Genomic DNA, 57,179 nt, shown 5'->3' on the forward strand with positions numbered 1-57,179 from the left:
GGCCCACCAGGAGCCGAGCACGATGCCGAGGGTCAGGAATACCCAGGCAGCCATGGTCCAGGGGCGCGACCAGCGAGCCCAGGTCGCATCGAGACGGCCGGTCATCAGCGAAGCAATGGCAAAAGCAAACGCCACCGAGAAACCCACATAACCCATGTAGAGCATCGGCGGATGGAAGATAAGACCCGGATCCTGCAGCAGCGGATTGAGGTCACGACCATCTACCGGGAAATAGGGCAAGGTGCGGGTGAAGGGATCGGAGGTGAACAGCACGAAGGCAGTGAAGCCGACCGAGATCAGCCCCAACACGCCGAGTACCCGCGCGACAGCATCGAGCGGCAGACGGCGACTGAACATGGCCACCGCCGCAGTCCAGCCACCCAGGGTCAGTACCCACAGCAGCAGGGAACCTTCGTGGGCACCCCACACCGCCGAGATGCGATAGGCCAGCGGCAGCAGGCTGTTGGAGTTAGTAGCCACATACTGCACGGTGAAGTCGTTATCGATAAAGGCCCAGGTCAGGCAGAGAAACGACAGCAGCAGCAGCAAGAACTGGGCATAGGCGAGCGGACGGGCCGCCGACATCATGCCAAGACGCCCCCAACTAGCGCCCAGCAGCGGGTAACTGCCCAGCAGCAGGGCGGTGGCAAAGGCCAGGATCAGCGCAAACTGACCTAATTCCGGGATCATGAAGGCATTCCTTTAAATTGAACGGTGACAACAGCCGCACCACGCACGGCAGGCAAAGCGGAAAAGGCAAACACCACAGGGATCACTGCTTGGCTCCCTTCAACTGCGCCTCGGTATACTCCGGCTTGAAGTGCATGCCGTTGGTGGCATCGGCCACTTCCGGCGGCATGTAGTTCTCATCGTGCTTGGCCAACACCTCGAACGCCTCTACGGTCGTGGCATCCTTGAGGGTGCCCTGGGCAACAATCCCCTGCCCTTCACGGAACAGATCCGGCAGGATGCCGTCAAACTCGACCTTCACCAGATGACCGCCGTTATCCACCAGCTTGAAGGCAACCTTGAGGCTCTGGGGATCCCGCTGTACCGATCCCGGCACGACCAATCCACCGATGCGCAGGCGCTGCCCCTCTTCCGGCTTGATCTTGTCCGGCCCCTTCCCCTCCACCAGCTCGCTCGGGGTGTAGAAGAGGTCGATATTCTGACTGAGGGCGTAGAGCACCAGCCCGCTGACGGTCGCCAGACCCAGGGTGATGGCAAGAATGATGGTGAGGCGTTTTTTGCGTCTCGGGTTCATAGGGTGTTCTCCATCTGCTGGGCCGCCTTGCGACGGGCCTCACGCGCCTGCTTGCTGCGCAACTCACCGAGCAGGCTGCGGGTTTTCATGCGGGTAGAAATGATGATGCCCACCAGGCACACCAACGTCAGGCCAAAAGAGAGCCAGACATAAAAGGCGTAACCGCCCATCGCCATAAAATCACTGAAAGAGGCAAAGTGCATGCTTACTTCTCCTGCTCTGCAATCTCTTTGACCCAGGGGCGATGCCACTCCCGCATCAGGAGTTCATTGCGAAAACGCATCAGGGTCAGAGCCCCGAGAAATGCGGCAAACGCCAGGATCATGATCAGCAGCGGCCAGAGCATCTCGGGTGAAATGGAGGGCTTGTCAAATTTGGTGATAGTGGCCCCCTGATGCAGGGTGTTCCACCACTCTACCGAGTAGTGGATGATCGGCAGATTGATCACCCCCACCAGCGCCAGAATGCCGGCGGCACGGCCAGCGACCACCTTGTCGCTGAAGGCGTTGTAGAGAGCAATCACGCCGAGGTAGAGAAACAGCAGGATCAGCTCAGAGGTGAGCCGTGCATCCCACACCCACCAGGTACCCCACATCGGCTTGCCCCAGGCGGCACCGGTAAAGAGGGCAATAAAGGTAAATACGGCGCCGACAGGCGCAATGGCTGCAACCGTCATGTCCGCCATCCGCAGTTGCCACACCAGGCCGATAAAGGCGGCCACCGCCATGGTGGAGTAGGCCCCCATGGAGAGAATGGCGGAAGGCACGTGGATATAGATGATCCGGAACGAATCTCCCTGCTGGTAATCCGCTGGCGCAAACGCGAGGCCCCAGATAGTACCGACCACAAACGAGAGCAGACTAATCACCGCAAACCAGGGCAACAGCGTGCCTGCCAGCTGATAGGCACGCTCCGGTTTGGCATAAGGGTGCAACCATTTCCACATAGCTCACAAAACCTTTTTGTTATTAATCGTTTGGCGAGGCCTACCATACCGACCACGGGGCAGCATCAAATACCCCGAAAGCAATAAGCGGCACTCTCCTTGATCCATCGCAACATTATTTTTTGCAGAAAGGCCCCATTCGGAGCCAAATTCGGTTCAACTCACAGCCATCAGTTGAGACTGACCCGCAACGCCGCCGACACAGCCAGCGGCGTCAGTGTCAAAGCCCCCACCAGCATGGCGGCCAGAATGGCAAGCTGCCCGCCATAGGGCAAGCTCATCCCCGCGGCATCGATGGCTGAGGTGGCAAAAATCAGTACCGGAATATAGAGCGGCAGGATCAGCAGACTGAGCAGCACCCCGCCTTTGCGCAATCCCACCGTCAACGCGACCCCGACCGCGCCGAGCAGGCTCAATACAGGAGTGCCCAGTGCCAGCGTCGCGACGACGGCTAGATAGGTGTTCATATCCAGCGACAGCAAAATCGCCAGCAAGGGAGAGATAAGCAGCAGCGGCAAGCCGGTCAGCAGCCAGTGAGCAACCACTTTCGCCAGCGCCAGCAAGCCCAGCGGGTGCGGCATCAGCATCATCTGCTCCAGCGCGCCATCGGCAAAGTCGTCGCGAAACAGTCGCTCCAGCGACAGCATGGCCGCCAATAGCGCCGCTACCCAGATGATCCCCGGGGCAATACGGGCCAGCAGTTTGGGCTCCGGGCCAATGCCTAACGGAAACAGGGTGATGACGATGAGGAAAAACCAGAGCGGATTGAGAATATCGGAACGCTGGCGCAGAGCCATCAGCAGTTCACGGTGAATAAGGTGCATAACAGCGCGCAACATGGCGTTACTCCTGCAATGTCGATGCGAAGGGGGTCAACGAGATAGTCTTCAGCCGTCCCTGCATCAGGGTCAGATCCTGATGAGTGGTGAGGATCACCATGCCGCCCCGCTCGGCGTGGGCCAGAAAGAGCTGCTCGAGCACCTTGACCCCTTGCTTGTCGATGGCGGTAAAGGGTTCATCGAGGATCCAGAGTGCCGGTTTCTGTGACAGCCAGAGTCTGGCCAGAGCCACCCGGCGTTGCTGGCCGGCAGAGAGTTGCCCGGTCGGGTTCTCTTCAAACCCGGCCAGCCCTACCCGGGCCAATATCTGCCACAAGTCGATCTCTGTTTGCTGCGGGTGATGTAACTGCTGGTAGAACTTCAGGTTTTCAAAAGGGGTCAGCGCCGCTTTGACACCTGGCTGGTGACCGAGATAGAGCAGATTGGCATGATACTCATCGCGACAGTGACGAATATTCTCCCCATTCCAGCACACTTCACCGGCAAACGGCTGCGACAGCCCGGTCAACAATCGCAACAGGCTGGTCTTGCCGACCCCGTTGGGCCCTTCAATTTGCACCAGATCGCCGGGCGCAACAGAGAAAGAGAGGTGTTCAAACAGAGTGCGATCTTCGCGCACGCAGCTCAGATTGTTAACTTGAAGCAGCATGGGGATTTTTTCAGAGAAAATGAAGCGGTCTGCATCTTAACACAGTATTGGAATACGTCTTTTCAAAGATGCAACAATTGAACTGACTGGCGACCGGGATCACAAAGAAAATACGGTAGAAACCGCCTGCTCAACGCAGCTGGGGGACAAGCGGCTGCACGCCATAAAATTCAGGAAGGCAATTGCCTTCCTGAATCATCAAGAGCGACCTTTTCGCAACGATATCAAGAGCTCAGCCTCTGCCTTTGGCAACTCGCACTCACTCATGACTTCATCAAGATCGGCGCCCAGTTCGACCATCTTTGCCGCTCGGCTGTAGAGCCTGCGTTCGGGATCCTGCATGGTCAGCTCTTGCTGGCGCTCATTGACCTGCTGCATCGCCCCTTCCACCGACTGCAGACGCTGCCCCATGCCAATGGCACCGGTATGGAGTTCCATCATCTGCTTGCGCAAGCTTTCCAACTGACCTTGCAGGGTTGCCACACTGGCCTCGGACTCCTGCTTGCTGCGCTTGCTCTTGAACCAGATATAAGAGGCAAACGCCAAGGCAATCAGGGACATCCCCAAGGCAACCATCTCGATTATCAAAACATCACCTTACTTATCAGAGGGAACCGATATCTTCCCACTCTTCATCGGAGAGCAGCTTGTTCAAGTCAACCAGGATCAGCAGTTGCCCATCGCGGTTACTCACCCCCTGAATAAACTTGGCGCTCTCTTCAGTACCGACCGCAGGTGCCGCATCGATCTCGGAAGAGCGCAGATAAACCACTTCTGCCACGCTGTCGACCATGATGCCAATCACCTGCTTCTCGGCCTCGATGATCACGATCCTGGAGTTTTCACTCACATCACCGGAAGGCAGACCGAAACGGGAACGGGTATCGATGACAGTCACCACATTGCCACGCAGGTTGATGATCCCCAGTACGTACTCAGGCGCACCCGGCACCGGTGCAATTTCGGTGTAGCGCAACACCTCCTGAACCTGCATCACATTGATGCCGTAGGTTTCGTTTTCCAGTTGGAAGGTTACCCATTGCAGCACTTCATCTTCGGCCAGATTCTGTGCAATATTGCGCTTTTCTGTCATGTTTTTATTCCTTTTATGAAAACGTCTACTGCTAAAACTAGCAATAAAACAGCTCGATTGCAGAAGTTATCAGCGACCTTCTATGTTAACCCCACGCTCCAGCAACAGGAGCAGTTCGCGGACGTGTAACAGGGCACACATTTTTTCTTTGACCATGCCAGCCAACCAAGGGCGCTTGCCCTCCTGATGGCGCCATTTCACCTGGTCACGGTGTAACAATTCAGTCCCTTTGAGATGGTGGCAGGCTAATCCCCACGGCGATTCACCAAGCATAATCAGATACTTGTAATCATCCATCTCGAGATGCTGACCCGGCATGACCCACTGGGCAGTATCGACCACATTCATCTTCTGCTCGCGGGAGGTCATGATCCCCTTGTACCAACCCGGTTGGCCAAACAGGGAGGTGATCTCACCCAGCTGATGAATACCACCCAGCTCGGTCAACGGCACCGCAAACGTCACGCCTGCGACTTCAAAGAAAAGGGCCTGAAACTCTTTACCGGTATCGATATTTTCCCAAGCAACCGGTTCACTGGCCTCTACCGGAGCAACCTCCAGCGCCGTCTCGGTCAGGATAGTAGTATGGGGCTCTGCAACCTCGGGAAGCAGAACCTCCTCAGGCCATTCAGGCTCCACCAGCAGCAGTGATTCCTCTGCCACAATCTCCAGCGGAGTGGTGAGTGTTATCTCCTGGGTGAAGGCGTCATTCTCAAACTGGACTTGTCCCACCTGAGCCAATAGCTCACCGAGCTGGGCAAGCCGTGGATCGCTTTCAAGGTAAGGTGCGGCGACTACCTCGGGGACGCTTTGAGGCTGACGTTGCAACTGTAAAACAGGGGCAGATTGAATCTCTTCCACCTCATCCAGCACCAGTGGCTCATCGAGCAGCAGGGAGTGGAAATAGTCATCCATCGCCCGAACTTGAATGGTATCTCTCATGCCGTCACCTCATGAACCCGTTGCCGCTCAAGGGCATCAAGATGGTTGAGCAGCGTTTCATATGCATAGGTTCCACGACTCCCGGGAGAATAGATAGACGGGGGGATATGCAGCAAGCTGGCATCCCGAAACTTGGTATCAATAGGGATCACCGCATTCCACACTGAATCTCCATATTGATCCTTGATCGACTTCAAGGTCATCAGAGAGGCACGGGTGCGCTTGTCGAACATGGTCGGGATCACGGTATAACGGAACTTGTCACGCTTGGAACGCTGCATGATCTCGAATGTTTTCATCATCCGCTCCAACCCCTTGAGGGCCAGAAATTCTGTCTGGACAGGCACCAGAATGCGATCGCAGGCAGCCAGCGCGTTGACCATCATCACCCCCAGTACTGGCGGGCAATCGATCAGCACGTAATCATATTGATCCTGAATGCGCAGCAGTGCCCGCTTCAGTACCAGTCCCATCCCCTCACGATTGCCCATCACCCGATCAAGGGTCGCCAAGGTAATAGATGCTGGCAGTAAGTTGATATTTTCGAACTTGGTCTTGAGCGTCAGTTTATTGACAAGCTCGGCTGTCGGTTTGACAGCTTGAAACAACTCATAGAGGGTTCCATCCAGGCGATCTGAATCAAAATCAAGATATGCAGTCAGCGAAGCATGGGGATCGGTATCAATCAACAGCACCCGCTGGCCACGCTGGGCCAGAATCCCCGCAAGCGAGACCACTGTGGTGGTTTTACCCACACCACCTTTCTGGTTGGCAACCGTCCAAACAATCACTGTATCAATCCTGCCTTGTTGTTATGCGTATGCCACCACCGGGCAAGGTGATCACCTTTATCTCTCCTGCATCCACCGCCTGCTGTACAGCTGGAACCGGTTCAGCAACTACCGTCGGTGTTGCAACCACAGGTGCCGGCGGCACCCAGGCAAATTTGGAGATAGCGACCACAACCTTGCGATTCTGCAGTCTGCCCTGCTCACTGCTGTTGTCAGCAAAGGGGGAAAACTCGCCATATGCCTCGAACGCCAGACGCTGAGGGGCGATCCCATCTGCAATCAAACCATTGAGTACCGCTTCGGCCCGAGCAGCAGAAAGCGCCCAGTTAGAACGATAAATTTCATTATTTATCTGTTGGTTATCGGTATAACCCCGAACCCTTACATAGTTATCGACCGGTTTGAGAATACTTGAAAGAGTATTAATGATCGGTGCAGCGTTTGGTCCCAAAAAGGCACTGCCGCTGCCAAACAACAACCCGGAACTAAGTTCTATCGTCAGCCAATTCTCATCTTGCGTCACTTTGACGATACCGGCATCCACCAGCGAGCCCATGCTCTGTTGCAACTGCATATCGAGTTTTGCAAGTGTCGCGCCATCTTGCAGCACTGGCACACCAGAAATAGGAGCAAGTGAAGGAGAGGGGGATGCTGGGCTTTCCAGCAATGATGGAGAGGCAGATACCGCGTTATCCAGCAGGGAATTACCCTGCCCTTCAAGCAAGCCATTGCCGCCAGACTGCATGACACTGAACGCCTGGCTCATACCATCAATCACCGCGCGATACTTGTCCTTGTTCACCAGCGCAACAGAGTAGAGCACCACGAACAAGGCAAAGATCAGCGTCATATAATCGGCATAGGAAACCAGCCAACGGTCAAGATGCTCGCGACCCTGCAAGTGCAACCGATAGCGCTTGCGCATGGCTACTCTCCTTTCAAATAGGCCCTGAGCCGGCGTTCAACCTGCAAGCCGTTTTCACCATGGGCGATAGCCAGCAGCCCTTCCAGGGTCATCTCCTGAAAGAGTGCATAGTGGTAGTGAAATGCGCGTAGCCGATTGGCGATAGGCAGGTAGATGAGGTTGGCAAACCCCACTCCATAGATGGTCGCCACAAATGCCACTGCGATACCCGCCCCCAGCGCTGACGGGTCTTCGAGATGAAACATGGCCTGGATCAGGCCCAGCACGGCACCGATGATCCCGATGGTCGGACTGTACCCCCCCATGGCTTCAAATACCCTGGCGGCATGTTCATTACGCTCCTGCTCGATATCGATGTCCGCTTCCAGCAGCATACGGATATCCTCTGTGGATACCCCATCGACAATCATACCAAGCCCTTGGCGGGTAAAGTTGTCCTCCTCCTGCTCGGCCTGATTTTCAAGGGCCAGCAGCCCTTGCTGGCGCGCAAAGACGGCCCATGACTGCAATCGTTCGGCCTGCGTCGCAAGATCTTGGTGGGGAGGGGTAAAAATCCATAACAGCTGGCGCAACGCCAGCATGATGTACTTGGCTGGAGTCTGCAACGTGACTGCACCAACGGTACCACCCAGCACGATCAAAAAAGCGGGGCCGTCCACCAGCGTCAACAGGGAGCCGCCATGCCACAGTTGGGCAATGGCAATAGCCCCCAATGCCAGGAGCAGACCGAGCAAGCCCATGATTAGCGCCCCAACTCAACCAGAATACGCTGGGCCACCTTGTCCAGAGGGAGTGATTCGCTGGCAATCCCCGCTTTAGCTACTGCTTGGGGCATACCATATACCACGCAGGAAGCCTCATCCTGAGCCCAGATGGTTGATCCCTGCTCTTTCAGCAGTCTGGCGCCATCACGGCCATCTGCGCCCATACCGGTCAGCACAATCGCCAATACCTTGTCGGCATAGGTCTTGGCCGCAGAGGCAAAGGTAATGTCCACACAAGGCTTGTAATTTACCTTGTCGTTGCCATCCACGATGCGAATGCGAGCCCCTGCACCACGACCTTCCAGCAGCATCTGTTTGCCACCGGGAGCAAGATAGGCATGCCCTGGTTTAAGCACATCGCCATCTTCCGCTTCCTTGACGCCAATCTGACATAACCCGTTGAGGCGGGCAGCGAACGCGGCAGTAAAAGTGGCTGGCATATGCTGGATAAGCAAGATGGGATGGGGAAAATCCCCCGGCAACTTGGTCAGCACATTTTGCAAAGCAACTGGTCCGCCGGTAGAAGTGCCGATCGCCACCAACTGATAACTCTTGCCACTGCGCTTGAATGAGGTACTTGGCACCGTACGTTGCAGGTCAAGCTGACGATCAGGAGTTCTGGGCGCAGTACTGCCCAGCGGAGCACGAGTAACCGGTTCAGGTGCTTTGGGGCGAGCAGCAGATGTCATCAGGAAGCGCTTGCGGGAGATCTCCTTCACCCGTTGTTGCAACAGTCTGACCGCTTCATCTTTGTCTCTGGCAATGTCCTCAAACTTCTTGGGCAAGAAGTCGAGTGCTCCGGCGTCCAGCGCATCCAGCGTAGCCTTGGCCCCTTCATGGGTCAGGGAGGAGAACATCAGAATGGGGGTTGGGCACTTGGCCATGATCTCCCGCACCGCACTGATGCCATCCATCACGGGCATCTCGATGTCCATGGTGATCACATCAGGGCGCAGCGACATCGCCTTGTCCACCGCCTCACGTCCATTCTGGGCAGTATCAATCACCGTTAGCATGGGATCCTGATTGATGATCTCGCTCACCCGACGGCGAAAGAAGCTCGAATCGTCGACAACTAATACCTTGACTGCCATTGTTGTTTTTCTAACTCCTTGGGCCTGAGCTATTAATGTCTACGTGCATATGCTTTGAGCAGACTAGGCACATCCAAAATAAGGGCAATTCCGCCATCACTGGTAATGGTCGCCCCGGCCATGCCAGGGGTGCCTTGCAGCAGGTTATCGAGTGGCTTGATCACCACCTCTTCCTGACCAATCAAGCTGTCTACCACAAACCCGATTTGCTGAGTGCCAATCTGCACGATCACCACATGTCCGGTATCCTGACGTGAACGCTTGTTGGCGCCACGAATCAACCACTTGTGCAGATAGAAGAGCGGTATCGCCTTCTCGCGCACAATGATGGTGAGCTGGCCATCAACCATGTTGGCCTTTTTCAGATCCAGATGGAAAATCTCGTTCACACAACCAAGGGGAAGTGCGAAGGTCTGCTCACCCACCTCAACCATCAGAGTCGGCAGAATGGCTAGCGTCAACGGCACCTTGATTTCGAGACGGGTACCTTTCCCCCAGGTGGAATCGATGTGCACCGATCCATTGAGGCTGACAATGCTGGTTTTAACCACATCCATTCCGACACCACGGCCAGATATATCGGAGATCTCGGCCTTGGTTGAAAAGCCCGGAGCAAAGATCAGGTTATAGGCATCGTTGTCGCTCATGCGAGCGGCAGTATCTGAATCCAGAACACCGCGACTGATTGCGATGGACTTGAGTTTCTCAGGATCCATCCCAGCCCCATCATCCTCGATGCAAAGCAGAATATGGTCACCTTGCTGGGAGGCGCTAAGGGTAATTGTCCCTTGCCGCGGCTTGCCCGCTTTCTCCCGCACATCCGGCATTTCGACCCCGTGATCGCATGAGTTGCGAACGAGGTGAACCAGAGGATCGGCGAGCGCCTCCACCAGGTTTTTATCCAGATCTGTCTCTTCGCCCACCATCACCAGCTCAATCTCTTTCTTGAGGGTTCTGGCCAGATCACGTACCACGCGCGGGAAACGACCAAATACCTTCTTGATTGGCTGCATGCGGGTTTTCATCACCGCACCTTGCAGGTCAGCCGTTACCACATCCAGATTGGCAACCGCCTTTGACATCTCTTCATCATTACTGGCAATACCCAAGCTCACCAGCCGGTTACGAACCAGTACCAACTCACCTACCATGTTCATGATGACATCGAGGGTCTTGGTATCCACCCGCACCGTCGTATCGCTTTGCACGGCACTATTTTCTGCTGGCGCAGGCGCAGCCTTGGCGGCAGGCGCTGGTGCCTTGGCTGCTTCAGCGGGTTTTGCGGGGGCTGCCGGTGCTGGTTTGGCAACAGGAGTGGCCGGTTTGGGCGGAGTCACCGCAGCAGGTGCGGCAGGTGCGGCAGGTGCGGCAGGTGCGGCAGGTGCGGCAGGTGCGGCAGGTGCGGCAGGTGCGGCAGGTGCGGCAGGTGCCATAGTACTCTGAGGCCCTTGACCACGACCATGCAATTCATCGAGCAGACGCTCAAACTCATCATCATCGATAAGCTCGTCCACCTCTTTTTGCACCGACTTCAGAGGATTTACCTCTGGCGCCCCCATGTGCTGTCCCTGACCATGGAGCTGATCCAGCAAGGCCTCAAACTCATCATCGGTGATATCGCCAGAGCCACCCGCTATCGGGGCTGCTGCAACCGTCTTGGTCGGAGCCCCACCCACGCCGTGGAGCTCGTCCAGCAGACGCTCGAATTCATCTGCAGAAATTTCATCGATCGATCCGCCGCCATTGACAGGAGCAGGCTCGCTGCTGATGGCTGCGGGTTCAACAACTTCTGGAGCAACTTCTTCAAGAACTACCGGTGCTGCAGGTTCAGATTCCGCAGCCGCGCTGGTAGCCGTGCGCAGTTGCTCTTCCCCTTCTGGCTTGCACAACTCATGGAGGTCATGAAGCAAATCATCTGACGCAGGGCTGGGTGCTTCGCGATTTTGAACCTGGGCGAACATGACATTAATGGCATCCAGCGCTTGCAGGATTACATCCATCAGCTCCGCAGTAACGGTTCGCTTGCCATTACGCAAGATATCGAACACGTTTTCCGCACCGTGGCATACATCAACCAGTTCACCGAGCGACAGAAAACCTGCCCCCCCTTTCACGGTATGGAAACCGCGAAAGATGGCATTCAACAGGTTCTTGTCATCGGGCCGCTTTTCCAAGTCGACCAGTTGTTCAGACAACTGTTCCAATATTTCGGATGCTTCGACCAGAAAGTCTTGCAGTATGTCTTCATCAACTTCGAAGGCCATGCGTCACTCCATTAGAATCCCAAGCTAGACAGCAGATCGTCCACATCATCCTGACCATTGACCACATCGGCACGAGCCTCGGGGTTCATGATAGGGCCCTCTGCTTCAATCCCGTTGACAGGAATACTACGAGTTGAATGCTCAGCAGAAGCCTCACCAAACATGGTCAGCATTTCTATTAATTTTGTTTCAACTTCCTGAACAAGCTTGATGACCTTGCGGATCATCTGACCTGTCAAATCCTGAAAATCTTGTGCCATCAGGATTTCTGTCAGCAGTTGCCGTAATTTATCGGCATCAGACTCTGAAGCCTTAATAAAATCATCAAGTTGGTGACATAAGGATTTGAACTGCCCCACGCTCATGTCACGAGACATCAGGGCATTCCAGTTCGGCATCACCAGCTGGATATTGTCATTCAGGCGATCCGCTATCGGCAAACTGGCTTCCACCGCATCCATTGTGCGATTGGCCGCTTTGTCGGTCATATCGATAACGTAGCTCAAGCGTTCCCGAGCATCGGGAATATCATGAGTAGCCAAATCGGGAATACGGGGATCGAGGCGAAATTCTTGAAGTGAATCATGCAGTTGTCGGGTCAGCTGACCTACTTTTTCAAACAGATCGGCTGCGTTGGGGGCACATACTTCGGCAAGCAGTTCATCGGCCAGCTCAAATTCGCCTTGCTCCAGATGAGCAACAAGCATCCTTGCCTGGTCGAGCGAAATCATTGCTCTCGTTTTGGCCATCATCCCTGCAGCTCCTTAGCCAATTCGTTCGAAAATTTTGTCGAGTTTTTCTTTGAGCGTTGCTGCGGTGAAGGGCTTGACGATGTAACCGTTGACGCCAGCTTGGGCGGCTTCAATGATCTGCTCACGTTTGGCTTCAGCAGTTACCATCAGTACCGGCAGATGCTTGAGCTTCTCATCGACACGGATGGCTTTAAGCAGGTCAATACCTTGCATGCCAGGCATGTTCCAGTCGGTAACTACAAACTGAAAATCACCATTTTTCAGCATCGGCAGCGCTGTATTGCCGTCATCCGCCTCATGGGTATTGTTGAATCCCAAGTCGCGCAGCAAGTTCTTGATAATCCGGCGCATCGTTGAAAAATCGTCAACAATGAGGATTTTCATGTTCTTGTCCAAAATTCCCTCCTAAATAGCCACCAGAGTGGCTCACTTACATGATGCTAAAAACGGGTTGTGTCGTGCGGATTATGCCTTAGAGTTTCATCTCAGTGTAGCCAGTACAAACACTTATAGATGCCAATCTCTCAAACGAGCACGCAATCTGTGCATTGCCTGACTGTGGATCTGGCTCACACGCGACTCGCTGACATTCAAAACCTCGCCAATTTCACGCAAATTCAGCTCTTCATCGTAGTAAAGAGAGAGAACCAAAGCTTCTCTCTCTGGTAGACGACCAATTTGCTCGGATAATTGAATCTGAAATCGCTCGGCAGCCAATTCATCGAATCCCGAGCCTGAAGGGGCATCATCGGGGTTGCCGATCACATCCTCGCTGACCCCCAAATCTTCGATGCCGATAATTTTGCCGCAGGAGACGTCTTGCAGCATCGCATGGTAATCAGCGATGGAGACCCCCATCTCGGCAGCAACTTCGGTATCTCGCGCGTCACGCCCGTGAGTCTGCTCGACATTCTCGATCGCCTCTGCAATAGCGCGACTGTTGCGATGCACAGAGCGGGGTACCCAGTCACCACGCCGGATCTCATCCAGCATGGCGCCTCGGATGCGGATCCCGGCATACGTCTCGAAGCTGGCCCCCTTGCTACCGTCAAAGTTGCGGGAGGCTTCAAGCAGCCCAATCATACCTGCCTGGATCAGGTCATCCAGCAAGACACTGCTGGGCAGGCGAGCCAACAAATGCTGGGCAATTCGCTTGACCAGGGGAGCATGACGCTCCACCAGCACGTAGGAATCCTGATGACGCAAGTACGCTTGGGCTTTATTCACGGGAACCTTCCTGTGTTGTGGCCGGTTTCTGCAACAAATTTTCCAGGAAAAACTCCAGATGGCCGCCCGGCTGGTTGGGAACCGGCCAGCTCGCCGCCTTGTTGGCAAGGGCCCGGAACGCCAGTGCGGCCGGCGACTTGGGAAACGCCTCGACAATCAGCTTCTGCTTGCGCACAGCGGCACGCAGATTGGTGTCATAGGGTACACAGGCGACCAGCTCCAGCGAGGTGTCGAGGAAACGATCCGTGACCCGGGTCAGTTTGGCAAAGAGCTCCTGCCCTTCGCGCAGACTGCGCACCATATTGGCCACCACCTTGAAACGAAACACGCCGTGATCCTTGGAGAGGATCTTGATGAGGGCGTAGGCATCGGTGATGGAGGTCGGCTCATCGCAGACCACCACCATGATATCTTGAGCTGCTCGGGTGAAGCTCAGCACCATGTCGGAGATCCCCGCAGCCGTATCCACCAGCAGGATGTCGACCTGGGTCTTCATCTCGCTGAAGGCGCGGATAAGCTCGGCATGCTGCACCGGAGAAAGCTCGACCATGGACTGGGTGCCCGAGGTCGCAGGCACGATCATCATGCCGTAAGGGCCTTCGACGATGATATCGTCGATGGTGCATTCACCCGCCAGGACATGAGAGAGGTTGCGATGAACCCGCAGCCCAAGCATGACGTCGACGTTGGCCAGACCCAGGTCGGCATCCAGCACCATCACCCGCTTGCCTTGGGCGGCCATGGCTCCGGCCACGTTCAGGGTCACGTTGGTCTTGCCCACGCCACCTTTACCACCGGAAACGGCGATTACTTTTACTCGATTGTTTTGACGCATTTTGCGCAGACCACTCGCCTGATCCATATACATGTTACTCATAAAACTCCGAATCTTCGGCCTCGCCAAAGCCTGCGCCCCAGAAATAGGGCTCCTCTGTTTCTCGCTCCAGCGAGCCCATGGCAGCCCCGACGAGCTGCGCCGCATTGGCAACCTGAATATCTTCCGGAACCCTTTGTCCGTCAGTGATATAGCTGATGGGCAATGAATTCTGGATACACACGTTAATCACTTCGCCCAGATTCAGACTTTCATCCAATTTGGTAAGTATGCAGCCGCTTAATGGAATACGCCGGAAATGGTCAACCGCCTCCTGCATCACCCGACGCTGGGAAGTTGCCGACATCACCAGATAACTGCGGATCCGCACCTTGGCATTCTTGACCAGGGTATCGAGCTGCTCGGTCAACCGGATATCCCGCTGACCCACCCCGGCCGTATCGATCAGTACCAGCCGACGGTGGCGGAACTGATAAAGGGCATTGGCCAGCTCTTCAGCATCACGCACCTGCCGTACCGGGCAACCCATGATGCGGCCATAGGTCTGCAGCTGTTCATGGGCACCAATCCGGTAGTTGTCGGTGGTGATCAGCGCCACCTGCTCGGCGCCATACTTCATGGCGAAACGGGCAGCCAGCTTGGCGATGGTAGTGGTTTTGCCCACCCCGGTCGGACCAAGCAGCGCCACCGCGCCGCCCTGACGCATGATCTCGTCCTCACTGATCTTGAGCTGGGCCGTCAGCACCTCGGCCAACTGGGCCATCGCCTGATGGATGGACATATCTTCGGGGATCAGTCCCGCCAGTTGATCGGCAAACGCATCGTCAAAGCCCAGTTTCTTGAGCTCCTTGATCAGCAGGGCCCGCATCGGTTCGCGGCGCTCCACCTCTTGCCACATCAGCCCGGAGATCTGGTGCTCCAGCAATTTGCGGATGCTGGCCATCTCCTTGCGCATCCCTTCCATCTCCTGATCCCGCTGGGCAGGTTGAGGAACACGCTGGCCGGAGGCAACCCGGGCCTTGGGCTTGGCAGGCTCCGGGGCTGCGCCCCACTGCCCCTGCTCGGCCAATGTTCTGGGCGCTGCATTGGCAGCGGCCAGCCCGGCCGATTGGGTATTGCCCATTGGCCCCCCATTGCCCGGCTTGAGCTTCTGCTGGCGCGCCAGCAAGGCGGCCAGGGTATCGGCATAATGTTCGTTCTGCTCCTTCGCCGGCGTCGGCTCGGGGCGGATCATCTGCCGAGCAGCAGACGAAATATTGACGCTCTCATCGTTCAGCTGACGGCGAACCGGCGCATCTTTGGGCCCCGGGACCTGGGATTGATAATCGACTGCGGCGACTATCTCTACCCCTCCGGTGACCTTCTTGTTGGACATGATGACGGCGTCAGGCCCGAGAGTCTCCTTGACCTCGGCCAGAGCCGTTCGCATATCCTTGGCAAAAAACCGCTTAATCTTCACCCGTCGTCTCCGCTAACTAGTTCTGCCCTACCGCACTGACGATGCGGATCTGCTTGTCGTCGGGCACTTCCTGATAAGACAGAACGCGCAATCCAGGAATGGCATTCTTGACAAATTTCGCCAGGGTATTGCGCAAGATCCCCGATGTCAGAAGCACGGCCGGTTGGCCTTCCAATTCTTGTCGTTGAGTGGCTTCCACCAGCGAACGCTGCATCCGCTCAGCCAGACCCGGTTCAATACCGGCACCATCACCGCCACCAGCCTGCAGGGATTGATGCAATATACGTTCCAATTCCGGCGCCAAGGTAATCACCGGCAGCTCGGGATCGGGGCCTGCAATCTCTTGCACAATCAGGCGACGCAGGGCAATCCGGCAAGCGGCCGTGAGCACTTCCGGATCCGGACTGCGCGGCGCGTATTCAACCAGGGTCTGCAGGATAGTGCGCATATCGCGGATTGGCACGCCTTCATTGAGCAAATTCTGCAATACCTTCACAAGGTTACCCATGCTGATCACTTCCGGCACCAACCCTTCGACCAGCTTGCTCTGATGTTTGCCAATCATGTCGAGCAGTTGTTGTACCTCGTCATGACCCAGCAGCAGAGCCGCATGGTTGGTCAGGATCTGGCTCAGATGGGTAGCCACCACGGTCGCGGTATCCACCACCGTATACCCCAGCGTCTGCGCCTGAGAGACCATCTCCTTGGCAACCCAGACCGCTTCCAGCCCGAAGGCGGGATCCCGGGTCGCTATCCCCTGGATCTGGCCGAACACCTGCCCCGGATTGATGGCCATCTCCTTATCATGGTAGACATTGGCCTCGCCGGTACTGACCCCCATCAAGGTGATGCGGTATTGGTTTGGCGCCAGATCCAGGTTGTCGCGAATGTGGACGGCCGGGACCAGAAAGCCCAGCTCTTGCGAGAGTTTCTTGCGCACCCCTTTGATCCGGTTGAGCAGTTCGCCACCCTGATTGCGATCCACAAGCGGGATCAGCTGATAACCCACTTCCAGCCCGATGATGTCCACCGGCATCACATCGTCCCAGCTCAGCTCTTTCTGCTCATGGGGTTGTTCGGCAGTGGCAGGCAGCAGCTCGCCCTTGGCCGCTTTGGCGGCAGCCAGTTTCTCGCGGCGCAGCAACCACCAGGCGCCAGCGGCGGCAAGAGCCCCCAGACTCAGGAAGGCGAAATGCGGCATCCCCGGCACCAGCCCCATCATCAGCAGAATCCCGGCCGAGATGATCAGCGCCTTGGGATTGTCAAACAGCTGGCCCAGTACTGCGGTACCCATGTCCTGATCAGTATTCTGACGGGTCACTATGATGGCGGCTGCAATTGAGAGCAGCAGGGAGGGGATCTGCGCCACCAGACCGTCACCGATGGCCAACAGGGTATAGATCTCGGCCGATTCGCTGAAGGTCAGCTGGTGCTGCATCATCCCGATGATGAAGCCGCCGATGATGTTGATAAAGAGGATCATGATGCCCGCAATGGCATCCCCTTTGACAAACTTGGAGGCACCATCCATGGAGCCGTAGAAGTCAGCTTCCTGGGTCACATCCTGACGACGCTTCTTCGCCTCTTCCTGATTGATGAGACCGGCGTTCAAATCGGCATCGATGGCCATCTGTTTGCCCGGCATCGCATCAAGGGTAAAACGGGCACTCACTTCCGCGATCCGCCCGGCACCCTTGGTAATGACCACAAAGTTGATGATCATCAGGATGGTGAAAACGATGATGCCGACCGCATAGTTGCCGCCGATCACCACGTTACCGAACGCCTCGATCACATGGCCGGCCGCCGCACTACCATTATGACCTTCCAGCAACACCACCCGGGTCGAGGCGACGTTCAACGCCAACCGCAGCAAGGTAGCGAGCAGCAGTACGGTCGGGAAGGCCGCAAATTCGAGGGGGCGGCGGGTATAGACGGATACCAGCAGCACCACGATGGAGAGGGCAATGTTAAAGGAGAAGAGCACGTCCAGCATCAGCGGCGGGATGGGTAACACCACCATACCGAGCGCGGCCAATACCAGCAGAGGGGTACCAAGGCCTTTGCCCAATACTCCCCGGTACTCTTTGAACTGGCCCAATACTGCTTTGAATTCCATCGCGCTTCTCAATTTCAACCTGCTGGTGCCAGATTAAAGCAAACATCAAGCCAACAATACAAGACATTGAAATGCAATGGATTTATTGTGACTACGTCAGAACTTTGTCATTTTCGATATTCGGTCGGAATGGGCAGATCTTTAGCCAGCGGTTGGGGACGGCGCCCCTGACCACGGCGGAATTTCTTGAGCTGGAAGACATAAGCGAGCACCTGGGCAACCGCCGCAAACAGCCCTTCCGGGATCTCGTGGCCCAGCTCGGTTGAGTGGTAAATAGCCCGGGTCAAGGCTGGTGACGGCATGATGGGGATCTCGTACTCTCTGGCGATCTCCCTGATCTTCATTGCAATTTCATCTGTGCCCTTGGCCACGACCTTGGGCGCGGCACCGGGTTTGCCCGCATCATACTTGAGCGCTACCGAGTAGTGGGTCGGGTTGGTGATCACCACATCAGCCTTGGGTACATCCCCCATCATTCGACGCATCGCCATCTGCATCTGCAACTGGCGGATCTTGCCCTTTACCTCTGGCTTGCCTTCGCTGTCCTTGAACTCGTCCTTGACCTCCTGCTTGGTCATCTTGAGCTGACGCATGTGGTTCCACTGCTGGAACGGCACGTCGATGGCAACGATGGGAAGCAGGGCGCAGCAGAGGATGATCAACATCCAGAGAAACAACTCCAGCGCATCGATAATACCGCCGGGGAAACCCTCCATGGAGAGGTTGAGCAGGTGATCGAACTGGCTGGATAACATCCACCAGGCAAACAGGGTGATGAACACCACCTTGGCGATGGATTTGACCAGCTCAATCAGTGACTGCACCCCGAACATTCGCTTGATGCCGCTGAGTGGACTCAGCTTGCTCATCTTGGGCATCATGGCTTCAGTGGAGAAGTTCATCCCCCCCATCAGGGTGTTGCCGATAAAAGCGGCAATCGCCACCAGTGCAAACAAGAGTCCCAGCGGAAGCACCAGTTCCCCCAGCAGCGCCGGCACCATAGCGATCATGGCATTGGGATCGAAGGCCTGCTCCCGATCCAGGGTAAAGCCCATGGTGACAACCTTGACCATGGCGGTCGCCAGCGAGCCCTTGAGCATCAACAGGCCAAAGACCGCCGAGAGCAGAACGCTGGCGGTCCCCAGCTCTTTTGAACGTGCAATCTGCCCTTTTTCACGGGCCTGTTGCAGTCGTTTGCCCGTGGGTTGTTCGGTACGTTCCTGGTCGGTATCAGCCATGAGCGCCCCCGAAGCACTGGGTGTTGATCAGCTCGCAGCTAACCTCCTGCACCCGCTCCCACATGATGTCGAAGTGACCGAGGAACCCGCCGATAGTGAGCCAGAGGATCAGCAGACCCGACATCATACTGACCGCAAAACCGATACTGAAAATGTTGAGCTGCGGCGCCGCCCGGGTCATGACACCAAAGGCGAAGTTGATTAGGAGCAAAGCGACGATGGCTGAGAGCGACATAACCAAAGCAGCCTGATACATCACACCCAGAAACGCACTCAGGGTTTTCATGGATGAAACCGAGAGGCCGTGCTCGGAGACAGGCAGTGTCTCGAAACTAAGAATGACCAGCCGCAGCATCACCAGATGACCATCCAGCGCCAGAAACACCAGGGTCGCCAGCATCAGATAAAACTGCCCCACCACGGGGGCCGACTGGCCATTCATCGGATCCACCAGGGTGGCAAAACCCAGACTGGTCTGCATGGCGATGACCTGACCGGCCATCACGAAGCTCTCCATCAGAAACTGGGTCATCAGGCCGAGGGCAATACCGATGAGCAGCTGCTGGCCCAATACCAGAAAGCTGCCGGCAGAGAAGAGTTCAATGGGGGGCATTTTCGGAAGCAGCGGGGCAATCAGAAAGGTGATGGCCAAAGCCAGCCCCATCCGAACCCGCGCAGGAGCGAGGCGGCTGCCGAATACCGCCATCACCATCAGCAGGCTGCTCACCCGCGCCAGCGGCCAGAGGATGGAAGACAACCACTCCATGATCAGAGCGGTTGTGTAGGTCATCCCACCACCTCAGGGATTTGATTGACCATCAGTATGAAGAAGTCCATCAGACTCTGCATTCCCCAGTGAGCACCAATTCCCAGGGCTAGCAGGGTCACGATAAGACGGGGCAGAAAGCTCAGGGTCTGTTCGTTGATGGAGGTGGCCGCCTGAAAAATGGCTACCACCAGCCCGATAGCGAGGCTGGGCAGGATCACGGCGCTGACCATGATATTGACCAGCCAGAGCGCCTCGCGAAAGACGTCGACAAAGGTTTCAGGACTCATGTTCGGGCTCCTTGCGCTCGACCGGCTAACCGGCACCCAGTCCGAAACTGTTGGCCAATGACCCCAAAATGAGGTTCCAGCCATCCACCATCACGAACAGCATCAGCTTGAAAGGCAGCGAGACAATCATCGGCGAGAGCATCATCATCCCCATCGCCATCAGGATACTGGCGACCACCAGATCGATGACCAGGAACGGCAGGAACAGCATAAAACCAATCTGGAAGGCGGTTTTCAGCTCGCTGGTGACAAACGCCGGGATCAACACTCGTAGCGGCACATCGGCAGGTTTCTCCACCTGCACGTTGGCGATCTCCATAAAGGTATTGAGATCCTTGATCCGGGTCTGGGCCAGCATGAACTGGTGGATGGGCAACTCGGCCCGCTCCAGCGCCTCCTTTGCCTGAATGGTCTCGGCCAGATAGGGCTGCAACGCCTCATCATTGATGCGATCCAGCACCGGCGACATGATGAAGAACGACATAAACAGGGCGATGCCGATCAACACCTGGTTGGAGGGACTCTGTTGCAGACCGATCGCCTGGCGCAAGATACCCAACACCACAATGATGCGGGTAAACGAGGTCATCATGATCACCATGGCAGGCAAGAAGGAGAGCGCGGTCATCAGCGCCAGCACTTGCAGGGTCAGGCTGTACTCCTGAGAGCCATCCCCCATGGTCTTGACGGTCACCGCCGACATGGCGTCCTGTGCCAGCGCAGGCCAGGAGCAAAAGAGTGGTATCAGCAGGCTGACCAGCAGCCCCGTTTTCAGCCATAAGCCGTTAGCTTTTTTCATGCTTGCCCATCAATTTGCCAAGCTGCTGAGAAAACGCCTGCGGCTGATTTTCATCCAGCGGCTCCTCCAGCCGGTAGAGAAAGTTGACCTGCTGCGGTGTTACGCCGACCAGCAACTGCTGCTCGCCCACCTTGACCACCAGCAGCTTCTCTTTGTAACCCACTGGCAACGAGGCGATGACCCGCATCTGGCCGCCCCCAATGGCGGTCGCCAGCTTGCTCTTCTTGAGCAGAAAGCCCAGCACCAGAATGAGACCAATCACCATCAGACTTGAGAGCAACCAGGAGCTCAGACTAGGCACGTTGGCAGATGCCGCTGTCTCGGCAAAGGCCGGAACAGGCAGCAATAACAACAGGAGGCGCATCATTTGAGCTTCTTGATCCGTTCAATCTGGCTGATGACATCGGTCAGGCGGATACCGAACTTGTCGTTCACCACCACCACCTCGCCGTGAGCGATCAGGGTGCCGTTGACCAATACATCCAGCGGCTCGCCTGCAACACGATCCAGCTCCACCACCGAGCCCTGGTTCAGCTGCAACAGATTGCGAATGCTGATCTGGCTGCGGCCCACCTCCATGGCGATAGTGACCGGAATATCGAGAATGGTGTCGAGCTTGCGACGCTCCTCGGCACTGATGGGGGCATCATCTTTCAACTCTTCCAGCGGGGCTGGCTTGGCTTCCGCCGTCACCTGCTCCTCCAGAGCCGCAGCCCAGGCATCAGCCATCAGATCCTCTTCCTCAGTTCCGCTCATCTTGTTTCCTTATGCTACTTCGTGACCGTTTACCGTAATAAACCGTCAATTATCGCTGTTGATCTTCGATACTGCGCTCGAGCTCTTCCAGCTCGGCCTCGCCATCAATTCGTACCCCGCCCCGGGTCACCAGATGCATCTCCGTCTTGACCCCTTCAGGACGTTTGAGCTTGTCGGTGATCTTGAGCGCCACATTATCCTTGGTGCGGCCCATCTTGGCGTGGAAAGTGGGCAAGTCCTCCACAAAAACCAGCAGATTTTCCGGCATATCGACCGGAATGATATCGCCGGGTCGCAGCTCCATCAGTTCACGCAGGGTGAGTTCGGTCTCCAGCAGCTTGGCCCGCAGCTCCACCTTGACGTCCATGATCTCGTCACGCAGCGCCTTGCTCCAGCGTACGTCGGTATCCCCCTTGTCACTCTGCACACCGGCATCCAGCAGCTCGCGGATCGGCTCCAGCATGGAGTAGGGCATCGCCACGTGGAAGTCGCCGCCGCCACCATCGAGCTCGATGTGGAACGAGCTGACCACGATCACCTCGGTCGGGCTGACGATGTTGGCCATCGCCGGGTTCACTTCGGAGTCGAGATACTCGAACCCCACGTCCATCACCGGCGCCCAGGCATCCTTGTAATCCTCAAACACCAGTTTGAGCAGCATCTGGATAATGCGCCGCTCGGTCGGCGTGAACTCGCGCCCCTCAATCTTGGCGTGATAACGGCCATCGCCACCGAAAAAGTTCTCCACTAGGATGAAGACCAGTCGGGCCTCCATGGTGATGAGCGCCGTCCCCTTGAGCGGGCGGAACCGCACCATGTTGAGACTGGTCGGCACAAACAGGGTATGAACATACTCGCCAAACTTGAGCATCTGCACGCCGTTGATGGAGACCTCGGCGGTACGACGCATCATGTTGAACAGGCTGATCCGCATATGGCGGGCGAAACGTTCATTCACCAGCTCCAGCGTCGGCATGCGACCACGGACGATGCGGTCTTGGGAGGAGAAGTCAAACTGGGCTACGCCGGGGTCTCCAGCGCCGCCTATCTCTTCCTCTTCGACATCATCGACACCGTGCAAGAGGGCATCAATTTCGTCCTGACTTAACAGATCGCTCACGCTTCACCTACTGCATTACAAAGCCGGTAAACAGCACTTGTTCGATAACGGGGGAAGAGACCAGGTCCTTGAGCACCCGACGGCACTCTTCCAGTGAATCCTTGCGCAGCTTCTCCTTGCCTTCAAAGGTCATCAGCTGTTCGGCACTGGCTGCGCTGAATACCCGCAGCAAGGTGCCTTCAATCAGGGGGATATTCTGTTTGGCCAGCGTCTCGTCGGCGGTACCGCGCACCATCAGCTGGATCTTGATCTGCACCAGTCGATCTCGCTGGGCACCTGCAACGTTGAAGACAAAGGGGCGCGGCATACCGACATAGAGGGAAGGTTTAGGCGCTTCCTCCTTGGGTGCGGCCTCGGCACCTTCCGCCGCTTCAGCGGGCGGTTTATCGGAGCCGGAGAGCATCAGGAAGGCGCCAACACCACCACCGCCCAGCAAAATAACCGCCAGGGCAATGATAATGATCAGCTTCTTTTTCTTGCCCGCAGCCGGGTCTTTTAGCGTCAATTCGTTATCGTCAGCCATCCCTTGTCCACCCTAGTCTCAAACTTGTTCGATATCATAAACTTACTCGGGATTGCATCAAGCATAGAAATCAATTCCGGAACCGTTTGTCGATTCCACCAGCAAACTGGGGTTGGAAGTGGTGAGTTCCCCTTCAACGAGCCCGTTACCGGACCGCGGCTGACCACTACTCTGCCCCTGCTGACCCTGCCCGTTAAAGGTGGGCTGGCCCTGTTGCTGCTGTTGTTGCGACTGCTGCTGTACCTGCGTCTGACCAAGCTGGATCCCCTGCCCTGCCAGCATGTCACGCAGCCGGGGCATCGCCTGCTCCAGCATCTCGCGGGTCTGTCCATGTTGTACCACAAAATGGACGTTGGCCTGGCTGTCGGCGCCCATATGGATCTGGATTTTCATCTTGCCAAGGCCGAGGGGGTCGAGCTGAATTTCCGCCTGTTGCAGTTTCTCGGCCAGCATCACATTGACCTTCTGGTGCAATTCGGCGGGCGCTTCCTGACTGGCCAGTTTCAAATGGGGTAAATTCTGCGGCTCACGGCGCAGCGTCGTCTCAGCGGCGGGCGCCCGGCTATCGGCTACCTGTGGCTGAGTCTGGCTGTTCTGGCCATGCTGAACAGTCTGGTTCTGGCTGCTCTCACCGCTCGATGTCGTCGCAACCAGGCTCTTCTCCGCCTCACCGGCCTTCGGTTTTACCTCAAGCGAAACCGCTTTTCGCACCTCGTCGGTACCCGTCACTTCCATCTGTTTGATGCCGGCTGAAATGGTCGACAGCGGCGCTTGCGGCCCCTGAGATTCAGCCTGTGCCAACACCTGCTGCGGCGCCATCATCACGGGGGCGGCAGCACTATCGCTCTGAGCCGTCGCATTTGCCGTCACGCTGCCCTGGGCTTCGGCACTTTCTGCGGCACTTTGCGCCGTCGCCACCTGCGCCGAACCTTGATTGGCGGCGGTGGCTGGCTGCTGGCTACCCTCGGCGGCCCCCTTTTCTGCCCCCTTGCCAGTTGCACCACTGCCCTCAGCCGTGGCTGTAGCTGTAGCTGTGCCAACCTCAGGCTGCTTGAGCCCCTCATTGAAGGCCTTGAGCGCGGCCCCCTGAGTCGCGGCTTGCGTCGCCTGCCCCTTGTTAGTCAAAGCATTGCTGGCGGCGAGATCGGATTTGCTGTCGCCAGCCTCTTTTGCAGCGAGTGACTCAGCGGATTTGGCGGTGTTTGCCGACTCATCGACCGGCAGCACCTTGGCCAGCTGGGCCATTCGCTCTGCCCCCGTGAGGGGCTTGGTGTGCTTGCCATCAGCCCCGAGGGTTTCGCCCTTGGCAGAGGCTTTCTCCCCGGCCTGCCCATCCGCAGTAGTGGCGGCATCTTCACCTTCAGAGGAGAGAACGGCAGCAGAGGCATCGCCCTTCGCCACCACTCGCGCCGCTGAGGACGATACCGTGGTATCAAGAGTAGAGTTGGCGGTCGTCGCCAGCGGCGACTGCGTCCCGGTCTGACCGGCAAGCTGGTTGGCAATCCTGGCTGCGGCTGGGGTCTGCTCGCTTTCATCAAGCGCAATCCCCTCCAGCTCACCCTCTTGCGGCAACGGATTGCCGTCTACCGCAGTGGCGCTCTGTTGGGCCGCCACCGCCAGCTGGGGAGTCACTAGCGAGGTATCGAGCTTGAGGGAGTCTTGCAGGCGCAGCAGAAAGTCGGTGGCAGGGACCTCCTCCACCTTGTTATCGGCGTCAGGATCCTCCTTGCCGGTCTCCTCTTTGGGAGAGGCGCTTTCGGTCGCCAAAGATTTGGCTGATCGGATATGGTTACCGCCCTGAGTAGCCTCGGCAGCGCCCTGTTCGCTGTTCCGGGCCTTGGCAATCAGGGTGGCGAAATCACCCTTGCTGTCGCTGCCGGTTCCCCCATCGATACTTTTGCTCTCGACGGAACCGCTCAGAGGCGCTTTGTCCAACCCGTTGGCCGGAGCCGAAGGCGTTTGTGTCAACAGTGTCTGCATCATGATGGGATCCCTGAATTCTGGTGGCCCCCAAAGAGATGGCCGCCGACAATGTCCATATCAAAGCAAGTTACAGGCCAGATTGATGAAAGCGTCGCAACATGGCGTACTCATCCAGCATTTTCTGCTCCTGACGCTGGGCTTCCTGCTGCTCGCGACTCGCCTGCTTCTCCAGCAACAGCTCTACCGCCTTGCGCCGCTGCTGGGCAGCCAGCCACTCTTCACGGCGCTGTTCCAGCGCCTGACGCACCTGCAACACCCCTTCGTACTGCTGGGTCGCAGCCTGTTCGAGCTTGTTGATAAAGGCGTGATACTGGGTATTTTGTTGAGGCGAAATCCCCTGCAGGCCGCGATCGGTCCACTGCTGGTGATAGATCTGGCGGTACTGATTGAGGGCATTTTGCTGATCCATGAACAGCTTGAGATCCTGCTGCGCCTTCACCAGCGCCAGCGCACACTGCTGCTCCGCCTCCACCAGCCGATCGGCCAACAATACCAACCCTTTACTCATCGTCGACCTCTCTGTTACCGACCATCATCAGCGCATCAATGGCATCGCCACCATCTGCAAGGCTTGCAGGCCATCATCGTAGTGAATGACCTCGCGCATCCCCTGCCGCAAGAACTGATCCAGATAGGGTTTTTGAATGATGGCGCGGTCGATGCGCGGATCGGCCCCCTGACTGTAGGCACCGATGGTGATGAGATCCCGGTTCTGCTGATAGAGGGAGTAGAACTGCTTGAGGGTGCGCGCCAGATCCATATGTTCCGGCGAGGTGACCATAGGCATAACCCGGCTGATGGACTTCTCGATATCGATGGCCGGATAGTGGCCCGCATCAGCCAGCTCGCGCGACAGCACTATGTGGCCATCGAGGATCGCCCGCGCAGCATCGGCAATGGGATCTTGCAGGTCATCCCCCTCGGTCAGGACGGTGAAGAAGGCGGTGATGGAGCCCTGGCCGTCACTGCCGTTACCCGCCCGCTCCACCAGCGCCGGTAATTTGGCAAATACCGAGGGCGGATAACCCTTGGTCGCCGGCGGCTCGCCCACCGCCAGCGCGATCTCACGCTGGGCCTGGGCATAACGGGTAAGAGAGTCCATCAAGAGCAACACGTTGAGCCCCTGATCGCGGAAATATTCTGCAATGGCCAGCGCCGTTTCACACCCCTTGAGCCGCATCAGCGGCGAGGCGTCAGCGGGAGCCGCCACCACCACGGAGCGGGCACGGCCCTCCTCTCCCAGAATGTCCTCGATAAACTCTTTCACCTCCCGGCCCCGTTCACCGATGAGGCCGACCACTACCACATCTGCCACCGAGCCGCGGGTCATCATGCCCAGCAGTACCGATTTACCGACACCGGAACCGGCAAACAACCCCATCCGCTGGCCCTGACCAACCGTCAGCACGGCGTTGATGGCGCGTACCCCCACGTCCATCGGCTGATGGATCGGGCGGCGAGAGAGCGGGTTGATGCGGTGCTGGGCAAACTGCACGGTCTGGGAGGAGAGAATGGGGCCGAGGCCATCGAGTGGCTGACCAATGCCGTCGATGACCCGACCAAGCAGGTTCATCCCAACCGGAATGCCGTGCTCTTCGGTGATGGGCACCACCCGGGCACCGGGGATCACCCCCTTGAGCTGCTCGCTCGGCATCAGATAGAGGCGATCGCCAGAAAAACCGACCACTTCAGCCTCCAGCGTCCCATCAAGGGTATCGATGCGGCAGAGAGCACCGATGGCGGCGCGGCAGCCAATGGCTTCGAGGGTCAGCCCCACCACCCGAGTCAATTTGCCAGCGACCGGCGGTTTGGGGGCGCTGTCGCGTACCTTGTACCCTTGCAACCGGTTCAGTAGCGAGCCGCTCATCTGGCCTCCTGAGAGCTAAAAAGTGCAGCCGGACGGCAACGTCCGGCATCGGTTATGGGCGTGAGTCCTGCGAAGCCGGTTTCTGCGACGCATTGTCCCGCAAGAAGTTGCGCAGCAACTGATCGATGCGCCCGGAGAGGGTCAAATCGATGCTGGAGAGCTCGGTCGCCAGTTGCAGATCGCCGGGGGAGAGGGTGGGATCGCTCTGCAATCGCCAGTGGCGCTTGGCGCACTCGTCGGCGCCAAATGCCTGCTCGATTCGCGCTATATCGTCGGGATGCAACATCAGAGTCACCCCCTGTTCGGCGGCAGGCAGCAAGGCCAGCCCCTCTTTAAGCGCCTCCAGCAGAATGCGGGGGGAGGTCTCCGCTTCGTGACGAATGAGCGCGCGGGCCAGTTGCATCACCAGCGAGACCAACTGCTGCTCCACCGCCTGATCCAGCTCGTTAAGCGGATTGGCAAGGCGGGCGGCGAGCCCCTGCCAGTGGGCGATCTCCTGCTCCACCAGCTCGCGCCCCATAGCCAGCCCCTCCTCGCGCCCCTGTTCGAGACCGGCAGAGTGGCCCTGTTGCAATCCTTCCAGCTTGCCCTCTTCCATTCCCTTGGCATAACCGGACTCGCGCCCCTCAGCCATCCCCTCTTCCCAGGCGGCCTGACGGATCGCTTCAAGCTCTTCGGCGGTGATGCTCGGGGCCGGCTCCAGTTCGGGCTCCGGCTCCACCACCTCCTCTTCCTGCTGATACCAGTCAGGGGCCAGGCCAAGAGCATTGGTAGGCGCTCCCGCCTCTATCTCGACCTCCATCTCGGGCCAGCCCCAGGTCTCAACCCGGGCATCATCGCCCTCGGGGCGCACATACCCACGCAGTTTGTTGTTCATGCTTTGCGCGGCTCCTCACCACTGCCTGATGCGGGTTTGGCATCGCAATTCGGTTTATGGGCCATGGCTTAGAGGAACTCCTCGCCACCACCGGCACCCAGCATGATTTCGCCAGCATCCGCCAGACGACGGGCGATGGAGAGGATCTCTTTCTGGGCCGCTTCCACTTCGGAGACCCGGATCGGCCCCATGGCCTCCAGATCGTCCGCCAGCATTTCGGCCGCCCGTTTGGACATGTTCTTGAAGATCTTCTCGCGCATCTGATCGTCGGAGCCCTTGAGGGCGCGTTGCAGCAGATCCCCCGGCACTTCCCGCAGCATGGTCTGGATGCCGCGATCGTCCACATCGATGAGGTTTTCGAACACGAACATCAAATCCTGGATCTGCTGGCTCATCTCTTCGTCCGACTCGCGGATGGAGTCCATCAACTGGCCTTCGATATTGGTATCCAGATAGTTCATGATGTTGGCGGCAGCCTTCAGGCCGCCCATCTTGGCTGCCTGGGCACCGGCCGCACCGGCGAACTGTTTCTCCATGATGTCGTTCAGCTCTTGCAATGCCGCCGGTTGTACCTCTTCGAGGTTGGCGATACGCATCACCAGATCGAGGCGCACCTGCTCCGGGAACTGGCTCAGGATCTCGGCGGATTGCTCCGGCTCCAGATAGGAGAGCACGATAGTCTGGATCTGCGGGTGTTCGTTCTGGATGATGCTGGCCACCTGACGGGCATCCATCCACTTGAGCGAATCGAGGCCACGGGCGCCGGAACCGAGAATGATCTGGTCCACCAGATTGCTCGCCTTGTCCTCGCCAAGGGCCGCCACCAACGCCTTGCGCACGAAGTCTTCGCTGCCGATACCGATGTTGGTGTACTTCTGGATATCGTCGATGAATTGACGGTGCACCGCTGCCACCCGATCGTGACTGAAGTCGGACATGGAGGCCATCGACATACCGAGCCGCTGCACCTGCTTGGGCTCGAGATGACGGAAGATCTGGGCGGCATCCTCTTCATTGAGGCTCAGCATCAGCACCGCAGCCATCTCCATCCCCGACATCTGGTCGAGGATCTGGCGCTGACTGTCGGTGATGTCATTGCCGGTGACTTGACTCTTCTTTTCTTCAGGCATCTTTGTTCGTTACCCATTCTTTAATGACCTGAGCGGCCAGATCCGGCTCGTTCGCCACCAGCGCACGTACCGCCTTGAGCAAGTCTTCATCACGGTGCAGATCCGGCAGTTTCAGCTGACCATCGCGGACACCAAATACCTGATCGTTCTCGACTTGCGCTGACAGCAGACTCAACTCGTCGTCGCCACCCAGCACGGTGTGGTTGTCGAAATCCACTTCCCCTTCCGGTTTGGCATCCGGATAGAGCAGTCGCTTGAGCATGGGGCGAACCACGGTGACGATCAAGACGATGATCACCAGTACCGAGGCGGCAATCCGCACCGCACGCCAGAACCAGGGCTGATCGTAGAGCGGCACCTCGGCCACGGTATCCAGCTCTGGGCGATTGAACGGAATCGCGACCACCTCAAGGGTATCACCACGGGTCACATCAAAGCCAAGGCCACCGCTTAGCAAACGACGCAATGTATCGAGTTCTGCCTGGGTGCGCGCCTCACGAGTCACGGCCCCGTCGGCACCGGGTACCGCTTTGTAATCCACGGCAACCGAGACGGTCATGCGGCGAATGCCTCCCATCTGGCGACGGGTATGGCTGACGGTGGTATCCAGTTCGAAGTTGCGAGTCGCCTCTTTGCGGGAACGGCCCGAAGCGGCAGCGCTGGCACCATCACCACCGGTCGCCTCCTCGGGAATATTGGAGGCGGCAGGGGGCTGGTTGGAGAGTGCACCAGGCACCCCACCGTTGCTGCCGCTGGCGCTGTTCTCTTCCATGGTCATTTCGGAGCGCACTGCAGGCAGATCCGGGTTGTAAGTCTTGCGGGTCTGCTCCTGCTGGGAGAAGTCGAGGGAGAGATCCACTTCCGCCGTATAGTTGTCAGCCCCCAGCACCGGGATCAGGATGGCGTCAATTTTTTGTTTGTACTCCAGCTCCTGCTTCTGCTGCATGGCAAACTCTTTGCGAGTCTGGGCCGAGATCGGGTCTTGCGAACCGGAGTTGAGCAGGCGGCCATTCTGGTCGGTGACGGTCACCCGGGTCGGCTCAAGGCCATGGACGGCGGAAGCGACCATATCGACGATGGAGTCCACCTCCCCCTGCCCCAGCGCCGCCCCTTTCAGGTTGAGCACCACGGTGGCACTGGGTTTGCGTTCGTTGCGGGCAAACACGTTGTCTTTCGGGATAGCCAGCAGCACCTGGGCCTTGGCCACATTCTGGAACTGCTCGATGGCGCTCGCCAGTTGGCGCTCGCGGCTCAGCTTCAGACGTTCACTCTCCATCCGCTGGCTGACGCCGAAACTGGAATCTTTGAGCAGGATATCTTCACCACCGATGTTGCTATCGGTGGCATTGGCAAGACCGGCACGGGTCAGGGCCAACTGGATAGTGGGGTAACTTTCGGCGTTGACCAGCACGCTCTTGCCATCCACTTCATAGGGAATTTTCTGCTGATCGAGGAAGTCGAGAGTCTTCACCAGCTCCTGGGTGGTGTAGGTGCCGAGCGGACGCATGTCCGGCTCCTTGCCCCACAGCAGGATAAACACCGCGATGGCCAGACAGATGGCAAGCCCCAGGATCAGGGTGATTTGCCGCAGCACATCGGTGTTGGACAGGAAGCCCAGCGCCGAACTCTTCTGCTCATTTTCATCGAGGGCGGCAGTGCCCTCATCGTTTATCAGCAGATCGCCGTTTTGGTCAGTAGCCACGATTTATGTCCTTATTGCTGACATGTTCATGATGTTCAGTCGTCATGGTTTATTGGCGTCGCTTATACCGGCATGTTCATGATGGTCTTGTAGGCATCGACCATCTTGTTGCGCACCTGTACCGTGGCTTCAAAGGCGATGGAGGATTTTTGGCCCGCGATCATCACCTCGGCCAGATCAACCGACTTGTCACCCATATCGAAACGGGTACGCAGGTCATTGGCGGCGCCTTGCAGCTCGTTGACGTTGCCAAGCGCCTGTTGCAGTAGCAGACCAAAGTCGGAGGTTACCTGACGACCGGGTTGTGCCAGCGGCGTTGCGCCTGCTTCGATCTTGAGCGCCTGCATCTCTTGCATCAGGCTGCTTGCACTAATTTCCATTTTCCATCCCCAGACAAATCATTGACGCTGGCATGCAACAAGCAATTAGAGTGCCAATGCGTTAAAAACGCGACGAGGATGAGTGGCCAGACCAGGCCGGACGGGTTCGACAACGGCAGGTGGCTCTGATTAAATCCGACTCTGACGCCCACTTTTGCTGGCTGGCAAGGAGTCCGCTCTGGATTATCGCAAACCCGTGTTCAAGGCGATGGACTACATCAGCCACCATCTGGATGACAATCCGGGCCTGGATGAGGTCGCAGCAGCGGCAGCCATCTCCACCTTCCACTTCCACCGTATTTTCAAGACGATGGTCGGCGAGACCATTGCCGGATTTACCCGGCGCCTGCGTATGGAGCGCGCTGCCCGTCGCTTGCTCGCCTCCCCCCAGAGCGATATCACCACCCTCGCACTGGCCGCCGGGTTCTCCAGCTCCCAGAATTTCGCCAAGGCCTTTCGCCTGCACTTCGCCATGAGCCCCTCGGAATACCGCCAGCAGCAGGGGGGAAACTGGAAAAGCAAGATTGGAAACGATCCCCTTCCCTTTGACACCTATGATGGCCTGGTCATGCACCCGGTCACCGAACACCCGGGTCTGTTGCAGGGGGCAAACGTCAGGCAGATGCCCGCTAGGCGCGTGGCGTACATGCGCCGCCTGGGCCCCTATGGCAAAGAGACCTGCGAGCAAGCTCATCGGGATTTGCTCGCGCTGTTCGCCTCAGACGAGGCGATGACACCGGCGGGTACCCTGAGTCTCTATTGGGATATCCCCGATATCACCGATGAGACCCGTTGCCGTACTGACGTCTGCATCGAGCTGGGGCCAGAGATCCCCGCTGGGCGCCAGTTAACCACCCAGACCATCGCCGCGGGCCCCTATGCGGTTTGTCAGTTTATCGCTCGCGGCGATCAACTGGTTGCCTGCTGGGAAACGGCGTTTCGCTGGGTAGTGGGCCAAGGGCTGAACTGCGACGATCGCCCGTGTTACGAGCAATACCACGCAGGCACGGACCCCGACCGGGATCATTACGTGTTTGATATCTGTATCCCGCTGATCAACCGATAAGCCGATACCTCATTTCCATTTACCCACTTCGGTGCCTTCGGGCACCGAAGCGACGGAGTCATGCCCATGAATATCAAAACGCTGTTTCTCGCCAGCCTGCTGGTAACGCTTCCCGCTGCCGCCAATGCCCAGTCACAGAGCCAGACACTGATCTTTGGCGGCACCATCTACAGTGGTGATCCGGCGAACCCTCACCCGGAAGCGGTCGGCATTGAAGGTAAAAAGATAGTGGCAGTCGGCAGCTATCAGGAGGTCAGCGCCCGTCTAGGCAACCATGCCAAGCGTCTTGATCTGAAAGGAAAGTACCTGATGCCGGGGCTCATCGACAGCCATGTTCATGCGGCATTTGCCGGTTTTCAGGGGATGACGGTTAACTTTCCCGATGCCATGAGTGAGGTTGAGCAGGTGCAGCAATTTCTGACCCGCAGCAAGGATGATCCCCGCCTGACACTGGGCGATGTAGAGCTATACAGCAATGTCTCCCTCGACTATTGGCATCAGCTTCCCCTGCTCGATCAGGTGTTCAATGGCCCGCAATACCGGCAGATCCCGGTAGTGCTGGCAGGTTCGGATGCCCACACCGGTTGGGCCAATCAGGCCATGCTGCGCAAGGCAGGCATTGATGCCGGCTCCCTTGACGGTCGTTATGCTCCGCTGAAAGGCAATTTTGGCCTCACCCCATCCGGCAAGCTCAATGGCTTTGCCTCGGAAGGCGGCTGGGATGCCATACTCAAGGCGCTGCCCCCCGTCAGCGACGAGACGATTGCCAGTGCCATCATGACTGCCGCCAAACAACTCAATCAGGTGGGCATTACCGCCTGGATGGACCCTATCAGCAACATTCGCCCCCTTGCGCCCATCTTCAACGCCGAGCCGGATCGCCGCGATACCGGCCTGCTGCCGGCGTACAGCATGCTCTCCCGGGAAGGCAAGCTGACCGGACATGTATCCGCACTGGCACTGGTGGGGATACATGCATCACCCGCCATCATTGATGACGTATTGGCGCTGCAACAGCAGTTTCAAGATGCCCCGGACGTTAAACTGGTGGGGCTCAAGATCCTGCAAGATGGTGTCATCGAGTATCCATCCCAGACCGCCAAGTTGAGCGAGCCCTACCTCAACCGTCCCGGTTACAGCGGCAAGGACGATTTGGACAAGCAGCGTTTCAACGAGCTGATCCGCACCGCGGATGCCCATCAACTTATCGCGCACTTTCATGCCATCGGCGATCGGGCCGTCCGAGAATCCCTTGATGCCATAGCCTATGCCCGGGCCCACAATCGGGATCACCGCCTGCTGCACAGCATCACCCATCTGGAGGTGGTGAGCCCGGCCAGCATTGCCCGCTTCAAACCGCTCAATGTGGCCGCATCGATGCAACTGTTGTGGGCCGGGAAAAACGTGGCGACCACCCTGCTGCTTGATGGAAAAGTGCCCCCGGCACTGCTAGCCCGCCTCTATCCGGCAGGCAGCTTGCTGCAAAGCGGCGCCATTATTGCCGGTGCCAGTGACTGGCCGGTCTCCAGCCCCAACCCTTTCCTCGCCATGTATACCGCGATCACTCGTCAAGGGGAGCTTGGCTTGCTGCCCCCCGCCAGCGAGCAGATCAGCCGTCAGGCCATCTTGCAGGCCTATACCCTCAACGCCGCCAAGGTAATTGGACGGGAGAAAGAGATTGGCTCCATCAGCGCGGGCAAGAGTGCTGACCTGATCTTGCTGGATCGCAATCTGGAACAGGTAGCAAGCGAAGAGCTCAAGGAGACCAAGGTGCTCTGGACCATGTTCAAGGGCAAGCATGTCTATTCAGCCCACTGACACCGAGAGAACAAACAGGCCCGCATTGCGGGCCTGTTGGCAAGATCACGACAAACGCATGGTGTGCAGTGAGCAACCGATAACGACAGGATTAGCGGCTCGTTTCAGTCAAGTCCTTGTCAATCCAGTACTTGGAGCCGGAGATATTGGCATCGAGCAGCAGGCCCTTCTCACCAATCTGGTAGATGGCCATGCCGCCATTGTATTTGGCGGTAAGCTCGGCGCTCTCCTTGCCGGCCACCACGCCCACTTCGGAGGTAGCCTCCCACCCCTGGGTCACGAAGGCATCGAATCTGGCCTTGTCTTCAAACAGGATCACCTGCTGATAGAACTTGCCGCCAATCCCGGCCGCCAGACCCGCACCAAACATCTTCATATAGGTGTGCTTGCCGGTTTTCCGATTGACTGCCACCCCGGCCCCCTGATTGGTATGCAGCATCAGGGAGAACTTGCGCGAATCGAACACCGCATAACCATAAGCCTTGTCAAACAACAACTTGGCTGATGGCTGCTCGTTGAACAACCGGATCAGCGCAGTGTCGGCCATGGTATTGAGCGCGATCCTCGCCTCTTTAGCCGTCTTGGGGTTGAGCATCTCGTTGAGCTCCTTGTCGGCCGCCTTCAGCCACTCCTTGCCGGTGGCGATGCTCTTGTCGGTCCAGACCCCGGCGGTATTGAAGGCATCCTCTCCCCAGGCCGAGATGGAGGCCCAGCTCTTCTTGGAGAAATCACTGACATCCTGCCACACCTCCTTGCTGGTCTCGCTCACTGCCGCACCCAGATCGGACGCTGCGGCCTTGAGCTTGGCCCAGTCGGCATAACAGGGTGAGAAGGCCAGACTCAGTGACAGGGCCAGCAACCAGTTACGCTTGTTCATTTTTTCACTCCCGTATTGTCGAGTGTCTGGGTTACCTGGGGCGATCACCTACAACAGGCTACCCGCTGAAAATCACTCCCGCATTATCGGAAGGGGAATCCGGTTAAGCAATCATTGAGTCCTGTTTATCCCGCCACAGCCCGACAGCGGTTAACAAAAAGGCTGCTCATCAAAGAGGAGCAGCCTTATTAAGCACAGTAAGACTGGACGGGCTTATTCGACCATCATCACCTTGCAGGTGTTGGTACTGCCCACGGTTTCCATCTTGTCACCGTGAGTCAGCAGCACCATGTCGCCGCTTTGCAGCAGCCCCTTCTCCTTGAGCACGGCCAGCGCGTCGCGGCACACTTCGTAGACCGGTTTGGTCTCGTCACCGTCAAACATCACTGGGGTAACACCACGGTAGAGGTTGGTCCAGGCCAGGGTCTTGTTGTGGGGGGACATGGCGAAGATCGGCAGACCGGAGCTGATACGGGACATCAGCAGCGGCGTGGTGCCGGACTCGGTCAGTGCCACGATCGCCTTCACCCCTTCCAGGTGGTTGGCCGCATACATGGTGGACATGGCCACCGCCTCTTCTACCGAGGTAAAGGTGTAGCTCATGCGGTGGTTGGAGACGTTCAGGCTAGGGTGCTTCTCGGCACCGACACAGACGCTCGCCATGGAGGTCACGGTCTCGATAGGGAACTGACCGGCAGCAGTCTCGGCGGAGAGCATCACCGCATCGGTACCATCCAGCACGGCGTTGGCCACGTCCATAACTTCTGCACGAGTCGGCAGCGGCGCATTGATCATCGATTCCATCATCTGGGTAGCGGTGATCACCACACGGTTCAGACGACGGGAGTGGCGGATCAGCTTCTTCTGTACGCCAACCAGCTCGGGGTCACCGATCTCGACACCCAGATCGCCACGGGCGACCATCACAGCATCGGAACCGAGGATGATGTCTTCCATCGCCTCATCGGTGGCGACGGTTTCGGCGCGCTCAACCTTGGCCACGATCTTGGCATTGGAACCGGCTTCGCGGGCCAGCTCGCGGGCGTAGCGCAGATCATCGCCACAGCGCGGGAAGGAGACAGCCAGATAGTCCACATTCATGCGGGCAGCGGTCTTGATGTCTTCCTTGTCTTTCTCGGTCAGGGCTGGAGCGGAGAGACCGCCCCCTTTCTTGTTGATGCCCTTGTTGTTGGAGAGCGGCCCGGCCACGGTCACCGTGGTATGAATGCGGGTGCCTTCAACCTGCTCGACCTTCAGCTGCACACGGCCATCGTCCAGCAGCAGGATGTCGCCCTGTACCACATCGTCTGGCAGGCTCTTGTAATCGATGCCAACCTGCTCCTGGCAACCTTCACCCTTGCCGAGTGCCGCGTCGAGAATGAACTTGTCACCGATGGCCAGATAGATTTTGCCATCCTTGAAAGTGGAAACACGGATTTTCGGGCCTTGCAGATCACCCATGATGGCGACGTGACGACCGAGCTTGGCAGCAATGTCACGCACCTGATTGGCGCGCAGGATATGGTCTTCAGCAGTGCCGTGAGAGAAGTTCATCCGCACCATGTCGGCCCCGGCGCGGATGATCCCTTCGAGGATCCCTTCGCGGTCGGTAGCCGGACCGAGTGTGGTTACAATCTTTGTACGTCTAGGCATGAAAGACTCCAATATGAAGTTGATATGACTTGAGATTCTGCCCCATCAAGCCCATGGCTCGATGCACCCGTTTGCAAACCATCTGGGTGGTTTTTGTTATTAAATTACAATACTACACCAAGGCGGGTGGCATAGACAGTCGGGGGCCGGAGCCCCCGACGGTTCAGGAAGAGTGCGGAGTTTCGAAGCGGGATTCGCGCAATCCCTCTTTTACTTTCTTCAGATTTTCGCGAAATTTCATCCCTCGGCGCAGGGTAAAACCGGTCGCCAGCACATCCACCAGCGCCAGCTGGGCGATGCGGGATGCCATCGGCATATAGACATCGGTATCTTCCGGCACATCCATGGAGAGCACCAGATTGCACTCGCGGGCCAGCGGGGAGTCCTTGGCGGTCATGCCGATCACGGTGGCGTCGTTCTCGCGGGCCAGCGCGGCGATCTCGACCAACGCCTTGGTGCGGCCGGTGTGGGAAATAAGTACCACCACATCCCCTTCGCTGCTGTTGATGCAGCTCATGCGCATCATGACGATATCGTCAAAGCTCACTACCGGAATGTTGAAGCGAAAGAATTTGTTCTGGGCATCGCGGGCAACGGCGGAGGAGGCGCCAAGGCCGAAGAAGCTGATCTTCTTGGACTGGGTCAGGATATCGACGCAGCGGTTGATGGCAGAGATATCCAGGCTGTTTTTGGCGGCATCCAAACAGGCCATGGTGGATTCGAAAATCTTGGCGGTGTAGGTATCAGGCCCATCTTCCGCTTCCACATGACGATTTACGTAAGGGGTGCCATTGGCCAGGCTCTGGGCCAGATGGAGTTTGAAATCAGGAAAGCCCTTGGTATCGAGACGGCGGCAAAAGCGGTTGACGGTCGGTTCACTGACGTCGGCCATCTTGGCCAGAGCGGCGATGCTGGAGTGGATGGCGGTCTGGGGAGACGCCAGGATCACCTCGGCAACCTTGCGTTCTGATTTACTGAAACTTTCCAAGTTGTTCGTAATTTTATCAAGGGTATTCATCATCACCACCAGGCGTTTTTGTAATTTAGCTTCAGTGTCTTTGCACTCAATCTACGGCTAAGCAAGTTTCCATTCAAGCTAAGGACTATACAAGACAAGCGGTTATCGCAACTAACGCCTGCCATACAAAGTATGACTCATCTCTAATTATTTCGTACTTTTCGTTACAAAACGTCACCTTGCCATGAAAGCGCTTACAAATGTTGCAAAGCAACAACACTGTGAGCAGGCGCACGTTTGTATCGATCCGGCGGGTGAGCAAGCCTGAGCTCGGATAGAATGGGCCGTCATAATCCAACAATAATCTAGGGACACCAGAGTCGTCCCCATCCTGTAACGAAGGAGTTGTTATGCAGCATACCCATGCGCTGGTCGGCGATGTCGGCGGCACCAATGCGCGTCTGGCCCTGTGTGAGCTGGCCACCGGTACTATCTCTCAGGCAAAGACCTACTCAGGTCTGGCCCATCCCAGCCTTGAAGCCGTGGTACGCCTCTATCTGGAGGAACACAAGGCTCAGGTGGCTGAAGCCTGCATCGCCATCGCCTGCCCCATCAACGGTGACTGGGTTGCCATGACCAACCACAGTTGGGAGTTCTCCATCAGCGAGATGCAGAGCAATCTCGGGCTGGCACGCCTGCAAGTGATCAACGACTTTACTGCCGTCTCGATGGCGGTACCGGTATTGGCTGAATCGGATCGCATCCAGCTGGGCGGCGCCGCGCCGGTAGCGGGCAAGCCCATCGCCATCTATGGTGCGGGCACCGGCCTTGGGGTCGCCCATCTGGTCAAGGCGGGTGAGCAGTGGCTGAGCCTGCCGGGTGAAGGTGGTCATGTGGATTTTGCTGCCAACACCGAAGAGGAAGATGCGGTACTGCAAGTAATGCGAGGCGAATTGGGCCATGTCTCGGCAGAGCGTTTCCTCTCCGGCCCGGGTCTGGTCAATCTCTATCGCGGGCTGGTGAAATCCGATGGCCGTGAGCCCAAACCGTTTGCCCCCAAAGACATTACCGAGCGCGCACTGGCCGGGGAGTGCCTCGATTGCCGTCGCACCCTGAGCCTGTTCTGCGTGCTGATGGGCCGCTTTGCCGGCAATCTGGCCCTCAATATGGGCACCTTTGGCGGCGTCTATATCGCAGGCGGCATAGTGCCGCGCTTCCAGGAGTTCTTTACCGGTTCCGGTTTCCGGGTCGCCTTTGAAGACAAGGGGCGCTTCAAGTCCTACCTCAAGGAGATCCCGGTGTTCCTGATCACCCATGAAGGGCCGGGGCTGCTCGGTGCGGGCGCTTACTTGCGCCAGTCGATGGGGATCACTATCTGATTTAAGAGGGGAACGAGGCGGGATCATCCATGGTTCAGCCTCGATTCAGTGTGAATGGCATAAAGTAGCCGCACGTAACCAAGAGGGTTGTGCTTCACAAGGAGTGGAAAGCGACTCTCATCCGCTGGATACGTTTGTCACCTGACAAGCCTGAACTGTTTCAACCGGCCTTTTGGCCGGTTTTTTTTATGTCTGATATCCGGGATTACTGGGCCAGCGCCTTCAACTGCGCCTTGTCTGGCGGATTGTTCCAGTCGATGGGACCGTGGGTAAAACGATACTGCAACCGTGGCAGGCTGGTCTCCAGCCACTCTTCCCGAAAATAGGCATAACCCTGATCCCAATCCGGATCATTGGCCCAACCGCTCTGCAGGAAGTAGAGGCGAGTGCCCTGCCCTTCCGGCACAAAGCGCAGGCAAACCTGGGTCTTTTGCTGGCGGATATGGGGTAGGCTGGGCGGGAAATTCCAGCTGAAACTGAGCAGGTCATAGGGCATGACGGCCATGACCCGGCACCCTTCACTGCCACGTTCACCCAGCGGGGCATCAGGCCTGAAGTAGATCTCGAAAGGACCATTCGGTTCGGCCACCATCAAACATTCGGGAGCCAGAAAACTGCGCAGACCGCTTTCGGTAGTCCAGGCGTGCCAGACATCGTCTATGTGCGCCGGAACAAAAATGTTGCCTTCAATCAGTTTATTGTCCATAAATCAGCGATCCTCAAGCCATCCATACAAGGGACTCCGGCAGTATAGCCCCATGGCAAATACAATGGACAGTGCTTAATCACACCCTTGTCATTTGCATCGATTAACCTGCCGCTGTGCAGCTGCCTCAATGAACATTGGCTTGATTCGGGAGGGCATCATGATCCGGCTCATGGAAGAACACGACATTCCCCAACTGGCCCGGCTGTTTTTAAAGAGCCGCCGCCACACCTTTCACTGGGTCGATCCCGCCCGTTTCCAACTCGAGGATTTCGAGGAACAGACCAAAGGTGAACGGGTGTGGGTAGCCGAACAGGGGGGCAATATCTGCGGCTTTATCGCCATCTGGCAGCCCGATCACTTCGTCCATCACCTCTATGTGTCAAGCGACTGGCACGGTCAGGGGATAGGGCGCGCCCTGCTGGAGCGGGGCCTGGCTGATTCGCCGTACGGCTCGCTCAAGGTTGCGACCCGCAACACGGCGGCAGTAGCCTTCTACTATCGGCTGGGCTGGCAAAACAGTGATGAGACAGGCCACTGCGAGGTCACCGGCCCCTGGTGCAAGTTGCTTAGAAACTAGCGGGACGCCCGGCACCTGCGCTTTGTGGCTGAACAGGCACCAGCGGTGCCGGGGGGAAGAACCAGCGGTAGAGATCGAACCAGCCATCTCGCTGGGCAATCACGACCTCGTGCACCGGATCGCGCTGGAAGATCGCCACCTTGTTTTCAGTCAGCGGCACCCAGGCATAGTTGACCAGCGCATATTGCGACTGGATCAGGTTGTACTCATTGAGATAGGAGTCATCGTTACCCGATTCGTGCAGTTGGGTACGACTGTCGATGAGGTAAACAAGCTGGTTGAAGAAGGTCAGTTGAAAACCGGTCACCCGCCACTTCTCCCTGGTCGCCTCCTCCTCTTCGATCACGGTGATTTTGCCCCAGCGGCACACCCCGTGATAGTTGACTCCATTGGCCGACATTTTCAGGTCGTAATGACAGCCCAGACTGTTGATAAACATCCCGACCACAAACAGCAGCACGACAAGCAGTGGCAACAGCAGCAAGGTATTTTTCAGCGTTCGTTTCATCAGAGATCCCTTACAGCGTTTTTTCGAGCTCTTTATAGGAAAGCACGCGAACCTGGTGGCCGGAGACCAGCACCAGCGATGCCGGTTTGACTGGTGGCACGTCGCTCCGTGCCTCCATCTGGCAAACAACGCCGGTCGGCGAATCGGTGCAGTGCACATGGAGCCACTCGAAATGGAGATAGCTGGCGACAAACGCCATCAGCACAGCCAGTAGCAGATTGACGTACATCAGGCTCCTGACCAACATTGGCCGCCCGATACCTCTGAGAAAGGCAAGTTTGGCCCGCTCACCAAAAGAACGGGGAGCGGCGGCAGCAGGATCTTTGATGACCTCGTGATCGGAGCTTGATGGTGTCGACGGTGACTGCGCAGCCACTGCAGGCGTGGGCTCGCTCACCAGCTCGGACAAGGGCTCACTCTCTGTTGGCAGTGCCTTGCCGTAATAGCTCTTCATCTTGCAGTTCAGATGCAGGGAGTAACCTTTTCTCGGGGTACTTCTGATATCCAGCGTCTGGGGGGATGAAGCGAAGTGGCGGCGAATATTGGCGATAGCCACGTTCAGGGAGTTGGGGCTAATGGGGCGACCCAACCAGCCGATTTCGAGCAACAGATCCTTGTCGCACACCTCGTCATGGTGATCGAGCAGATAGCTGAAAATGAGGCTCTCTGCCGATGACAAGCGCACCACTCGGGCGCTTTGCAAGTTGTCCTTGTCGGCACAGAAGATCAACTCTCGCCTTTTGACATCAAAGACATAATCACCGAAGTGATAGGCTGATATGTTATTGCCTGGCGCAACCCCCGTCATACCAACCACCTGTTATTTGCATTCATCATGAAGAAGATGGGATTCCACACCTGATAAAGCCAGATGGCGGCTCAGGACTCGCTGTAATTAAACGAAAGTCTAAAGGGTCGGGATCAGCGGCACAATAGATGCAGGCAGGCATGAGCGGGGAAAATGAAAATATGCGTCCAGCGCTGTCGGACAGCATATCGGGCAGAGCATGATGTTGCGAGTTTCGCCTATCACGGTCACGCCAATCTCAGCTGAACAGTGACATGGGCATGACGAAAAGCTCTGCTGGACAAGGCCCCTTGCCCCTCACAACATCTCGCAGCGCCTCACAATAAAGGGAACCTTACCTGCCCCGCAGGATGATCCAACGGGGCGAAGTGAACTGACTAGACCCGAAACTGCTTGAGCAGGGTGTCGAGCTGGGCCGACAGCTGCCGCAGATCGCTGCTGGCTTCGGCAACCTGTGCCACTCTGGCCGCACTCTCGCTGTTGAGCGTCGCAATCCGGTTGACGCTGTGGCTGACCGCTTCCGCCACCGAGTGTTGTTCTTCCGATGCCTGGGCGATATACATGTTCATCTCGCGGATCAGGCTGACCTGATTTTTAATTTTCTCCACCGATATCTGCACATCTGCCGCCTCTATTCCGGCGCGGGATGCCTTCTCCTGACTCTGTTGCATTCCGGCCCCGACATTCTGGGTCGCTTGCTGCAACCGCTTGATACTGGCGCTGATCTCCTCCGTCGACTGGCGAGTACGGCCCGACAAGGTGCGTACCTCATCCGCCACCACCGCAAAACCGCGCCCCTGATCACCCGCCCGTGCCGCCTCGATGGCCGCGTTGAGGGCAAGCAAATTGGTCTGCTCGGCAATGCCGTTGATCACCTCGATGATGGTGCCAATGCTGCTGCTTTCGGTCGAAAGGGTGCGCATCAGGGTGGCGACCCGCTCCACCTCCCCCACCAGTTGATGGATGGCCTCATTGGCATGGCCCGCCAGATTGTAACCCTGCTCCACATAGAGGTTGGCCTCATCGGTAGCGCCAGAGGTTTTCACCGCATTGCCAGCCACTTCCTGCACAGCCTGACTCATTTCGGTAATGGCGGTGGCGACCTGATCCAGCTCGGATTGCTGGGCGTCACTGCCTACCCGGGTATCTGCCGAGAGGGAGTCACAGAGTTCGGCGGTTTGCAACACACCGGCAGAGAGCTCGTTGATCTCCGCCACCATCTCCTGCAACTTGGCAATAAAGTGGTTGATGTTGGTGGCCAGCGCGCCCATCTCATCCTGGCGGCTGATCTTCAGACGCCGGGTCAGATCCCCCTCTCCTTTGGCCAGATCAAATACCGCCTGATTCATCTGATGGAGCGGCCTGAGCACATTGCGATGAATCAGCACCATCAGCAACGCGATGATGCAGAGATCGAGCACCAGGATCTGCCAGACGGTGGTGATCAACTGCTGGCGCAGTTGGGCCTGAATGGCGGCATCACTGGTTTGCACCAGCAATCGGGCCACAGTGTTTTTCTGACCGCTGTCGTCATAGACCAGATCATATCCCCCGTAGGCAGACACATCGGCAGGCATGGCTGTCACGGGGGCAATGCTCCCCGCCGAATCACGGGCAAACCCGGCTACCAGCTTGTCCTTGTTGACCACCAGCAAAGCACTCAGGATATCGGCCGCCAGCTCGGACTTGAGCGATGCCTCGATGAAAGCCGATTCATAATTCCACAGCGGGCCGGGCAGGGAGAGCTGCAGCCGGCCGATGGCCTGTTCGACCAGCGCACTCTGTTTGCTGTAGCTCTCCGCCTTGACGGCGTGGTAGTTGTAAGCGCCAAACAACACCAGTAGCAGACTCACCGACAGGGAGGTCAACACGGCAATCCTGAACGTCAGACTTTTCCAATCCATGGTTTCCTCCCGGTTTTACGGCAGCCGGCGCAGTGCCATTGAGCGGCACTTGCTATTGGTACTGTTACTGGTACTTGGCATTGATCTTGTCGATGGTGCCATCCGCCTTCATGGCAGCGAGGATCTCGTTAAGCTTGGTGATGAGCTCATCGGGCGTGTCCTTGTTAAACGCCAAGCTCATCTGGGTTTCCTTGAACACGAAGACCGGCTTGGGTGAGGCCACCTTCTCCTTGCTGGCCAGATAGGGCGCCAGATACTGGCCGGTTGCCCAAAGATCGATGCGGCCCGCCTCCAGTTTCTTCACGTTGGCGGTATCGTTGGTCGCCAGCTGCAACTTGGCAAATCCCTGGGCCTTGAGATATTCGGCGGCCGCATCACCGTTATAGCCACCCACCGAATACTGCTTGGCATCTTCCAGCGACTTGACCGTGATATTGGCGGTCGAGCTGGAGAAAAACACCCAGTTGTTATTGACCAGCGGCCCTACCCACTTGAACAGTGCTTCCCGCTCCGGAGTGCGGGTCGTGGAGTAGAGGGCGGTATTGGGAGTACCGAGGGTATCTTCGTACGCCCGTTTCCAAGGCATCAGGGTCAGCTTGTATTCGACTCCAGCACGCTTGAAAAGCTCTTCGACCACCTCGGTCGACAGCCCGACAATCTTGCCCCCCTCTCCCTGCATGTTGAATGGCGGGTAATCCTCGGTCATCACGTTCAGTGGCGCAGCCTGAACAGCGCTTATCGCCATCATGGAAGAGACTGAAAAAATTGCACTTTTCCACAGCAGTTGATAGTTCATTGCAACCTCGCTTTGCTTGCCATTCATCCCTGAACATCCGCCGTTACCTATGGCGGTGCACGTCTGACCCGCTGGGGTCATGCCGGCTTTCACGGCTCGCCGCCCACCCATGTGCAGCAGCAAACAGATCCGGATTTTGCCTGTGCGCAACGAAACGCAACCGGCGAGGGAGGCTCACAACAAATCGAGGTGGAAACATGCCAGGGCAGCATAAGGGGAGTGCGGAATTGGGCGGATAAGCCTCTGCCATACAACAGCGCCGTGGCAAAGAAAAAGCGCATCGTTTTATGACAGGGGTCTGGGAGAGAAATGATAGAAAACGCCAACATCCATTTTCCCATACTGCTCGAGGAGACCTCAGAGCCAAACCTGTCCTTTAGCTAAGGTCACGAAAAGAGATACGTCAAATGAGAATGCTAACCCCCTCATCTGCTTCCAAATTAGATTCCAGATGAGCTCCGCCGAGCAGAAAAGTGGCGCGAGATACCCGAAAAAGAGAAGGCCACCGCGAGGTGGCCTTCTCCAAATCAACGATGAACGTCTGGTGAAACTCAATCCTTGGCCGCGTCCATCACACCCTCTTCGGAGTGCGCAGGCAGGATCAGGTTGAGCAGGATGGCGGCAACAGATGCCAGGCCAACGCCGGCCAGCGCGAAGTCGCCAATCTTCATCTCCAGCGCACCGACACCGACGGTCAGCGTCACGGCGACGATGGCGATATTGCGTGACAGTCCCAGATCCACCTTGGATTCCACCAGCGTCTTGAGACCGATGGCAGCGATGGATCCGAACAGCAGCAGCATGATACCGCCCATCACCGGCATCGGGATGGAGGTAAGCAGCGCATTGAACTTGCCGAAGAAGGCCAGAATGATGGCAAACACCGCAGCCCAGGTCATGGTGACCGGATTGAAGTTACGAGTGATCATCACGGCACCAGTCACTTCGGCGTAGGTGGTCACGGGTGGGCCACCGATGAAACCGGCAAAGCAGACGCCGATGCCGTCACCGGCCAGCGTACGGTGCAAACCCGGATCCTTGGTGTAATCCTTGCCAGTCACGCCACCAATCGCCAACACGCCACCGATATGCTCGATACAGGGGGCGATGGCTACCGGCAACATGAACAACGCAGCAGCCCAGTTGATCTCCGGGGTTTCGAAGTGGGGCAGCGCCAACCAGGGTGCGTTCACCATGCCATCGAAACTCACCTGGCCCATGAACACCGCCGAGACATAACCGGCAATCACGCCGCACAGGATGGGGATCAGCTTGATCCACCCCTTGCAGAACACGGCGGCAATGAGGGTGACCGCCAGCGAGATACCGGCCAGCGTCAGCGCAGTCCCCGCAGGTACTACCTGCTCACTACCGGCACGGCCCATCGCCATGTTGCAGGCAACCTGCGCCACAGAAAGACCGATGACCATGATCACCGGGCCAATCACTACCGGAGGCAGCAATTTGTGCACAAAACCCATCCCTTTTGCCCGGATCAGCGCAGCCAGAATGAAATACATGAAACCGGCGGCAAACAGGCCAAACATGGTGGATGGCAATCCCCAGGTCTGGGTGGCGTAGATGATGGGAGCAATGAAGGCAAAGCTGGAACCGAGGAAAATCGGGACCTGGCGGCGGGTGCAGAGCTGGAACAACAGGGTGCCCACACCGGCGCCAAGCAGGGCCATGGAGGGGTTCAGTCCGGTGAGCAGGGGCACCAGAACCATGGCACCGAAGGCGACAAACAGGATTTGCAGCCCGGCGACACTTTGCTTGACTAAGGAAAACATGGATGTCCTTAATTTTTTGATAACTGATGGGGATATTTATCACTTTTCAGTTATCACAAGACTTTTTCAAGGCAAAAAATGAACACAAATGCGTCACTTGTTACCTTTTACTGCTTGGGAAGGGCATGAAACTGGCTTTTTAGGCGGGATTCGTTGCTACAAGCATCGAGCATGCGATTTTACGCATTATTGTGACGAACGCCAATCGTTTTTCCATCATGTTTATTGTGTTCATGGTCAAAAATGCCGCCACCAGGGGTGCGCTCTATAATGGATCCTGTGAATCAAGATGGACAAGGAGTCCCCATGTCACAGCCCCCATTCAAGGCCAGCCAGCGCAGATTGCTTATTGGCTCGGCCATCGCACTCGCCCTGTTTGCAAACCCGTTCAGTTATGATTTCGCCCACAATGAGTGGCAAATGAATCAGGCCTATGCCAAGTCCTGCTTTATCGCCGGCACTCGCATCACGATGGCCGATGGCTCCACCCGCCCCATAGAGACGCTCCGGGTCGGTGAACGAGTGCTGGATCAACACGGCGGCAGTAACCGGATCCTGGCGGTCGAACGGGTCATACTGGGCAAGCGCAGACTCTACGGGATCAATGATCTGCCCCCGTTCTTTACCGCAGAGCACCCTCTGCTGACCACTCGGGGCTGGGCGGCCATCTCACCGGCCATGACCCGAACCGAAAACCCGCAACTGGCGGTGCTGCCGCTATTTACCGGCATGCAGATAATGTGTCGCCCGGCACCAGCCATGGTGACGGGCAATCTGGCCCTGCAACCCCAGCTGGAATTACTGCTGGTTGAGTCACTCTGCTGGATCAAGGCTCCTCCCACTACCGCACTCTTCAATCTGCTGCTCGATGGCAGCCACAGCTACATCGCCAATGAGCTGATCGTTCACAACAAAGATGGCGATAGTGGCAGTGGGAGCAGCAGTGGTGGAGGCAGCAACAGCGGCGGAGGCAGCGACAGCAGCGGAGGCAGCGACAGCAGCGGAGGCAGCGACAGCGGCGGTGGCAGCAACAGCGGCGGTGGCAGCGACAGCGGCGGTGGCAGCAACAGCGGCGGTGGCAGCAACAGCGGCGGTGGCAGCAACAGCGGCGGTGGCAGCGACAGCGGCGGTGGCAGCGACAGCGGCGGTGGCAGCGACAGCGGCGGTGGCAGCGACAGCGGCGGTGGCAGCGACAGCGGCGGTGGCAGCGGCGGTGGCAGCAACAGCGGTGGAGGCAGCAACAGTAGCGGAGGCAGCAACAGCGGCGGAGGCAGCAACAGCGGCGGTGGCAGCAACAGCGGCGGTGGCAGCAACAGCGGCGGTGGCAGCAACAGCGGCGGTGGCAGCAACAGCGGCGGTGGCAGCAACAGCAGCGGTGGCAGCAACAGCGGCGGTGGCAGCAACAGCGGCGGTGGCAGCAACAGCAGCGGTGGCAGCAACAGCGGCGGTGGCAGCGACAGCGATGGGGGCAGCGACAGCGATGGGGGCAGCGATGACAGTGGCGGCCAAGGCGAGCATGCTGGCGGAGAGCAGCATGGTGGAGGTGAACGGCATGCTGGTGGAGAAAAACATGCAGGGGGAGAACGCCATGGGGGTGGCCGCGGATTTGGCAATGGCGTTGATGACAACGGTGTAGATACCGTCGATGCCAATGGCAACAAGCTCAGAGGTGACGGCACCATCGATGACAACGGCGTGGATGCCGTCGATGCCAATGGCAACAAGCTCAGGGGTGATGGAACCATCGATGACAACGGCGTGGATGCCGTCGATGCCAATGGCAACAAACTCAGGGGCGATGGCACGGTCGATGACAACGGTGTGGATGCTGTCGATGCCAACGGCAACAAACTCAGGGGCGATGGTACGGTCGATGATAACGGTGTAGATGCCGTCGATGCCAACGGCAACAAGCTCAGGGGCGATGGCACGGTCGATGATCGCCAGCAAGTGCTTACCGATGAGCAGGAGCGTGCTCTGCTTGACAACGGCTTTCGCCAACAGGGGCAACCATAATGCGATATCTGTTACCACTCCTCCTGCTCGGCCTCGCTGGCTGCGCCACGGTCGACACCCCGCCGCTTTACCATCAGATGGATAAGGCAGATGTTCAACTGGCCAATCAGGCCCTTGCCAAGGCGCTGGAAACCCGCACCAAAGGGCAGAGCCTCACCTGGTTCAATCCGGCTAACCGTCACTCGGGTAGCGTCACCCCGCTACGCACCTTCCGCCATACCAGCGGGGAGTGGTGTCGGGACTATCGCGAGCAACTCTATATCGGCAAGGCGAGCCAGCAGTGGCAGGATACCGCCTGTCGCAATCAGCAAGGGCGCTGGCGGCCATTGCGAACTTAGTGAATGCCACGGGGTAAACGAAAGGGGGTAGCAGCGCTACCCCCTTGTCATCTTTACCGATCCGCTATCCGGGTGGTGAATACGCGGTTATACCCGACGATAGGGCAGGTAAACCGGCTCCCACATGTGGTTGAGGATATGCTGCTGCAGATCCTGACCGATCAGCGGGTGGGAGGGATCCCGACGCACGATATCCTTGAGCACAGCAGTCGCCACATGCACCGAGATGCTGCGCAGCTCGCGAATGCGGGGATACACGGCCCCTTTCGCCAGGTCAACCTCACTCACGCACTCAGCCAGCGCAAAGGCGGCGGTAGTGAAGACATCGGGTGTGATCTCGCGGATCTGGCTGACGATGGCCGCCAGACCTACACCGGGGAAGATAAAGACGTTATTGCCCTGCCCCACCCGGAACTCCTGCCCCTCGTAGCTCACATCCTTGAACGGACTACCGGTTGCAACGATGGCTTTGCCCTTGCTCCAGCGGTAGATATCTTCCGGCAGCGCTTCACAGTTGGCGGTGGGGTTGGAGAGCGGGAATACCATGGGGCGCTCGCAATGCTGCAGCATCAGCTGGATATGCTCTTCCTGGAAGGCCCCGCCCGAGCCGCTGGTACCCAGCAACACGGTAATGGGCACATGACGCAGCACATCGGCCAGATTGGCCTTGCCGGGCACCTCGGTATCCCAACCCGCCAGCAGCAACCCTGGCTTGGCATAGCGGCGCTTGTACTCGTCGAGCCCGTCCCGGTTGTCGCACACCAGCCCCTGGGTATCCAGAATGTAGATGCGATCGCGGGCCGCCTGCGGATCCATCCCCTCGCGGATCATCCCCGCGCAGATTTGATCCGCGACACCAACCCCGCCGGCGCCAGCGCCATAGACCAGATAGTTCTGCTGGCCCAGGGTCTCCCCCTTGACCTTGACCGCGCCGATAATACCGGCCAGCACCACGGCACCGGTGCCCTGAATGTCATCGTTGAATGAGGGCAGTGCCTGCTGGTAGCGGGCCAGATTGTTGAAGGCGTTGGATTTGCTGAAGTCTTCCCACTGCAGCACCGCATTGGGGAAGTGGCGCTTGACCCCCTGCACAAACTTGTCGATGAACTCCTCATACTCCTTGCCGCGAATGCGCTTGTGGGGGCGGCCAAGGTACATGGGGTCATCGAGCAGTTTCTGGTTATCGGTGCCCACATCCAGCGCGATGGGCATGCAGCAGGCGGGGTGAATACCGGCCCCCAGGGTATAGAGCGCCAGCTTGCCGATGGGGATCCCCATACCGCCAACACCCTGGTCGCCGATCCCCAGAATGCCCTGGCTGTCGGTGACGACTATGATGCGGATCGATTTGGCATCGAAGTGACGGGCCTGACTGCCCATGTCATCCACGTTGTCCGGGGTGATGTAGAGGCCGCGCGGCTTCTGGAAGCGGTGGCTGAACTCCTGGCACGCCTTGCCCACGGTCGGGGTATAGATGTAGGGAGTCATCTCCTCCACATGGCGTGACAACAGGGCATAAAACAGGGTTTCGTTGCGATCCTGCAGGGCACGCAGGTTCTGGTACTTCTCGATATCGCTGCAAGCGCTCTTGAACCCCTCATACACTCGCTCGAGCTGGGCTTCAAAAGTTTGTACCTGAGGCGGCAGCAAACCATCGAGATCAAAATCGGCCCGCTCCTGTTCGGTGAAGGCCGTGCCCTTGTTGAGGTATCGATTGTTAAGCAGATCAGTGCCGGTCAGTGCAACGGGGCGAAAATCCTGTCCCTGTGCATCTTTCCACAGCAGATATTGTCCGGTAGCCATAGTCATTCTCTTTGATTTACGTGAAATTGCCGTTCGGCAGGAGAGCAAGACTCATAATGAAATCAATCATATGACGTTTACTCGATCGGTTTTGTGAGCTTGGGCATACCCTGCGGCCAAAATAGGCGTCTGGCGGCCCCGGCGAGACAAATATCCACGGCAAGGAATGAGACTCATGTTAGCATTGCGGGCAACCCAGCCCCTTTCACCGCATCACAGCCGGGAGTGACCTGATGCCCTCGCCTCTGCCAGCCTGCGCCCCCTTCTTTCTGCCATGCGCCTGATCCCGCTGCTTGCTCTGTGGCTGTTTCTGACCAGCCAGTCGGCTCTCGCCGCACCGGGCCGGGTACTCAACATCATCGTGGGTGAATGGCCCCCTTTCGTCTCCGAGCAATCAAAACAGCACGGTCCAGTGGCCCACCTCATCAGCGATCTGTTCAAGGAAGCGGGCTATCAGGTGAAGTTCCACTTCGCCCCCTGGGGTCGGGTCTATTCGCTGGCGGCCAATAGCCAGCTCTACGATGCCACCGCCGTCTGGATGCACAAAACGGAGCGGGAGCAGGATTTTCTGTTCAGCGAAGCGGTGCTGCAGGAGCAGTTTGTCTTCTTCTCCCTCAAATCACGGCAGCTGCAAGCCGAGCGCCTTGAGCAGATCATCGGCATGCGGTTGGGGGGCGATATCGCCTATAGCTACGGGCCTGAGCTGGACAAGATGGTGGCTGATGGCAAGGTAACCCAACAGAAAGTCACCGACGTGAAACAGAATTTCGGCAAGCTGCTGCGCGGGCGGATTGACCTCTATCCGCAAGAGCTGCGAGTCGGTCTGGCCGAGTTGCAGAGCCAGCTCGACCCCGCCAGCGCGGCACTCATCACCCACAGTCAGACCCCTTTTCTGCGCAACGACAGCTTCGTGATGTTCCCGCGCAAGATGCCGGATTCAGCCAAACTGCGGGATCAGTTCAATCAGCAGTTGCAGCAGGCCATCGCCAGCGGACGTTATCAGCGCTACTTCGAGCGACTGGCCCGGGGTGAATATTGACCTTGGCGAGGCAAAAACAGAGAGGATAAAACAACGGTGGCGGCCCTTTGTGGCCGCCACCTCTGTGATGCTTGTCAGCTGCAGGAATTAGCCGCTGATACCCACCTCCAGCTTGAACGGCGTCTTGGCCTTGCTGCTCTCGGCCGCCCCCATCTGGTAGACCCGAATGGTATAAGAGCCCTTGGCAGGCAGGGTTGCCTCAAAGTTGTTCCCGTCACGAGAGCCAACAAAGATCGCCTCCCCCTTGCTGCCCGGCGGCAGAATATTGAAGTAGGGCTTGCCGGTCAGGATCACCACCATGCTCTGGCCCTTGTTGGCCGTCAGCTTGTAATCGAGGGTCTGGCTACCCTGAATGGTGCCGTTGATAGTCGCCCCTGACTCCCCCTTCTTGAACTGCACCTGCTGGGTCTTGATCCCGTCAGCCGCCTGCGCCACGCCCGCAATACCACCGAAGAGCGCAGATGCACATACCGCTGCCAGCCATGCTTTTCTCATCATTTGTCATCCCTTGTGTGAATGGAACCCCTGTTACTCTTGCTCAAGGTGGCCCCAAAAACCATCGCCGTTTGCGGCATCGTTCAATCAATTTGCCATCACGATCGACCCGCCATCAAAAGGGGCGTCGTAGCGCCCCTTCTCTTTACTCTTTGTCGACCATCAGCTTGATTTGCCCGCCTTGGGCTCATCGAGGGTGTGCTTCACCTCTTCATACCAGAGGTCGTGGTGCTCCTTGGCCCAGGTCTCGTCCACCTCGCCGGTCACCATCCCCTCCAGCGCCCCTTCCAGCTGGAACAGACCCATGTAGATATGGAAGATAAAGCCGCAGATAAGGATCAGCGCTCCGACGATATGGATAAAGCTAGCCCACTCCATCTGACGGCGCAGCTGGCCGAAGATGGGGAAGTCGAGGAACAGCCCGGTCGCCACCACAATGCCGCCAAACCAGATCAGCAGCCAGAAGATCGCCTTCTCGCCACCGTTGGAGAAGCCCGCCGAGGGGTGACTCCCCTTGTGCTTGCCGAGCATGCCGCCAAACTTCATGAACCACTGCACATCCACCATGTTGACGATGTTGTGGCGGAACCACTTGATGAGCACCCCCATCAGGCAGAGGAAGAAGAGCGGCCCCACGTAGTTGTGGAACACCTTGGCAAACCAGATCCAGTTCTCCCACACCCCGAGGCTCACCACCGGCTTGATGAAGTACTTGCCGTAGATGATGGCCAGCCCCGACCCGGAGAGGGTCAGGAACATGGCCGCCGTGGTCCAGTGCAGCGCCCGATCCAGCCGGCTCCAGCGCTTGAGCTTGCGCCCGGTGCGCGGTTTGGAGAGCTTGGTCTGCCCCACGATCAGGTACATCAGACCGCACATGGCGAGCGACCCGAAGATAGCGATGGCACCGAGCGGCGACACCCACTTGGTCTTCACCTCGAACCAGAGCTGGCCCGGCACCGAGATCAGCACCCCGTGCTCCGGCGAGCGGGAGGTGGTCACCCCCTCCTGCCCATCCTTCACCGCCCGCCAATAATCGGCGCCGGCAAAGCCGACCGCCTCTTTCTGCGCATCAGCGAAGCCGGGCGCGCTGAACAGCAGCAAGGCCGTCAGCAGCGCTGTCAGCCAGTGTCTCATTGGCCATCCTCCTGCTTGCCAAGCTTGAGCCCCTTGCCTCTGCCATCGTGAGGTTTGCTGGCGTCGCGATAGAGCGCCTGTTCATCAGCCCCCCAAGCTGCGTGAGGAGCACCACGATAGGCAACCCGCTCGCGGAAGATATCGGAGATCACCTGCGCATCCCCCGCCAGCAGTGCCTTGGTGGAGCAGAGCTCGGCACACATGGGCAGCTTGCCCTCGGCGATGCGGTTGGCACCGTACTTCTGGCGCTCCGCTTCGCTGTGATCCTCTTCCGGGCCGCCGGCACAGAAGGTGCACTTGTCCATCTTGCCCCGATCGCCAAAGGCAGCGGTCTTCGGGAACTGGGGCGCCCCAAACGGGCAGGCAAACAGGCAGTAGCCGCAACCGATGCAGAGATCCTTGTTGTGCAGCACTATGCCGTCGTCGGTGTGATAGAAGCAGTCGGCGGGGCAAACCGCCATGCAGGGGGCGTCGGTGCAGTGCATGCAGGCGACCGAGATGGAGGTCTCCCCCGGTAGGCCGTCGTTGAGGGTCACCACCCGGCGGCGCTGGATGCCCCACTCCAGGGCATCGTCGTTCTCGTTCTTGCACGCCGTCACACAGCCGTTGCACTCGATGCAGCGCTTGGTGTCACACATGAATTTCATTCTGGCCATGGGATCAGGCTCCTACTTTGCGAAAACGGCACAGGGTGACCTTGGTCTCCTGCATCTGGGTGACCGGGTCATAACCATAGGTGGTGACTATGTTGACCGACTCCCCCAGCACATAGGGGTCAGACCCTTCCGGATATTTGGATCGCAGATCCTTGCCCTCGAAGTGGCCGCCGAAGTGGAACGGCATAAAGGCGAGCCCCGGCTTGACCCGCGGGGTCACCAGCGCCTTCACCTTGACCCGGCCCCCTTCCGGCCCCTCGACCCACACATCCTGACCGTCGCGCACGCCGACATCGTTGGCATCCGCCGGGTTCATCTCGACGAACATCTCCTGCTGCAATTCAGCCAGCCAGGGGTTGGAGCGGGTCTCGTCACCGCCCCCCTCGTACTCCACCAGACGGCCGGAGGTGAGGATGATCGGGAACTCCTTGCTGACGTCCTTCTCCTGCACCGAGGCGTACTGGGTCGGCAGGCGCCACAGGCTCTTCGAATCAGGCCAGGTGGCGTAGTCGGCCAGCAGATCCCGGCGCGGGGTGTAGAGCGGCTCGCGGTGCTTGGGCACCTGATCCGGGAAGGTCCACACTACGCAGCGCGCCTTGGCGTTGCCGTAGGGCACGAAGCCATGCTTGATGGCGACCCGCTGGATACCGCCGGAGAGATCGGTCTTCCAGTTCTTGCCCTCGGCCTCTTTCTTCTCGGCCTCGGTCAGCTCATCCCACCAGCCGAGCTGCTTCATCAGGTCGGCAGTGATCTCGGGATAGCCGTCTTCCACCTCGCTCCCCTTCGGCCAGGAGTCTTCGGCGAGCAGCGAGACGCCCTGATACTCGATGCCGAAGCGGGCGCGGAAACCACCGCCCCCTTCCGATACCGGAATGCTGGTGTCGTAGAGGATGTGGCTGCCGGGATGCTTCATCTCAGGGGTGCCCCAGCAGGGCCAGGGCAGACCATACACTTCGCCGCTGACCGGGCCGCCTTCGGCCTTGAGGTTGGTCTTGTGGAAGGTGTGCCAGTTCTGCTGGTGCGCCTTGAGCCGCTCTGGGCTCTGGCCTGTGTAACCCACGCTCCACATGCCGCGGTTGTATTCGCGGGTGATGTCTTCCAAGAGCGGCTCGTTGTTCTCCACCTTGATGTGCTTGAACAGCTCATCGGCAAAGCCGAGTTTCTTGCTCAACAGATACATGATTTCGTGGTCGACCTTGGATTCGAACAGGGGTTCTATCACCTTGTCGCGCCACTGCATGGAGCGGTTGGTGGCAGTGACGGAGCCATAGGTTTCGAACTGGGTGGTGGCCGGCAGCAGGTAGACGCCGTCGGTGCGATCGTTCATGACGGCGGCGACTGTGGGGTACGGGTCGACAATCACCATCATGTCGAGCTTTTGCATCGCCTTCTTCATCTCGGGGCCACGGGTCTGGGAGTTGACCGCATGGCCCCAGTAGAACATGGCGCGAATATTGGAGCCCTGCTCGATGAGATCGGCGTTCTCCAGCACACCATCAACCCAGCGGGAGACCGGAATGCCGTTATTGTTCATCGGCAACTTGCCGTTGTAGGCCTTGTTGTCGAAGCGGGCCTTGATCCACTCGTAATCGACGTCCCACACCCGGGCCCAGTGCTTCCAGGGGCCCTCTTCCAGCCCGTAGTAGCCGGGCAGAGAGTCGGAGGTGACGCCAAAGTCGGTGGCGCCCTGCACGTTGTCGTGACCGCGGAAGATGTTGGTGCCCGCCCCGCTCTTGCCCACGTTGCCGAGGGCCAGTTCGAGGATGCAGTATGCGCGGGTATTGTTGTTGCCTGTGGTGTGCTGGGTACCGCCCATGCACCAGACCACGCAGCCGGGGCGGTTGTCGGCCAGCAGTTTGGCGGCGCCATAGACCTGCTGTTCGTTGAGGCCGGTCACCCGCTCAACTTCCGCCGGAGTCCAGCGCGCCACCTCTTTTTGCACCTCGTCCATGCCGTAGACGCGGGTGCGGATGAACCCTTTATCTTCCCAACCGTTCTTGAAGATGTGCCAGAGCATGCCCCAGATAAAGGCGACGTCGGTGCCTGGGCGCAGGGAGAGGTACATGTCCGCCTTGGCGGCGGTGCGGGTGCGGCGCGGGTCGACCACCAGGATCTTGCAGCCGTTGCGCTCTTTCGCCAGCAGGATGTGCTGCATGGCGACCGGGTGGGCCTCCGCCGGGTTGGAGCCGATAAACATGATCGACTTACTGTTGTGCATGTCGTTCAGGCTGTTGGTCATGGCACCGTAGCCCCAGGTGTTGGCGACGCCAGCGACCGTGGTGGAGTGGCAGATGCGCGCCTGATGATCCACGTTGTTGGTGCCCCACAAGGACGCCATCTTGCGAAACAGGTAGGCCTGCTCGTTGGAGTGCTTGGCGGAGCCGAGCCAGTAGACGCTGTCGGGGCCGGACTCCTTGCGCAGGCGCAGCACTTCGTTGCCCACCTCTTCGATGGCCTGATCCCAGCTGATGCGCTGCCACTTGCCGCCCACCAGCTTCATCGGGTACTTGAGGCGACGCTCACCGTGGCCGTGCTCGCGCAGGGCCGCCCCCTTGGCGCAGTGACCGCCAAGGTTGAAGGGGTGATCGAAAGCCGGCTCCTGACCGGTCCAGACACCGTTCTGCACCTCGGCATAGACGCCGCAGCCCACCGAGCAGTGGGAGCAGATGGTGCGCTTCACCTCGACCGGCACCTCGGCTGCCACGGTTTTGGCCTCGGCCCGCTGCATCATGGCAGGTGCCAGCCAGCCAGCCGCCACGGCGCCACCGGCCACCAGACCGGAGTTGACCATAAAGGCGCGACGGGTCAGCCCCTGACCGCGAATGGCCTCATTACCCTGCTCGCCCGCCTGGGGCTGCTCGGCACGTTTTGTCAGTTTCATGAATTCTCCTTCACTGATCCGGCTCAGTCGGTGCCGCGCAGGGTGCGATAAAAGTCGTGAACATGGGGGGTCTCCCGATAGCCCTGATCAGGCTTGGTATCGTGGGTCAGCGCCTCTTTGCTCACCACCCGACCGGCAGCACCGGCCAGTACGCCTATGGTGGCGACCACGCCAACTCCCTTGATCAGATTGCGGCGGGACGGGTCTTTCAGCTGTTCATCGCTCATTCTTGTGACCTCTGTTTTTGTAATGTCCGGCGCCTGCGCGCCAGCTTCGCGTCCAATGGGATATCTCGTCTGTTCGTTTTGTTATGCGCAGCTCTTGTTATGCGCAGATAGGGGCGTTCAGCCCGGCACCACGCAGGCGCCAAACGGCAGGCGCAATTCGTTTTCCAGCTTGAAGAAATCTTCGGCAAGGGCGCCGACTGCCCGGTAGAAGCTGCCCCCTTTCGCCTGTTGCTGATCGCGGCAGCAGGCGAGTACCCAGGGGGCAAGGTGGCGCTCATAGAAGCGGTTGCGCTCCGGATGCTGCTCGCCAATCAGTACCGCCATCACCTCACAGAGGGCGGCGAGATGATCTT

The 57,179-nt window shown here is 58.1% G+C and carries 57 protein-coding genes and 1 pseudogene (2 of these 58 cut by a window edge); 7 read left to right on the top strand and 51 right to left on the bottom strand.

Features of this window, described 5'->3' with window-relative positions:
- From AB5Y71_RS06245 to fliE, 35 genes are all read right to left on the bottom strand, one after another.
- On the bottom strand, positions 1-690 hold the beginning of the coding sequence (locus tag AB5Y71_RS06245) for a heme lyase CcmF/NrfE family subunit (RefSeq protein WP_368171224.1). Its footprint begins 1,266 nt before the window's first position; only the first 690 of its 1,956 coding nucleotides appear in the window; the start codon lies at positions 688-690; the stop codon falls past the left edge of the window.
- 82 nt (positions 691-772) lie between these two features.
- A complete protein-coding gene (gene ccmE / locus AB5Y71_RS06250) occupies positions 773-1,264 on the bottom strand; it encodes a cytochrome c maturation protein CcmE (RefSeq protein ID WP_005334685.1) in 492 nt (163 codons plus the stop codon).
- Positions 1,261-1,467 (bottom strand): heme exporter protein CcmD, encoded by a 207-nt coding sequence (gene ccmD / locus AB5Y71_RS06255; protein ID WP_019444732.1) that lies wholly within the window; start codon positions 1,465-1,467, stop codon positions 1,261-1,263. Before ccmD ends, ccmE begins: the two co-directional genes overlap by 4 nt.
- 2 nt (positions 1,468-1,469) lie before the next feature.
- Entirely contained in the window at positions 1,470-2,210 is a 741-nt protein-coding gene (locus AB5Y71_RS06260) for a heme ABC transporter permease (protein ID WP_368171225.1), read from the bottom strand.
- A 170-nt stretch (positions 2,211-2,380) separates the two neighbouring features.
- Positions 2,381-3,049, bottom strand: a complete 669-nt coding sequence (gene ccmB / locus AB5Y71_RS06265) for a heme exporter protein CcmB (RefSeq protein ID WP_005353658.1) — start codon at positions 3,047-3,049, stop codon at positions 2,381-2,383.
- A 4-nt stretch (positions 3,050-3,053) separates the two neighbouring features.
- Entirely contained in the window at positions 3,054-3,698 is a 645-nt protein-coding gene (gene ccmA, locus AB5Y71_RS06270) for a cytochrome c biogenesis heme-transporting ATPase CcmA (protein ID WP_005362034.1), read from the bottom strand.
- A 198-nt stretch (positions 3,699-3,896) separates the two neighbouring features.
- Positions 3,897-4,274, bottom strand: coding sequence for a DUF2802 domain-containing protein (locus tag AB5Y71_RS06275; protein ID WP_005334692.1), 378 nt, complete (start codon positions 4,272-4,274; stop codon positions 3,897-3,899).
- A gap of 28 nt (positions 4,275-4,302) precedes the next feature.
- The gene (locus tag AB5Y71_RS06280; RefSeq protein WP_005298836.1) at positions 4,303-4,791 is read right to left on the bottom strand and encodes a chemotaxis protein CheW; all 489 of its coding nucleotides are present in this window, start codon (positions 4,789-4,791) and stop codon (positions 4,303-4,305) included.
- Positions 4,792-4,860: 69 nt separating this feature from the next.
- Positions 4,861-5,733, bottom strand: a complete 873-nt coding sequence (locus AB5Y71_RS06285) for a chemotaxis protein CheW (RefSeq protein ID WP_201943312.1) — start codon at positions 5,731-5,733, stop codon at positions 4,861-4,863.
- Positions 5,730-6,524, bottom strand: coding sequence for a ParA family protein (locus AB5Y71_RS06290; protein ID WP_005334696.1), 795 nt, complete (start codon positions 6,522-6,524; stop codon positions 5,730-5,732). The genes AB5Y71_RS06285 and AB5Y71_RS06290 overlap by 4 nt, the downstream gene beginning before the upstream one ends.
- Positions 6,525-6,528: 4 nt before the next feature.
- Positions 6,529-7,449, bottom strand: a complete 921-nt coding sequence (locus AB5Y71_RS06295) for a flagellar motor protein MotB (RefSeq protein ID WP_245131151.1) — start codon at positions 7,447-7,449, stop codon at positions 6,529-6,531.
- A 2-nt stretch (positions 7,450-7,451) separates the two neighbouring features.
- Positions 7,452-8,189 carry a flagellar motor protein gene (locus tag AB5Y71_RS06300; RefSeq protein WP_162632535.1) on the bottom strand — a complete coding sequence of 246 codons (738 nt, stop codon included), beginning with the start codon at positions 8,187-8,189 and terminating at the stop codon, positions 7,452-7,454.
- A 2-nt stretch (positions 8,190-8,191) separates the two neighbouring features.
- The gene (locus AB5Y71_RS06305; protein ID WP_368171226.1) at positions 8,192-9,307 is read right to left on the bottom strand and encodes a chemotaxis response regulator protein-glutamate methylesterase; all 1,116 of its coding nucleotides are present in this window, start codon (positions 9,305-9,307) and stop codon (positions 8,192-8,194) included.
- Between the two features lie 32 nt (positions 9,308-9,339).
- A complete protein-coding gene (locus AB5Y71_RS06310) occupies positions 9,340-11,571 on the bottom strand; it encodes a chemotaxis protein CheA (RefSeq protein ID WP_368171227.1) in 2,232 nt (743 codons plus the stop codon).
- 11 nt (positions 11,572-11,582) lie between these two features.
- Positions 11,583-12,323 (bottom strand): protein phosphatase CheZ, encoded by a 741-nt coding sequence (locus AB5Y71_RS06315; RefSeq protein WP_005353668.1) that lies wholly within the window; start codon positions 12,321-12,323, stop codon positions 11,583-11,585.
- A gap of 12 nt (positions 12,324-12,335) precedes the next feature.
- Complete coding sequence (gene cheY, locus AB5Y71_RS06320) at positions 12,336-12,719, bottom strand: chemotaxis response regulator CheY (RefSeq protein ID WP_013723552.1); 384 nt, start codon at positions 12,717-12,719, stop codon at positions 12,336-12,338.
- 111 nt (positions 12,720-12,830) lie between these two features.
- Positions 12,831-13,550 (bottom strand): RNA polymerase sigma factor FliA, encoded by a 720-nt coding sequence (locus AB5Y71_RS06325; protein ID WP_019444723.1) that lies wholly within the window; start codon positions 13,548-13,550, stop codon positions 12,831-12,833.
- Positions 13,543-14,418, bottom strand: coding sequence for a MinD/ParA family protein (locus tag AB5Y71_RS06330; protein WP_013723550.1), 876 nt, complete (start codon positions 14,416-14,418; stop codon positions 13,543-13,545). Before AB5Y71_RS06330 ends, AB5Y71_RS06325 begins: the two co-directional genes overlap by 8 nt.
- Position 14,419: 1 nt before the next feature.
- On the bottom strand, positions 14,420-15,844 hold the full coding sequence (gene flhF, locus AB5Y71_RS06335; protein WP_201943318.1) for a flagellar biosynthesis protein FlhF: 1,425 nt from the start codon (positions 15,842-15,844) through the stop codon (positions 14,420-14,422).
- Between the two features lie 16 nt (positions 15,845-15,860).
- Positions 15,861-17,963 carry a flagellar biosynthesis protein FlhA gene (gene flhA / locus AB5Y71_RS06340; RefSeq protein ID WP_005353675.1) on the bottom strand — a complete coding sequence of 701 codons (2,103 nt, stop codon included), beginning with the start codon at positions 17,961-17,963 and terminating at the stop codon, positions 15,861-15,863.
- Between the two features lie 107 nt (positions 17,964-18,070).
- On the bottom strand, positions 18,071-19,201 hold the full coding sequence (gene flhB / locus AB5Y71_RS06345) for a flagellar biosynthesis protein FlhB (protein ID WP_368171228.1): 1,131 nt from the start codon (positions 19,199-19,201) through the stop codon (positions 18,071-18,073).
- The gene (fliR, locus tag AB5Y71_RS06350; RefSeq protein ID WP_005353677.1) at positions 19,194-19,991 is read right to left on the bottom strand and encodes a flagellar biosynthetic protein FliR; all 798 of its coding nucleotides are present in this window, start codon (positions 19,989-19,991) and stop codon (positions 19,194-19,196) included. The genes flhB and fliR overlap by 8 nt, the downstream gene beginning before the upstream one ends.
- The gene (gene fliQ, locus AB5Y71_RS06355; RefSeq protein WP_005334727.1) at positions 19,988-20,257 is read right to left on the bottom strand and encodes a flagellar biosynthesis protein FliQ; all 270 of its coding nucleotides are present in this window, start codon (positions 20,255-20,257) and stop codon (positions 19,988-19,990) included. The genes fliR and fliQ overlap by 4 nt, the downstream gene beginning before the upstream one ends.
- A 25-nt stretch (positions 20,258-20,282) precedes the next feature.
- Complete coding sequence (gene fliP / locus AB5Y71_RS06360; RefSeq protein ID WP_005334729.1) at positions 20,283-21,056, bottom strand: flagellar type III secretion system pore protein FliP; 774 nt, start codon at positions 21,054-21,056, stop codon at positions 20,283-20,285.
- Positions 21,043-21,423 (bottom strand): flagellar biosynthetic protein FliO, encoded by a 381-nt coding sequence (gene fliO, locus AB5Y71_RS06365; RefSeq protein WP_110302524.1) that lies wholly within the window; start codon positions 21,421-21,423, stop codon positions 21,043-21,045. The genes fliP and fliO overlap by 14 nt, the downstream gene beginning before the upstream one ends.
- On the bottom strand, positions 21,420-21,812 hold the full coding sequence (gene fliN / locus AB5Y71_RS06370; protein WP_005298791.1) for a flagellar motor switch protein FliN: 393 nt from the start codon (positions 21,810-21,812) through the stop codon (positions 21,420-21,422). The genes fliO and fliN overlap by 4 nt, the downstream gene beginning before the upstream one ends.
- 49 nt (positions 21,813-21,861) lie before the next feature.
- Positions 21,862-22,932 carry a flagellar motor switch protein FliM gene (fliM, locus tag AB5Y71_RS06375; protein ID WP_005334736.1) on the bottom strand — a complete coding sequence of 357 codons (1,071 nt, stop codon included), beginning with the start codon at positions 22,930-22,932 and terminating at the stop codon, positions 21,862-21,864.
- Positions 22,933-22,939: 7 nt separating this feature from the next.
- Entirely contained in the window at positions 22,940-23,455 is a 516-nt protein-coding gene (gene fliL / locus AB5Y71_RS06380; protein WP_042054463.1) for a flagellar basal body-associated protein FliL, read from the bottom strand.
- A gap of 57 nt (positions 23,456-23,512) precedes the next feature.
- Positions 23,513-25,438, bottom strand: a complete 1,926-nt coding sequence (locus AB5Y71_RS06385; RefSeq protein ID WP_368171229.1) for a flagellar hook-length control protein FliK — start codon at positions 25,436-25,438, stop codon at positions 23,513-23,515.
- A gap of 67 nt (positions 25,439-25,505) precedes the next feature.
- Complete coding sequence (gene fliJ, locus AB5Y71_RS06390) at positions 25,506-25,946, bottom strand: flagellar export protein FliJ (protein WP_368171230.1); 441 nt, start codon at positions 25,944-25,946, stop codon at positions 25,506-25,508.
- Positions 25,947-25,973: 27 nt separating this feature from the next.
- Positions 25,974-27,305, bottom strand: coding sequence for a flagellar protein export ATPase FliI (gene fliI, locus AB5Y71_RS06395; RefSeq protein WP_368171231.1), 1,332 nt, complete (start codon positions 27,303-27,305; stop codon positions 25,974-25,976).
- A gap of 52 nt (positions 27,306-27,357) precedes the next feature.
- Positions 27,358-28,182 carry a flagellar assembly protein FliH gene (fliH, locus tag AB5Y71_RS06400; protein WP_368171232.1) on the bottom strand — a complete coding sequence of 275 codons (825 nt, stop codon included), beginning with the start codon at positions 28,180-28,182 and terminating at the stop codon, positions 27,358-27,360.
- A gap of 68 nt (positions 28,183-28,250) precedes the next feature.
- Entirely contained in the window at positions 28,251-29,312 is a 1,062-nt protein-coding gene (gene fliG / locus AB5Y71_RS06405; RefSeq protein ID WP_005334749.1) for a flagellar motor switch protein FliG, read from the bottom strand.
- Positions 29,305-31,014, bottom strand: a complete 1,710-nt coding sequence (fliF, locus tag AB5Y71_RS06410; RefSeq protein WP_005334750.1) for a flagellar basal-body MS-ring/collar protein FliF — start codon at positions 31,012-31,014, stop codon at positions 29,305-29,307. Before fliF ends, fliG begins: the two co-directional genes overlap by 8 nt.
- A gap of 62 nt (positions 31,015-31,076) precedes the next feature.
- On the bottom strand, positions 31,077-31,394 hold the full coding sequence (fliE, locus tag AB5Y71_RS06415; RefSeq protein ID WP_005353687.1) for a flagellar hook-basal body complex protein FliE: 318 nt from the start codon (positions 31,392-31,394) through the stop codon (positions 31,077-31,079).
- A 154-nt stretch (positions 31,395-31,548) separates the two neighbouring features.
- On the opposite strand from fliE, the gene AB5Y71_RS06420 reads away from it, so the two are divergent.
- Together AB5Y71_RS06420 and AB5Y71_RS06425 are read left to right on the top strand one after the other, a co-directional pair.
- Positions 31,549-32,460 carry a GyrI-like domain-containing protein gene (locus AB5Y71_RS06420; protein WP_368171233.1) on the top strand — a complete coding sequence of 304 codons (912 nt, stop codon included), beginning with the start codon at positions 31,549-31,551 and terminating at the stop codon, positions 32,458-32,460.
- A gap of 66 nt (positions 32,461-32,526) precedes the next feature.
- Entirely contained in the window at positions 32,527-34,278 is a 1,752-nt protein-coding gene (locus AB5Y71_RS06425) for an amidohydrolase (protein WP_368171234.1), read from the top strand.
- 91 nt (positions 34,279-34,369) lie between these two features.
- Here AB5Y71_RS06425 and AB5Y71_RS06430 read toward each other — a convergent pair whose 3' ends face one another.
- The 3 genes from AB5Y71_RS06430 to AB5Y71_RS06440 all read right to left on the bottom strand — a co-directional run bounded on the left by AB5Y71_RS06430 (position 34,370) and on the right by AB5Y71_RS06440 (position 37,826).
- Positions 34,370-35,155, bottom strand: coding sequence for a hypothetical protein (locus AB5Y71_RS06430; protein ID WP_005353696.1), 786 nt, complete (start codon positions 35,153-35,155; stop codon positions 34,370-34,372).
- Positions 35,156-35,368: 213 nt separating this feature from the next.
- Entirely contained in the window at positions 35,369-36,808 is a 1,440-nt protein-coding gene (gene pyk / locus AB5Y71_RS06435) for a pyruvate kinase (RefSeq protein WP_005362071.1), read from the bottom strand.
- Between the two features lie 163 nt (positions 36,809-36,971).
- Positions 36,972-37,826: a MurR/RpiR family transcriptional regulator gene (locus tag AB5Y71_RS06440; protein WP_005334759.1), complete on the bottom strand. Its 855-nt coding sequence runs from the start codon at positions 37,824-37,826 to the stop codon at positions 36,972-36,974.
- A 347-nt stretch (positions 37,827-38,173) separates the two neighbouring features.
- Between AB5Y71_RS06440 and glk the strand changes: the two are divergent.
- Positions 38,174-39,145, top strand: a pseudogene (gene glk / locus AB5Y71_RS06445) (glucokinase); the annotation flags it as partial.
- A gap of 205 nt (positions 39,146-39,350) precedes the next feature.
- Here the strand turns inward: glk and AB5Y71_RS06450 are convergent.
- Entirely contained in the window at positions 39,351-39,851 is a 501-nt protein-coding gene (locus tag AB5Y71_RS06450) for an SRPBCC domain-containing protein (RefSeq protein WP_005334766.1), read from the bottom strand.
- Positions 39,852-40,011: 160 nt separating this feature from the next.
- On the opposite strand from AB5Y71_RS06450, the gene AB5Y71_RS06455 reads away from it, so the two are divergent.
- Positions 40,012-40,431, top strand: coding sequence for an N-acetyltransferase family protein (locus AB5Y71_RS06455; protein WP_368171235.1), 420 nt, complete (start codon positions 40,012-40,014; stop codon positions 40,429-40,431).
- On the opposite strand, the gene AB5Y71_RS06460 is transcribed toward AB5Y71_RS06455, so the two are convergent.
- From AB5Y71_RS06460 to AB5Y71_RS06480, 5 genes are all read right to left on the bottom strand, one after another.
- Positions 40,421-40,939, bottom strand: a complete 519-nt coding sequence (locus AB5Y71_RS06460; RefSeq protein ID WP_005353702.1) for a hypothetical protein — start codon at positions 40,937-40,939, stop codon at positions 40,421-40,423. The genes AB5Y71_RS06455 and AB5Y71_RS06460 overlap by 11 nt on opposite strands.
- A 10-nt stretch (positions 40,940-40,949) precedes the next feature.
- Positions 40,950-41,669, bottom strand: coding sequence for a transcriptional regulator (locus AB5Y71_RS06465; protein WP_368171236.1), 720 nt, complete (start codon positions 41,667-41,669; stop codon positions 40,950-40,952).
- 455 nt (positions 41,670-42,124) lie between these two features.
- Complete coding sequence (locus AB5Y71_RS06470) at positions 42,125-43,651, bottom strand: methyl-accepting chemotaxis protein (protein ID WP_368171237.1); 1,527 nt, start codon at positions 43,649-43,651, stop codon at positions 42,125-42,127.
- Positions 43,652-43,715: 64 nt separating this feature from the next.
- A complete protein-coding gene (locus AB5Y71_RS06475; RefSeq protein ID WP_368171238.1) occupies positions 43,716-44,447 on the bottom strand; it encodes a substrate-binding periplasmic protein in 732 nt (243 codons plus the stop codon).
- Positions 44,448-44,998: 551 nt separating this feature from the next.
- A complete protein-coding gene (locus AB5Y71_RS06480) occupies positions 44,999-46,237 on the bottom strand; it encodes a uracil-xanthine permease family protein (protein ID WP_005334784.1) in 1,239 nt (412 codons plus the stop codon).
- Between the two features lie 306 nt (positions 46,238-46,543).
- Between AB5Y71_RS06480 and AB5Y71_RS06485 the strand changes: the two genes are divergently transcribed.
- Complete coding sequence (locus AB5Y71_RS06485; protein WP_368171239.1) at positions 46,544-48,253, top strand: hypothetical protein; 1,710 nt, start codon at positions 46,544-46,546, stop codon at positions 48,251-48,253.
- On the top strand, positions 48,250-48,591 hold the full coding sequence (locus tag AB5Y71_RS06490) for an RT0821/Lpp0805 family surface protein (protein WP_064335766.1): 342 nt from the start codon (positions 48,250-48,252) through the stop codon (positions 48,589-48,591). Before AB5Y71_RS06485 ends, AB5Y71_RS06490 begins: the two co-directional genes overlap by 4 nt.
- An 87-nt stretch (positions 48,592-48,678) precedes the next feature.
- Here AB5Y71_RS06490 and AB5Y71_RS06495 read toward each other — a convergent pair whose 3' ends face one another.
- Positions 48,679-50,394 (bottom strand): NAD-dependent malic enzyme, encoded by a 1,716-nt coding sequence (locus tag AB5Y71_RS06495; protein ID WP_064339679.1) that lies wholly within the window; start codon positions 50,392-50,394, stop codon positions 48,679-48,681.
- 274 nt (positions 50,395-50,668) lie between these two features.
- On the opposite strand from AB5Y71_RS06495, the gene AB5Y71_RS06500 reads away from it, so the two are divergent.
- Positions 50,669-51,433 carry a substrate-binding periplasmic protein gene (locus tag AB5Y71_RS06500; protein WP_368171240.1) on the top strand — a complete coding sequence of 255 codons (765 nt, stop codon included), beginning with the start codon at positions 50,669-50,671 and terminating at the stop codon, positions 51,431-51,433.
- 87 nt (positions 51,434-51,520) lie between these two features.
- Here the strand turns inward: AB5Y71_RS06500 and AB5Y71_RS06505 are convergent, their stop codons facing one another.
- The 6 genes from AB5Y71_RS06505 to AB5Y71_RS06530 all read right to left on the bottom strand — a co-directional run.
- Positions 51,521-51,931, bottom strand: coding sequence for a DNA breaking-rejoining protein (locus tag AB5Y71_RS06505; RefSeq protein WP_368171241.1), 411 nt, complete (start codon positions 51,929-51,931; stop codon positions 51,521-51,523).
- A 159-nt stretch (positions 51,932-52,090) separates the two neighbouring features.
- Positions 52,091-53,062: a formate dehydrogenase subunit gamma gene (locus AB5Y71_RS06510; RefSeq protein WP_111900502.1), complete on the bottom strand. Its 972-nt coding sequence runs from the start codon at positions 53,060-53,062 to the stop codon at positions 52,091-52,093.
- Positions 53,059-53,718 (bottom strand): formate dehydrogenase FDH3 subunit beta, encoded by a 660-nt coding sequence (gene fdh3B / locus AB5Y71_RS06515; protein ID WP_005353752.1) that lies wholly within the window; start codon positions 53,716-53,718, stop codon positions 53,059-53,061. Before fdh3B ends, AB5Y71_RS06510 begins: the two co-directional genes overlap by 4 nt.
- Positions 53,719-53,722: 4 nt before the next feature.
- The gene (locus AB5Y71_RS06520) at positions 53,723-56,599 is read right to left on the bottom strand and encodes a formate dehydrogenase subunit alpha (RefSeq protein ID WP_368171242.1); all 2,877 of its coding nucleotides are present in this window, start codon (positions 56,597-56,599) and stop codon (positions 53,723-53,725) included.
- 23 nt (positions 56,600-56,622) lie between these two features.
- Positions 56,623-56,826, bottom strand: coding sequence for a transcriptional initiation protein Tat (locus AB5Y71_RS06525; RefSeq protein WP_005347650.1), 204 nt, complete (start codon positions 56,824-56,826; stop codon positions 56,623-56,625).
- Between the two features lie 117 nt (positions 56,827-56,943).
- A protein-coding gene (locus AB5Y71_RS06530) for a molecular chaperone (RefSeq protein ID WP_076491393.1) crosses the window boundary here: on the bottom strand, positions 56,944-57,179 show its 3' end. Its footprint extends 382 nt past the window's final position; only the last 236 of its 618 coding nucleotides appear in the window; its start codon lies beyond the right edge, outside the window; the stop codon is at positions 56,944-56,946.

Source organism: Aeromonas sp. R9-2, from assembly GCF_040908025.1.
Lineage (GTDB): Bacteria > Pseudomonadota > Gammaproteobacteria > Enterobacterales > Aeromonadaceae > Aeromonas > Aeromonas veronii.

Coding starts and splice junctions, on each gene's coding strand:
- ccmE (WP_005334685.1), bottom strand. CDS start 1,264: ATGAACCCGAGACGCAAAAAACGCCTCACCATCATTCTTGCCATCACC.
- ccmD (WP_019444732.1), bottom strand. CDS start 1,467: ATGCACTTTGCCTCTTTCAGTGATTTTATGGCGATGGGCGGTTACGCC.
- AB5Y71_RS06260 (WP_368171225.1), bottom strand. CDS start 2,210: ATGTGGAAATGGTTGCACCCTTATGCCAAACCGGAGCGTGCCTATCAG.
- ccmB (WP_005353658.1), bottom strand. CDS start 3,049: ATGTTGCGCGCTGTTATGCACCTTATTCACCGTGAACTGCTGATGGCT.
- ccmA (WP_005362034.1), bottom strand. CDS start 3,698: ATGCTGCTTCAAGTTAACAATCTGAGCTGCGTGCGCGAAGATCGCACT.
- AB5Y71_RS06275 (WP_005334692.1), bottom strand. CDS start 4,274: ATGGTTGCCTTGGGGATGTCCCTGATTGCCTTGGCGTTTGCCTCTTAT.
- AB5Y71_RS06280 (WP_005298836.1), bottom strand. CDS start 4,791: ATGACAGAAAAGCGCAATATTGCACAGAATCTGGCCGAAGATGAAGTG.
- AB5Y71_RS06285 (WP_201943312.1), bottom strand. CDS start 5,733: ATGAGAGATACCATTCAAGTTCGGGCGATGGATGACTATTTCCACTCC.
- AB5Y71_RS06295 (WP_245131151.1), bottom strand. CDS start 7,449: ATGCGCAAGCGCTATCGGTTGCACTTGCAGGGTCGCGAGCATCTTGAC.
- AB5Y71_RS06300 (WP_162632535.1), bottom strand. CDS start 8,189: ATGGGCTTGCTCGGTCTGCTCCTGGCATTGGGGGCTATTGCCATTGCC.
- AB5Y71_RS06305 (WP_368171226.1), bottom strand. CDS start 9,307: ATGGCAGTCAAGGTATTAGTTGTCGACGATTCGAGCTTCTTTCGCCGT.
- AB5Y71_RS06310 (WP_368171227.1), bottom strand. CDS start 11,571: ATGGCCTTCGAAGTTGATGAAGACATACTGCAAGACTTTCTGGTCGAA.
- AB5Y71_RS06315 (WP_005353668.1), bottom strand. CDS start 12,323: ATGATGGCCAAAACGAGAGCAATGATTTCGCTCGACCAGGCAAGGATG.
- AB5Y71_RS06330 (WP_013723550.1), bottom strand. CDS start 14,418: ATGTATATGGATCAGGCGAGTGGTCTGCGCAAAATGCGTCAAAACAAT.
- flhA (WP_005353675.1), bottom strand. CDS start 17,963: ATGGAATTCAAAGCAGTATTGGGCCAGTTCAAAGAGTACCGGGGAGTA.
- flhB (WP_368171228.1), bottom strand. CDS start 19,201: ATGGCTGATACCGACCAGGAACGTACCGAACAACCCACGGGCAAACGA.
- fliR (WP_005353677.1), bottom strand. CDS start 19,991: ATGACCTACACAACCGCTCTGATCATGGAGTGGTTGTCTTCCATCCTC.
- fliQ (WP_005334727.1), bottom strand. CDS start 20,257: ATGAGTCCTGAAACCTTTGTCGACGTCTTTCGCGAGGCGCTCTGGCTG.
- fliP (WP_005334729.1), bottom strand. CDS start 21,056: ATGAAAAAAGCTAACGGCTTATGGCTGAAAACGGGGCTGCTGGTCAGC.
- fliO (WP_110302524.1), bottom strand. CDS start 21,423: ATGATGCGCCTCCTGTTGTTATTGCTGCCTGTTCCGGCCTTTGCCGAG.
- fliN (WP_005298791.1), bottom strand. CDS start 21,812: ATGAGCGGAACTGAGGAAGAGGATCTGATGGCTGATGCCTGGGCTGCG.
- fliL (WP_042054463.1), bottom strand. CDS start 23,455: ATGGCTGACGATAACGAATTGACGCTAAAAGACCCGGCTGCGGGCAAG.
- AB5Y71_RS06385 (WP_368171229.1), bottom strand. CDS start 25,438: ATGATGCAGACACTGTTGACACAAACGCCTTCGGCTCCGGCCAACGGG.
- fliJ (WP_368171230.1), bottom strand. CDS start 25,946: ATGAGTAAAGGGTTGGTATTGTTGGCCGATCGGCTGGTGGAGGCGGAG.
- fliI (WP_368171231.1), bottom strand. CDS start 27,305: ATGAGCGGCTCGCTACTGAACCGGTTGCAAGGGTACAAGGTACGCGAC.
- fliH (WP_368171232.1), bottom strand. CDS start 28,182: ATGAACAACAAACTGCGTGGGTATGTGCGCCCCGAGGGCGATGATGCC.
- fliG (WP_005334749.1), bottom strand. CDS start 29,312: ATGCCTGAAGAAAAGAAGAGTCAAGTCACCGGCAATGACATCACCGAC.
- fliE (WP_005353687.1), bottom strand. CDS start 31,394: ATGGAAATTAGTGCAAGCAGCCTGATGCAAGAGATGCAGGCGCTCAAG.
- AB5Y71_RS06425 (WP_368171234.1), top strand. CDS start 32,527: ATGAATATCAAAACGCTGTTTCTCGCCAGCCTGCTGGTAACGCTTCCC.
- AB5Y71_RS06430 (WP_005353696.1), bottom strand. CDS start 35,155: ATGAACAAGCGTAACTGGTTGCTGGCCCTGTCACTGAGTCTGGCCTTC.
- pyk (WP_005362071.1), bottom strand. CDS start 36,808: ATGCCTAGACGTACAAAGATTGTAACCACACTCGGTCCGGCTACCGAC.
- AB5Y71_RS06440 (WP_005334759.1), bottom strand. CDS start 37,826: ATGAATACCCTTGATAAAATTACGAACAACTTGGAAAGTTTCAGTAAA.
- AB5Y71_RS06450 (WP_005334766.1), bottom strand. CDS start 39,851: ATGGACAATAAACTGATTGAAGGCAACATTTTTGTTCCGGCGCACATA.
- AB5Y71_RS06455 (WP_368171235.1), top strand. CDS start 40,012: ATGATCCGGCTCATGGAAGAACACGACATTCCCCAACTGGCCCGGCTG.
- AB5Y71_RS06460 (WP_005353702.1), bottom strand. CDS start 40,939: ATGAAACGAACGCTGAAAAATACCTTGCTGCTGTTGCCACTGCTTGTC.
- AB5Y71_RS06470 (WP_368171237.1), bottom strand. CDS start 43,651: ATGGATTGGAAAAGTCTGACGTTCAGGATTGCCGTGTTGACCTCCCTG.
- AB5Y71_RS06475 (WP_368171238.1), bottom strand. CDS start 44,447: ATGAACTATCAACTGCTGTGGAAAAGTGCAATTTTTTCAGTCTCTTCC.
- AB5Y71_RS06480 (WP_005334784.1), bottom strand. CDS start 46,237: ATGTTTTCCTTAGTCAAGCAAAGTGTCGCCGGGCTGCAAATCCTGTTT.
- AB5Y71_RS06485 (WP_368171239.1), top strand. CDS start 46,544: ATGTCACAGCCCCCATTCAAGGCCAGCCAGCGCAGATTGCTTATTGGC.
- AB5Y71_RS06495 (WP_064339679.1), bottom strand. CDS start 50,394: ATGGCTACCGGACAATATCTGCTGTGGAAAGATGCACAGGGACAGGAT.
- AB5Y71_RS06500 (WP_368171240.1), top strand. CDS start 50,669: ATGCGCCTGATCCCGCTGCTTGCTCTGTGGCTGTTTCTGACCAGCCAG.
- AB5Y71_RS06505 (WP_368171241.1), bottom strand. CDS start 51,931: ATGATGAGAAAAGCATGGCTGGCAGCGGTATGTGCATCTGCGCTCTTC.
- AB5Y71_RS06510 (WP_111900502.1), bottom strand. CDS start 53,062: ATGAGACACTGGCTGACAGCGCTGCTGACGGCCTTGCTGCTGTTCAGC.
- fdh3B (WP_005353752.1), bottom strand. CDS start 53,718: ATGGCCAGAATGAAATTCATGTGTGACACCAAGCGCTGCATCGAGTGC.
- AB5Y71_RS06520 (WP_368171242.1), bottom strand. CDS start 56,599: ATGAAACTGACAAAACGTGCCGAGCAGCCCCAGGCGGGCGAGCAGGGT.
- AB5Y71_RS06525 (WP_005347650.1), bottom strand. CDS start 56,826: ATGAGCGATGAACAGCTGAAAGACCCGTCCCGCCGCAATCTGATCAAG.